A 54,324-nucleotide genomic window follows, 5' to 3' on the forward strand; every position below is an offset into this window, starting at 1 on the left:
TCGCCGACGAGATCAACCGCGCGCCGCCCAAGACCCAGGCCGCGCTGCTGGAAGCCATGGAGGAGGGGCAGGTCACCGTCGACGGCGAGACACATCAGCTCCCCTCGCCGTTTTTCGTGATCGCGACCCAGAACCCCGTCGATCAGGAGGGCACGTTCCCGCTGCCGGAGGCCCAGATCGACCGGTTCCTCGTCAAGAGCTCGATCGGCTATCCCGAGGTCGAGGGCGAGGAGGAACTGCTCCAGCGGCGGCTCGGCCGCGTCGACCGGAGCCCGAGCGTCACGAGCGTGCTCGAAGACGGTGCGGTCGAGGCGCTGCGCGAAGTCCCCGAGTCGGTCGACGTCGACGACGATCTGGTGTCGTACGTCGCCGAACTCGCTCGCCGAACGCGAACCAAGCGCCGGGTCGACGTCGGCGTCTCGCCGCGCGGGACCCAGCGCCTGCTCGAAGCCGCCCGCGCGCGAGCCGCGATGGTCGGCCGGGACTACGTGACGCCCGACGACGTCAAGCGCGTCGCCCAACCCGTGATGGCCCACCGGCTGGTGCTGACGCCCGACGCGAAGGTCGACGGGGTCTCGAAGGCCGTCCTCGTCGACGAGGTGCTCGACGCCGTGCCGGTGCCGACCGTCGAGTAGCGACCCCGCGGGAAGGGCGCTACGCGGACGCCTATCCGAGCGGTGCCTCGTAGACGTTGGCGTCGTGCGTTTCGCCGTCGATCTCGACCTGCCGCTCGTCGACCCGGTCGAAGTGGGCCGCGTAGAACGCGTTGCCGACCTCGTTTTCCGCGAGCACGTAGTCGCTCACGCGCTCGACGCCGCTGTCCGCGAGGCGCTCGCGGGTCGCTTCGAGTAGCTGTGCACCGACGCCCTGTCCCCACCGATCGGGATCGACGTAGACGTTCAGGTCCGCGGCGGGCTCCTCGTCGGCCTCGACCGCGCCGGCGTAGCCGATCACGTCCTCGTCGACGGCGACGAGCAACGCGGCGTTGTCGGCGTCGACCAGTTCCTCGAGCACCTCGTCGGCGTACCCCCGCTCCAGCAACTCGTCGATCGTCGCCGGATCGAACGTGTCGGCGTAGGCCGCCTCCCAGGCGCGGCGCGCCACTCCGCGAAGTGCGGCGAGGTCGTCGGCCGTCGCCGGACGGACCGCGATATCGTCCCCCATACGACGAGATACGCGGCGAGACGCCATAAGCGCCCGCCGCCGACCGGGTCGCCGGTGAGTATTTACTCCAGTATGCCAATAGTTACCAATGGATGACCGGAATAACCTACGAGGACTTCCTGGACCTGTCCTACGAGCCCGACGTCGAAGATCTGGTCTGCGAGTTCTACGTCGAGCCCGCCGCGGACATGGATCTGGCGGCCGCCGGGAGCCGGGTCGCCTCGGAGAGCTCGAACGGCACGTGGGCCGAACTCCAGGTCGAAGGGTCGATCACTGACCTGAGCGCGACGACGTTCGAGCTCGGCGACGACGGACGGATCCGAGTCGCCTACCCCGCCGAGCTGTTCGAGTTCGGCAACATGCCCCAGATCCTCTCCTGCATCGCGGGCAACATCATGGGGATGAAAGCCGTCGAGCGGATCCGGCTGCTCGACTGCGAGTGGCCCGAAGCGCTGGCGACGAGCTTTCCGGGGCCGCAGTTCGGCACGTCGGTTCGCGAGGAGATCTTCGACGCCGGCGACCGGCCGATCACCGCGACCGTGCCGAAGCCGAAGGTCGGGCTCTCGACCGACCAGCACGTTCAGGTGGGCTACGACGCCTGGACCGGCGGCGTCGACCTGCTGAAAGACGACGAGAACCTGACCGACCAGTCGTTCAACCGGTTCGAGGACCGGCTGGTCGGGAGTCTGGAGGCGCGCGATCGAGCGGAGGAAGAAACGGGCGAGAAAAAGAGCTACCTGATCAACGTCACCGCCGAAACCGAGGATATGCTCCGCAGGACCGACCGCGTCGCCGAGCAGGGCGGCGAGTACGTGATGGTCGACGTCGTCACGGTCGGCTGGGCCGGCGTCCAGACGCTCCGCGAGCGCGCCGAAGAACACGGGCTGGCGATCCACGCCCACCGTGCGATGCACGCCGCGTTCGACCGGATCGACACCCACGGCGTCTCGATGCGCGTGCTCGCCCAGATCGCCCGCCTCTGCGGCGTCGACCAGATCCACACCGGGACGGCCGACCTCGGCAAGCTGGAGAACGAGGACACCGTCGGGATCAACGAGTGGCTCTACGGCGACTGCCACGGGCTGACCGACGTGCTGCCGACCGCGTCGGGCGGGCTACATCCGGGGCTGCTCCCGGAACTAGTCGATCGGCTCGGCACGAACATCTGCGTCCAGATCGGCGGCGGCGTCCACGGCCACCCCGACGGCACCCACGCCGGCGCGAAGGCACTCCGGCAGGCGATCGACGCCGCGGTCGAGGGCGTCGATCCGGAGACGTACGCCGACGATCACCCCGAACTCCGCGCCGCGCTCGATCAGTGGGGCACCGAGACGCCGCGGTGAGTGTCGGCATCGTCAGCTGTCCTGAATGCTTTCGGAACCGGATGCTTCGTCCGACTCGGACGCCGCGGCGTCTCCGGCATCCGGCGTCTCGCCGCCGTCCGCAAGCGCGGTCTCGCGCTGGCGTCGGAACCAGCGGTACTCGCGGGCGACGGTCGGCTCGTCCTCGAGGTTCCACGGGTCGTCGTCGACGCGGGGGCCTTCGAGCCACGAGGTCACGAGGTTCCAGAGGAACACGAGCTGGCCCGCCGTCAGGATCAGGACGCCGACGGTCGCCACGGCGTGCAGGTCGGCGAAGTAGTCCGCGGGCCCGACCGGCAGGTCGTACGTCGCGTACCGGCGGGGCATCCCGCCGTAGCCCAGGATGATCATCGGGAAGAACGTGACGTTGGTGCCGACCATCGTGAGCCAGAAGTGCCACTTGGCGAGCCGCTGCTGGTACATCCGCCCCGTGACGAGCGGGAACCAGTAGTAGATCGCCGCGAAGACCGCGAACGCGATCGCGCCCATGATGACGTAGTGGAAGTGCCCGATCACGTGGTACGTTTCGTGGAGCACCTGATTGACGGGAATCGCGGCCTCGAACACGCCGGTGACGCCGCCGATGATGAAGTTGAACACGAACCCGACGCAGAACAAAAGCGGTACGGTCGTCCGTATCCTACCGTTAACCAGCGTCGTCGTCCAGTTGAACACCTTCACCGCGCTGGGCAGCGCGATCGCCAGCGAGACGGCCATGAACGCCGATTCGAGGCGCGGGTCCATCCCCGAGGCGAACATGTGGTGGGCCCAGACGCCAAACGAAAGGACGCCGATCGCCAGCGTCGAGTAGACGACGTACTTGAACCCGAAGAGCCTTCTACCCGTGAACTTCGGCAGCACGTAGCTGACGATCCCCATCGGCGGCAGGACGAGCACGTACACCTCGGGGTGGCCGAAGAACCAGAACAGGTGTTGCCAGAGGATCGGCCCGCCGCCCTCGACCTGGAAGAACACCGTCCCGAGGTTCCGGTCGGCGAGCAACATGAGGATCGCGCTGCCCAGCAGCGGGAACGCGAAGAGGATGATCCCAGACTGGACGAGCACGGTCCACGAGAACATATCGAGGTTGTGCCACCCCACGTCCTCGCCGCGCTCGGTGAAGATGGTCGCGACGAAGTTGATCGCGCCCATCGTCGCCGAGATCCCCGAGAGGTGCAGTCCCAGCATCATCAGGTCGGCGCCGGGGTTCGGCGTCCCGCCGGGCGTCCCCTGGATCGAGCTCTCGATCGACATCGGCGGGTACATCGTCCAGGACGTCTGGGCGCCGGCGATCCCCTCGACGAACGGGCCGAGCAGCACGCCGCCCCAGATCAACAGCGCCGCGGGCGGGAGCAGCCAGAACGCGATGGCGTTGATCCGCGGGAACGCCATGTCGTCGGCGTCGATCAGCAGGGGGACGAGGTAGTTCGCGAACGCCGCCAGGATCGGCGTCCCGAACAAGAATAGCATCGTGATGCCGTGGGTCGTCATCAGGACGTTGTACGTCGAGGCGCCGATCAGCGTCGAGGTCTGGGTGACCAGCTCCAGGCGCATGATCACGACGGCGATGCCGCCCCACGCGAACGCCAGCACGGCGAACGTGCCGTACAGCAGCCCGATGTCCTTGTGATCGACCGTCGTGAGCCAGCGCGCCAGCCCGCCCGGTTTCGCCGTCTCGCCGGCCGTCTCGCCGCCCGCGTCGCCGTAGCTACCGGCCCCGGAGCCGGTCGTCGTCGGTCCGTACGTCCGCCAGCCCCCGATCCGCTGAAGCCAGAGCGCCACGACGATCAGGAACGCCGCCATCGTCGCGCTCAGCGCCAGCTGCGTCGTCGAAGCCATTGCGGGGGCGTTGGACTGTCCGCCGAAAGGATGTTCGCGGGAATATGTTCGGCCAGCGGTCATAAAAGCCGGCGAGGCGGCGCCGATCGCCGCCGCGGAGACCGCGCCAGGAGGCCGGGACGCTGCGCCAGGACGTTGCGGACGCCGTGCCGGGACGTCGCGGACGCCGCGTCGAGATCTCCGGCCGCGGCGTCAGGAGAGCTTCCGGTAGTCGCGGGCTTCTTCGGCGCGCTCGACGACCGAGTCGAGCGTCGCCTTCGCGCTCGTCGCCTCGACGGCGGCGTTGACCGCGCCCTCCAGGATCGGCGCGTCGGCGATCTCGGCGTCGGCGTCCGACATCTCGACGGCGAGGTCGGCGTTCATCACGGCGCTGCCGAGATCGACCAGCACGACGACGCCGTCCCCGTCGTCCGCCGCCTCGATGGCGTCCTCGATCGCGGGCGCGCTCGTGCCGATCTCGCCGTCGTCGCCGCCGGCTGGTTCGATCGGCGCGTCGCCGCCCATCTCCGCGGCGACCTCGCAGATCCCTTCGGCCGCGGTCGCGCTGTGGGAGACGATCACGAGACCGATCATCACTCGCCTCCCTCGTCGTCGTCCGCGGCTCCGTCCTCCGCGACGTCGGAGGGATCCTCGTCGGGTTGCTCGACCGCCGTCGCGTCGCGTTCGACGTCGCCCTCCAGGTACTCCTCGGCGGTCGCGAGTAGTTCCTCCATGATGTACAGCGTCGACGTCGCGCCGGGATCCTGGTGGCCGACCGACCGCCAGCCCAGGTAGGAGGCCCGGCCCTTCTCGGCGCGGATCGGCACCGTGAACTCGACGCCGCGCTCGGCCGCGTCGACGGCCTTCCCCAGGGCTTCCAGGGGCGGCAGGTCGTCCTGCTCGATCGACTTCTTGTAGGTGTGGACCGCGGGCGTGAGCGCGTCGACCATCGTCTTGGCGCCGATCCGGGCGTCGCCCCGATCTTTCACCTTGTCGAGGTACGCCTCGGCGAAGTCGACGCTCGTCTCGGCGGTGATCCCATCCTCGGCGAACGTCTGGCTGGCGCTCATGATCGAGCCGCCGTACAGCGGGCCCGACGCGCCGCCGACCTCCGAGATCAGCGTCGTCCCGACCTGCTTGACCAGATCGGACGGCTCGGCGTCGTCGGCGTCGGCCACGGCGTCGGCCGCGGCGCGGAACCCGCGGCTCATGTTGGCCCCGTGGTCGGCATCGCCGATCGCCGAGTCGAGGTCGGTCAGGTACTCTTTCTCGTCCTCTAACCGGTCGGCGACGTTCTCGGCGGCCGCCCGGACCGCCTCGCGTTGCGTGTCAGCGTCTGCCATGATCGGATACCCGTCCGCGTGCCGGTAAAGCGTTTGTGCTCCGGTAAGTCGCCGGCCGCGATCCCGGCGTCACTCCTGGACCGTCATCGCCGGCGTGTCGGCCGGCGCGGCGAGCAGTTCCTTGAGCTCCTCGTCGACCGCACAGACCGTGATCGAGCAGCCCTCCATGTCCAGCGAGGTCATGTAGTCGCCGACCCAGGCGTCCCAGACGTCCAGCCCCTCGTCGTCCATCAGCTCTTGCAGCCGACGGTTGACGACGAACAGCTCCATCAGCGGCGTCCCGCCCATCCCGTTGACCATCGTGACGACCTCCTGGCCGTCGTCGAGTTCGAGGTCGTCGAGCACCCGCTCGGTCAGGTGTTCGGTCACTTCGTCGGCACTCATCGTCTCGGTTCGCTCGGTGCCGGGCTCGCCGTGGATGCCGATGCCGAGCTCGATCTCGTCGTCGCCCAGATCGAACGTCGGCTCGCCCTTTTCGGGGGTTACGCAGGAGGTCAGCGCCATCCCCATCGTGCCGACGTTGTCGATCACCTTTTCGGCGGTTTCGGCGACCGTCTGGAGGTCGGCGCCCTGCGCGGCCTTCGCGCCGGCGGCCTTGTGGACGAGGATCGTCCCCGCGACGCCGCGGCGTCCCGACGTGTACAGCGAGTCCTCGACGGCGACGTCGTCGTTCACCACCACCTGCTCTACGTCGACGCCCTCGATGTCGGCCATCTCGGCGGCCGTGTCGAAGTTCATCACGTCGCCCTCGTAGTTCTTGACGACGCACAGCACCCCCTCGCCGCCGTCGCAGGCTTCGATCATCTCGTTGAGCTGGTCGCCCGTCGGCGAGGTGAACACCTCGCCCGCCGCCGCGCCGTCGAGCATCCCCTCGCCGAGGTAGCCGGCGTGTGTCGGCTCGTGACCGCTCCCCCCGCCCGAGACGACGCCGACCTTCCCGTCGACCGGCGCGTCCGCCCGCACGAGTACCTCCTGCCCGTCGAGGCGTCGGAGTCGGTCGGGGTGCGCCGCCACCATTCCGTCGAGCATCTCGTCGACCACGTCCTCCGGCTCGTTGATGAGTTTCTTCATGCCGCGTCATTCTTCGTGGTCGTTCAACATATACCTCACACTAGCGGTTCTGCTCTCCGGCTGTCGGCGTCCGGGAACAGCTCCGGCAGCGGCAAACGGATCGGCCGACACAGTCACTATACTTCCGGCGCCCGTCGATCCGGTATGGCGATCTACGACGCCGTCGCCGACCTCGAGGTGGTCGTCGACGACTACGACCTGTCGCTCCGCGAGCGAGACACCTCCAGCGGGTTCGTCCGGACGACGACCGTCTTCGAGCTGCGCGGCGACGGCGCCGTCGGGCGCGGCGAGGACGTCACCTACGAAGCCGAGCACCACCACGCGCTCGTCGAGGGCGACGCCGATCTCGACCTGGCCGGAACGTACGAGTTCGACGAGTTCTCGCAACTCGTGGGCGAGATGGATCTGTTCCCGGCCGGCGCGCCCGACCGCTCGGAGTTCCGGAACTACCGCCGCTGGGGCGTCGAGTCGGCCGCGCTCGATCTCGCGCTGAAGCAGAGTGACTTGACGCTTGCCGACGCGCTCGACCGAACGTACGATCCCGTCAGCTTCGTCGCGAGCACGCGGCTGGGCGACCCGCCGACGCTGGATCGGATCGACGCGCTGCGCGAAGCGGACCCGAACCTGCAGTTCAAGCTCGATCCCACCTCGGACTGGACCGAGTCGATCGTCGCGGAGCTCGCCGACTCGGGCGCCGTCCGCATCCTCGACCTGAAGGGCCACTACGAGGGGACCGAGGTCGACCAGGCGCCCGATCCGGGGCTGTACGAACTGCTGATCGAGTCGTTCCCGGAGGCCGTGATCGAGGACCCGGCGCTGACCGACGAGACGCGCCCGATCGTCGACGACGCCGCCGACCGGGTGAGCTGGGACGCGCCGATCCACGGCCTCGACGACGTCGAGACTCTCCCGTGGGAGCCCGAGTGGCTCAACGTCAAGCCCTCCCGGTTCGGCTCGGTCGAGTCGCTGTTCGAGACGATCGAGCACGCACAGGAACGCGGGATGACGCTGTACGGTGGCGGCCAGTTCGAGCTCGGCGTCGGGCGCCAGCACATCCAGGCGCTGGCCTCGCTGTTCTATCCCGATGGCCCGAACGACGTCGCGCCCCGGGCGTACAACGACCCGGACGTGGGATCAGATCTGCCGACGAGTCCGCTCGCGCCGCCCGAAGACGCGCGCGGAATCGATTGGTCGTTCCGATAGGCGACCGGTGCAGCGCGGTCACTCCCAATCGGTCGCCGGATAGCGAACGACGTCGGCGATCTCGAACCGGGCGCCGCCCGCACCGCTCTCCGTGATCCGAACGCACCAGCCGTGTCCGTCCGCCACCGCCCGCACCACTGCAAGTCCGATTCCCGTCCCCGCGCTCGATCCGGAGTACCCCTCCTCGAACACGGACTCGCGTTCGTCTTCGGGGATACCGGGACCGTCGTCTTCGACGTAGAACCCGTCGTCCGTGCCGCCGACCGTGACGGTGACGTCCGGTCCGCCGTGCTCGACCGCGTTGCGAAACAGGTTCTCGAGAAGTTGCTTGAGCCGGACCTCGTCGGCGAGTATCTGCTTCGATGCGGCGATCTCGAGACTGGCGTTCTGGGCCGAGACGACGTCCCAGGAGCCGTCACACACCGCAGCCAGGTCCACCGGCTCGGGATCGGTGTCCACGTCGTCGCCCTCGATGATGAGCAGCGTATCTTCGAGCAACTGCTTCATTTGATCGGTCGCTTCCTGACAGACATCGAACGCTTCGTCGGTGTTCCGATCTCGCGCGCGGTCGAGGTACCCGTCGAGCACGTTCAGCGGATTGCGAAGTTCGTGGCGTAACGTGCTCGCGAACTGTTCGAGACGTTCGTTCCTATCGCGGAGCTCGTCGGTGAGGGCCTCGCTCTGGTCTCGCCGCGACAGGAGATTCGTAAATGTACGAAACAGCGTCTGCTTCTTGATGGGAGCCTCGACGACCGCGTTAACCAGGAGAGGCGGATCGTTCTCGACCGGGTCGGGAATGCTGACGTTGATCGGCGCTCGGTCGCGACGAACCAGCACGACCGGACAGAACACCGGTTGCTGCTCGTGTTTCTGCTCCTTCAGCGCGTCGCGGTACTTCGGAAACGCGGCCTCGTCGACGAGGTAGAGGTCACAGTTCCGGAACTCCTCGTCGACAACGGGCGTGTAATGCTCGTCGACCACCGATGAGAGCGCGCGGCGGTTGCCCTCGCCCTCGAACAGCAACTGGATCTCGACCATCGTCGTCGATCAGTCGTGTTTGGCGGCGTTTTCGCTTCGCTCGGGAAGCCCCGTAATGACGCCGTGATACCCCGTCATCGGATCGCCGACCGAGAGGCCGTCCGAGTCGATCGTAAACCGCCGCGGAATCGTTTCGAAGTTCCCGACCCGCTTTTTTATCACACCTAGTACGCGCTGTAACTCGCCTTCGATCTCGACGAACTGCTGGTAGATGATGTTGTCCGCGAGGTAGCTGACGTTTGCGCTCGTCGGCTGGGGCACCCCCGTCACCTCGTGTTGCTGGTCGACGAGGAGCACCGAGACGTTCATATTCGTGAGATACGTCGCCAGCGCGTGCAGCCGTCTCCGGAGGTTTACATCGTCGACGCCGCCCTTGATCGTGGTTTTGTAGCCCTGGATCCCGTCGATGACGACCAGATCGAGGTCTCGGGATTCGACCTGTGAGCGGATCTTCTGTGCGAACTCCTCGGGCGACCGAACCGAGGGTGCGACTGCCTCGATGGTCAACGCGCCGTCGTCGCGACGCTCTGTGATCGGGATGCCGAGGTTCTCGGAGCGGTACGTGAACGTTTCGAGCGACTCCTCGAAGAGGTACGCCAGCGCGCCGTCGCCGTCGGCCGCCGCGGACTCGAGGAACTCGGTGACGGCTGTCGTCTTGCCGACGCCGGAGGGACCGCTGACGATGGTGACGGTCCCCTGTTCGATGCCCCCGCCGAGCAAGTCGTCGAGCCCGTCGATTCCCGAGGTGAGTTTGGTCGGGGCGAACGACCGTGAGTGCTGTTGGGGACGTATCGCCGGATAAACGAAGCACCCGGTGTCCCGGATCTCCATCCCGTGGGTGCCGTCGTGCTGCCCGACGCCGCGGTGCTTCGGAACTTCGATGCGACGGCCCTCGTCCCCGTGCTCGAGCGCGACGACGCCGTCGCTGAGCGACTTCAGTTGTTCGTCGAACTGCGCGTCGGGCGTCTTGGTCATCAGGACTGTCGTCCCGCGATCCTTGAGGAACCGGGCGAACGAGATGATACGCTTTCTGAACTGGTAGTCGGTCGGTTCGAGGTACTGAAACTGAGTGATCGGGTCGATGAGGACGCGATCAGGGTCGAGATCGTCGATAGTACCGTGAATGTCGTCGATCAGCGAATCGTCCTCGAGGTCCGCAGGATCGACGACATCGTACGACCGCGAGTTAGTGAAGAACTCCGACCTGGGACCGATATCGAAGAACTCCGCCTCCGTCAGATCGATGTCGAGCTGTGCTGCGTTCGCGAGGTGACCTTGCTTCGACTCTTCACCGTGGATCAGCAGAACCGTCTCCCCCTGGTCGAGGCCGGCTCGCAGAAACTCCATCCCGAGCGTCGTCTTTCCGGTGCCGGGCGCGCCGAGGACGAGATATAGCCGCTCGTCGACGAATCCGCCGTTGAGGAGAGAGTCGAGACCAGAGACGCCGCTGGAGAGTTGGCAAAGTGAATCTCCGTTTACTGCCATGGTTGTGATATGTTTCTCGGATATGTGTTTAAACGCATCGGCTAGTATTTTGGATGCCGAGACTATCACGGTTATTCTATTTATTCTTCCGAGGGATCGCGTATTATTTCCAAATTCAACTAATTTTTCTCCACGATTTGTTGCAGATCGTCCGGTACGACGCTGAAACGACGCCAGCCCGAAGGAACTAATGGAAATTTTATTATAGCGTTCCGAAGACATTTCGACATGGCCTCGGGACTTGCTAACGTGGAACTCGACGGGACGACGCTGCTGACCGGTTACGCGCTGGGGACGTTCGGCGTCGTCGCGTACGTCCTCGCGCTGTTCGTGCAGTCGTCGACCGAGGCCGGATCGGGCGATCTCGCCGCCACCGCCGGGTACGCGACGGCGGTGATCGGGACGCCGCTGCTCGCCGGGCTCACCGCCGGCAACCTCGCGAGCGCCGGCGAGTACACCGCGGGCGACGTGCTGACGGGTTACGCGGTCGGCGGGCTCATCTTCGGCGTCGCCGTCGGGTGGATGAACTCGTCGATCTCGGAGACGGCAGCAGGAAGCGGGACGGTCCAGCACGTCCTGGTCGCGGTCGGGCTGACGCTGTCAGTTCCGCTCGCGGCCGTCGCGGGCGCCGCGGCCGGGCGTCGGCTCGGCGGTGGCGCGGACGCGTCGGCGTCGGCCGCGTAGCGCGGCGATCGACGGACGCCGAGACCGCCGGCCCGCTCACCACTCCTCGCCGATCCGTTCTCGCGCGCCCTCGTACCCCCTGCTCGTCCGCCAGCGCTCGCCCGTGTCGACGTGCTCGACGACGTAGCGCGAGCCGCAGGCGCCGCAGCGATGCTCCTCCGGCTTCGTCACCGTCTTCGAGGCCTTGAACCGGTCGACCGTCCAGTCGCAGCCCGTTTCCGTGCAGAGCAACTGCAATCGCGGCACGGAAAAGGACGGGCAGTGCCGCGACGCGCCGACCGCGTCTGCCTTCGCCCGGAAGCGCTCGCCGTGACCCGACTCGCCGTGCTCCAGGAACTCCCAGGCGTGGACGAGTTCGTGGCGGATCACGTCGGTGAACTCGTCCCAGCCGAACGAGCGGTAGGCCGCCCACGTCAGCCGGATCGTCACCGACTCCTCGGCGCGGTGGTAGACGGCCGCACCCGCCCGGCGCTTGGCGCGCCGGGAGACTCCCCACGAGACCGAGTCGAGATCGACGTCGAGGTCGACCGCGGCGGCGTACTCGCGTGCGCGATCGAGCAGTTCGTCCTCGGTTCGAGGATCGTCTTCGGTTGCCGCCCGGACGCCCGACTGCGAGTCGTCGCCTGCCATTCGATCGGTCGATCCTGCGCACCGTCGCCACATTAAAGCGCGGGTCGCGGCGACGCCCGTGTGCGCCGTCGCTCAGGGCGGGGCGTGATCGCACGGACGCCACCCTCGGGACGCCGTCTCACGCACACGCTTACGTCGCGCGTCGTGGATGCCGAACCCAATGGCCCCGGAGCTGATCGTCGTCGCCGCGGCGGTAGCGCTCCCCTTCGTCGCGGCGGCGCTGACGCCGCTGGTCTACCGAGCGCTCGGGGAACGGACCGGCTACGTCGGCGCCGCGATCGCGCTCGCCTGCTTCGCGCTGGTTGTCACCCAGCGGGGCGCCGAGGGCGCGGTCGGCGTCCCGTGGGTCCCGTCGCTCGACGTCGCGCTGCGCTTTTACGTCGACGGCTGGGCGCTCCTGTTCGCCGGGCTGGCCAGCGGCGTCGGCGTGCTCGTGTTCGTCTACTCGGCGGGCTACATGCACGGCGAGGGGAATCTGGCGCGGTACTACGCGACGCTGCTGGCCTTTATGGGCTCGATCCTCGGCGTCGCGTTCGCGGGCGACCTGATCGCGCTGTTCCTGTTCTGGGAGCTGACGAGCCTCGCGTCGTTCGTCCTGATCGGCCACCACGACGCCGAGGAGGAAGCGCGCTACTCCGCGCGGATGGCGATGATCGTCACCGTCGGGGGCGGCCTCTTTTTGCTCGTGGCCGTCCTGTTGCTGTCGATCGCCGCGGCGGGCGTCGCCGGCGTCGGCGCGTTCGACCTGGTCGGGATGCTCCGGAACTCCGAGGCGATGCAGGCCGCGCTGCGCGAGCAGGGCCTCTTCGTGCCCGTGCTCGGGCTGGTCGCAGTCGCGGCCGGCTCGAAATCGGCGCAGGTGCCGCTGCACTTCTGGCTGCCCAACGCGATGGTGGCGCCGACGCCGGTGTCGGCGTTTCTCCACTCGGCGACGATGGTGAAGGTCGGCGTCTACCTGCTGGGCCGCCTGCGACCGGTGCTGCTCGGAGCGGAGTGGACGCTGCTGTTCGCGACGCTCGGACTGGCGACGATGCTCGTCGGCGCCGCCCTCGCGGTCGTCTCGACCGACCTCAAGCAGCTGCTGGCGTACTCGACGGCGAGCCACCTCGGGCTGATGGTCGCGGGCTTCGGCTTCGCCAACCACTACGGCGCCGAAGCTGGCGTGTTCCACCTGCTGAACCACGCGCTGTTCAAGGCCGCCCTATTCTTGGTCGCCGGGATCGTCGCCCACGAAGCCGGATCGCGCCGGATCGACAGGCTCGGCGGGCTCTGGCGGGAGCTGCCGGTCACCGCCGCGATCGCGGGGATCACCGGGCTGAGCATGGCGGGGATTCCGCCCTTTAACGGCTTCTACTCGAAGGAGCTGCTGTTCGAGGCTGCCTACGAAACCGCGGTCCACGCCGACGGCGCGCTCGCGTGGCTCTACCCCGCTGTCGCCGTGCTGGCGAGCGTCTTCACCGTCCTGTACTCGCTGAAGTTCCTCTCGATCTTCGTCGGCGAGCGCCCCGCCGCGGTCGGCGGGCTGGGCCGGGCGCCCGCGGCGCTGGTGGCGCCGCCGGCCGTCCTCGCGCTGCTGGCGGGAGCGGTCAGCATCGATCCGCAGCTCGCGGTCAACGCCGCGGTCCAGCGGGGCGTCGACGCCGCCGCGGCCACGCCGACAGACGTCGCGGTCGGGCTGCCGACCTACCTCTCGGTGCCGGTCGCGATGTCGGCGCTCTCGATCGGCGGCGGCGTCGCGGCCTATCCCTTCGAGCGCGGGATCTGCCGCCGGATCGAGCTGCTCAACGAGCTGCGCGTGACGCCGCGACCCGCCTGGCTCTACGACTACTGGCTCACGCTGACCGAAACCGCGAGCGTCCGGCTCGACGCCGTCGTCAACAACGGCCTGCTCCGGACGTACGCCGCCTGGGCCGTCGCCGCCGCGAGCGCGCTGGCGCTGATCGGGTACGCGGCGACCGGCGCCGCCGTCCCCGCGATCGACGGTGCCGGCGCGACGCCCGCGATGGTGCTCGTCCTGCTGGTCGCGATCGTCGCAGCCGTCGCCGTGACGATCGCGCCGTCCCACGTCGCGGGCGTGCTCACGCTGTCGATCCTCGGGTTCATGGTCGCGATCTTCTACATCCTCGCGAGCGCGCCCGACCTCGCGCTGACCCAGCTCGTCGTCGAGACGCTCGTCCTGCTGATCTTCCTGCTCGTGCTCGAAGAGCTGCCGGCGTTCTACGCCGAGGCCCACCCCGGCGTGCTCGCGCGGGACGCCGCGCTCTCGCTGGGCGTCGGCGCCGTGGCGGCGCTGACCGTGCTCGTGACCGCTCGGGGCGGGGACGCGCCGCCGACCGACCTCGCTCGCGAGTACGTCTCCCGGGCGGTTCCCGGGGGCGGCGGGGCGAACGTCGTCAACGTGATCCTCACCGACTTCCGGGCGTTCGACACGCTCGGCGAGATCGTCGTGATCTCGATCGCCGCGCTGTCGGTGCTGGTCTTGCTCACGATGCGACGCCGAGGTGAGTCGCCGTGACGACGGTCGTGATGAAAACGACCGTCCGGGTGGTGGTGCCGATCGTGCTCGTCGTGGCGATCTCGCTGCTCCTGCAGGGGCACAACCTGCCGGGCGGCGGGTTCGTCGGCGGCGTCCTGACGACCGCGGCGTTCGCGCTGATCTACGTCGCCTACGGGCTGGACTACCTGGAGATCGGCGTGCTCGGCCGCGACGTCGAGTCGGGGGCCGGGATGTTCGAGCACCGGTCGGTCGAAGCGTACCTGCGGACGTTCGTGCTCGGCCTCGCGCTGGCCGTCGGCAGCGGCCTCGGCGGGCTGGCGTTCGGCGAGCCGTTCCTGACGCAGGACCACTGGACGATATACGGCGTGCCGATCTACGGCGATATCCACCTCGCGTCGGCGCTGGCGTTCGACGTCGGCGTCTACCTCGTGGTGGTCGGCGGGCTGTTGACGATCCTCTCGGTGGTGGGCGCCGAATGAGCCTGGCGCTCGCGCTCGTGGTCGGCGCGCTGTTCGCGCTGGGCACGTTCCTGCTGCTCCGGCGGGATCTCCTCCGGGTGGTCTGGGGGATCGCCGTGATTTCGCAGGCGGCGAACGTCTACCTCGTCTCGGTGGGCGGCGTCGTCGCGGGCGACGGCGACACGGTTCCCATACTGGCTGGACACGGCGCCGAGACGCCGGCGACGGCCGACCCGGTCGTGCAGGCGCTGGTGCTGACGGCGATCGTGATCAGCTTCGGGACGACGGCGTTCGCGCTCGCGCTGACATTTCGCGTGCACGCCGAGAACGGAACGATGGACGTGGGTGAGCTGCCGTGACGGCGCAACTCGTCGTCGCGCCGATCCTGGTCCCGCTGGTCGGGATCGTCGGGCTGCTCGCGCTGCGACGCCGCCCGCGCGTCCAGCGCGTCGCGAGCGTCGGCGTCGCGCTGGCGTACGCGGCGAGCGTTGCCTGGCTGACCTACGGCGTCGTGCTCGGACCGGGGGCGCCCGGCGCCGCGGCCTACCAGCTCGGCGGCTGGGAAGCCCCGATCGGGATCACGCTCGTCGCCGACGCGCTGTCGGCGTTCATGCTCTCGATCGCCGCGGCCGTGGGGCTCGCCGCGGTCGCGTTCTCGGTCGTCTACGTCGACCGGGCGAACCAGCGGGCGTTCTACCATCCCCTCTTCCACTGCCTGTTGCTCGGCGTCTCGGGCGCCTTTCTCACGGGCGACCTGTTCAACCTGTTCGTCTGGTTCGAAGTGATGTTGCTCGCGAGCTACGTGTTCGTCGTGTTCTACGGCGGCGCCACCCACACCGCGGCGGCGTTTCGCTACCTGACGCTGAACGTGATCGGCAGCGTCGTCATGCTGCTGGCGATCGGCGGCCTCTACGCCACGACGGGAACGCTGAACATGGCCGACATGGCCCGTCGGCTCGCGGCTCCCGCGGTGTACGGCGTCGATCCCGCCCCGGTCGTCGGACTCGGCGGGCTGCTGCTCGCGACGTTCGGGCTGAAGGCGGGGCTGGTGCCGTTCCAGTTCTGGGTGCCCGACGCCTACCGCGCGGCGCCGCTGCCGGTCACCGCGATGCTCGCGGGCGTCACCAAGAAGGTCGGACTGTACGCGATCGTCCGGCTGTATTTCACCGTGTTCGCGGCGGCCGACCTCGCGGTCGAGCTCCCAGGAATCACCGGCGACTCGGCGCTGGCGGTGTTCGCGCCGGTCCTCATGGCGATGGGGATCGCGAGCGTGCTCGTCGGCGGGCTCGGCGCCGTCGCGCGGGACACCTTAGACGAGCTGCTGGCGTACTCCAGCATCGGACAGGTCGGCTTCATCGCGATCCCGATCGCCGTCGCCGCTGCGGCCGACCCGGCGCCCTCGGGCGTCGATCCCGCGACCTCGCTCCGCGGACTCGCGATCGCGGCCGCGCTGGTGTACGCGCTCCACCACGCGCTCGCGAAGGGGCTGCTGTTCATGGCGACCGGCGCCGTCCGCTCGGCGACCGGCACGAACCGGCTGGCCGACCTGGGCGGGCTCGCCGGTCGATCGCCGACGCTAGCTGGCGCCTTCTTCGTCGGCGGCCTCTCGCTGATCGGCATCCCGCCGCTCGCGGGCTTCTTCGGGAAGTTCCTGACCTTCGGCGTCGCCAGCGACTGGCTCGGGCTCGTCGTCAGGAACGGCGGCGCGGTCTGGCCGCCCGCCGTCGCGCTCGCCGTGTTGCTCGCCGGCGCCGTGCTGACGATCGTCTACGCGACTCGCGCCTGGAACGCCTGCTTCTGGGGCGCCCGGACGCCGATGGTCGCCGGCGCCGCCGTCGACCGGCGCGAGGTCGCCGTCGTCGCCGCGATGGCGGTCGCGATCCTGGCCGTCGGCGTCGCCTTCGACCCGGTCTACCGGTTCGCGAGCGACGCTGCCGTCGCCGCGCTGGATCGGGGCGCGTACGTCGACGTTGTCGCGCCGACGGGAGGTGAGCCGCCGTGATGTCCGGCGACTACGGTCACGGCGGAGGTGAGCCGCCGTGATCCGGAGATGGCCGGTCGCCGGGCTCGCCTTCGGCGTCCTCTGGGTGGTCGTCCGCGGCGTCGAGTTGGCGCTCGACCCGCTGGTCGGCCAGTTCCTGCTGGGGACCGCCGTCGGATTCCCGGTGGCGTACCTGTTCCGCCGACTCTACGCCGAGGGGATCGACCTCACCGGGACGTTGGGCTCGGTCCCCTACGCGGCGCTGTTCGTGCTGGTGTTCCTCCGCGAAGTCGTCGTCGCGAATGTCGACGTCGCCCGGCGGGTGCTGGCGCCGACCATGCCGATCGAGCCCGAGGTGATCCTGATCCCGCTGCGCGTGCGGACCGACCTCGGCGTCACGACGATCGCCAACAGCATCACGATCACGCCGGGGACGATCACGCTCGACCACGACCCCGAGGAGAACGCGCTGTACGTCCACGTGATCGACGGCCGGGATCCCGAGGCGATCGTCGAGCCGATCCGCACCTGGGAGGACTACGCGCTGGAGATCTTCGACGAGGAACTGTCGCCCGAGGACCCCTCGCCCGGGTTCTCGGTGTACCCGCCGGAGATGGAGGTGCCGCCGGAGCCGGTGACCGACAGCGAGGGGCTGGAGGACCTCGGTCGCCAGCGCGACGAGAACTGGGACCGCGACCGGACCCCGGGCGACCGCGGAGGTGACGGCGATGGCCGCTGACCCGCTGGTGTCGACGGCCGCGAACGCCGGGCTCGTGATCGTCAGCGCGCTCTGCGTGCTCTGTGGCTACCGCGTGATCGTCGGGCCGACGGTGCCCGACCGGGTCGTCGCGCTCGACGCCATCGCGACCAACGTCGTCGCCATCGCCGTGCTGTTCGCGCTCAAGACCGGCCGCGGCCTGTTCGTCACGGTGAGCCTGGTGCTCGCGATCATCGGCTTCCTGTCGACGGTCACGGTCGCGAAGTATGTCACCGAGGGAGACATCATCGAACGGAGGGAGTAGATGCGAGGACAGACCACAGCCCGCGGAGGGAACGACCGATGGTAGGACCGATACAGCGGTGGACGATCGTCGCGCTCGTCGCCGTCGGCGTGTTCTTCCTGACCGTCGGGACGATCGGCCTGCTGCGCCTGCCAAACGTGTACAACCGGATGCACGCCACGAGCAAGCCGACCACGCTCGGGACCGCGGCGATCTTCCTCGCGGGGTTCGTTTACTTCGGTCCCGGCGGCGCGGGGATGCCGTCGCTGATCGGCATCGTCTTCCTGTTCCTCACCGTACCGACGGGCGCACACATGATCTCGCGGTCCGCACAGAAGATCGGCGTCCCGTTCCTCGGCAGCGTCACCTGGCCCGTCGAAACGGGCGACGAGACCGAGAGCGGCGGCGATCCCGACGGCGAGGGCGCCGAATGAAGTCTCGCCCGCCGCTGCCCCCGATCGACGAGATGCGCGACGAGCTGCTCGGCGGCGGCCACCTCTGGCTCCAGGAGTACGTCGACGGCGGCGCGCTTCGATTCCAACTTCGGGAGGACGGCGCGATCCGCTTCGGCGACCGCGAGCGCGCGTTCGAACCGGGCGACCCGCCGCTGCCCTACCGGCACGCGCTGGCGCACGTCCGCGAGAATCTCGACCGGCAGGCGCTCCGTGACGCCGTCGCCGACGTCGGGGCGGTGACCTTTTTCGGCGTCGCGACCCACCGCAAGTCGATCGACTACGACTGGGCGCGCACGCCGCCGGTGCTGGGGACCGACGTCTGGTCGGCGACCGAAAAGTCATTCCTCCCTCCCGATCGGGTCGAGCAGATCTTTCGCCGGCTGGGACTGGCGCCGGTCAACGCCGTCCGGAAGGAACTGCGCGCGCAGGACTTCGACCCAGACGCCTACGAGTTCCCGGCCTCGGAGTGGTACGACGGCCCGATGGCCGGCGTCGTCGTGCGATCGAAGACCGGCGGCGCCGCGCGGCTGCTCGCGCCCGAGTTTCGGGAGGCGGACGAGTCTGCGGCCGGCGATCCCGCTCCCGCCGAGTCGGCCGACGCGCTGGTCGAGCGCCACGCCACCGATCGACGGCTCGAACGACTCGCCGGACGGCTGGAAGAACAGGGGCGCGGCGTGACAGCCGAGACCGTGACCGAGCGCGCGCTCGACGCCGTCGCGCGGGAAGCCCCCGCGAAGCACTTCGGCGACGGCGGCGTCGACGAGGGGGCGCTCCGGTCGGCGCTCGCGCCGCGCGTCCGGGGGTTCTTGGACGACCGCTCGTGGGAGTGATCGGCTCGTCTGATCCATCCCCAGGGGCGGACGAAGCATTTACGTCGATCACTCCCCGAGTTCGCCACATGCCCAACATCGAGGTCTCCCTGCCCGACCGCGTCGACACCGAGATCGACCGCCTGGTCGACCAGGGCGAGTTTCTCAACCGGGAACAGGCGATCGAAGAGCTGCTGTCGATGGGGATGTCGGCCTACGAAACCACGGGAACGTCCACGGAGGACGACGAGTGGGTGATGCAGAACGTCGAGGATCAGCAGGACCCCGCAATGCAGGACGACGTCGACGAAGACGGCCGGATGTTCTAGCGGGTCGACGCCGACGTGACGACCGCTCGTTTTTCGGAGTGACGCAGCGCGCGCAGCCGCCGTTATCGCTCGACGACGCGATCGGCGTCGACGAACGCCGCCAGCTCGTCGACCGTCGCGATCTCCGCCAGCGCGTCGAGCGCCCGCTCGGCCTCGTCGAGCCGGCGCGTCGCGAACTCCTGGAGCCGCGGGTTGTCGGGCGCCGACGGCTCGACGCAGGCGTCGGTATCTTCGCCGCTCAGCCACGGGACGCGCCGGACTGCGGCGACGCCGCGCCCGACCGTCGCGAAGCGGTCGATCTCGGGCTCGTCGGCGCCAGCCAGCGTCGCGCCGACGACGGCTGCACTGCGCCCGAGCGCGCCGGTCGTGGCGTCCGCGAACGCGCAGAACGACTCCGGCGGCAGCGTCGACCGGGGCGGGTCCTCGCCGAACGCCGCGACGATCGACTCGGCGCCGCTGGCGAACCGTTCGACGCACTCCGCCGTGCGCTCGCCCCTGAGCGATCCGAGCGTCGAGTACGCCGATGCGAACAGAAAGTCCGACGCCAGCAGCCCGGTCGTCAACTGGCCCTCGGAGCGATCGAGAGCGCCTTCGTCGAGTTGAACCACCAACCGCTCGCGCAGCGCCCAGTACTCGCGAAGCAACTCGATCGCCGTCGCCGCGACGAGGGCGGCGTCGTCCGGTTGTTCGGAGGCGTTCGGCGCCGACGCGACCGCGTCGTACGAGACGACGAGCAACTGCCCGTACCAGCGATCGCCCCGCTCGGGAACCGCCGAGAGTTCTGCCGCCAGCGACTCGCCCGCGGCGGCGTCGATCCGATCTGCGATTCGCCCCTCGATCTCGGACCGGCGCTCGGGGAGTGCCTGTTCCGGTGACATGGCTGTTCAGTCGTCCGTCGCCGACACCTCGACCGCATCGTCGATTTCGACGTCCGGCTCCGTGAGATCGGCGTCCCGCCAGGTGCCCCGCTGGTACCAGGCGTAGGCGATCGTCGCGCCGACGACGTTCGAGGCCGCGAACGCGATCCAGATCCCCGACTCGCCGATCGCGTCGGCGCCGAACCACGCCACCGGGAAGCGGATCACGCCGAGCGTCACGACGGAGATCGCCGCCGCGGTCAGCGTCTTGCCGGCGCCGCGGAAGCTCCCGGTGTAGGCCCGCATGATGCCGATGAACCCGAAGGTCAGCGCGACGTAGCGCAGGAACTGCGTCCCGACCTCGACGACGCGATCGGCGTTGGCCTGGTCCGCGCCGACGAACACCGAGACGATCGGTTCGGGCGCCAGAAAGACGAGCACGCCCGCGACCGAGAGGACGCCGAACAGCGTCTTCGCGGCTAATCCTGCGGCCTCGGCTGCCCTGTCGGGCTTGCCCGCGCCGATGTTCTGGCCGGTCATCGTCTCGACGCCGCGCGCGACCGCGATCGCCGGCAGGAAGATCACCGAGAACACGCGCGTCCCGATGCCGTAGGCCGCCACGACGGGGTCGGGGAACAGCGCGACGATGAACAGCAGCAGGTTCATCGACAGCGCCCGGCCCATCCCCTCGACCGACGCCGGCAGCCCGATCCTGACGAGGCGACGCAGGTAGGTCAGGTCGGGCGCCATGTCCCGGAGGTTGATCTGGACGCCGCGGACGCCCCGGAACATGATCGCGAGGCCGACGACCAGCGCGAGCCCGCGGGAGAACACCGTCGCGACCGCCGCGCCCTGAATGCCCATCTCGGGAAACACCCACCACCCGAAGATCAGGAACGGATCGATGACGATGTTGAGCACGACCGAGCCGAACATCACCAGCATCGGCGTGATCGTGTCGCCGTAGCCCCGCATCAGCGCGATGAACACGAAGAAGCCGAACATGAAGAGCAGGCCCAACGAGATCACTTCCATGTAGTCGGTCGCCAGCGGCAACACGTCCGACGAGGCGCCCATGATATCGAGGAATCCGCCGACCGAGACGTAGCCGATCGCGCCCAGCACCACCGACACGAGCAGCGCGAACGTCACGGTCTGGGAGGCGGCGTACTCTGCTTCGGCTTCCTCCTCGGCGCCGGTGAACTGCGCGACGAGCACGCTCCCGGCGACGGAGATCCCCATCCCGAAGGAGATCAGCAGGAACACCATCGGAAAGGCGAAGCTGATCGCCGCCAGCGCGTCGGTGCTGTACTGGCCGAGCCAGAACGTGTCCGCCAGGTTGTAGGCGGTCTGGAACAGGTTCGTCACGACGATCGGCATCGCCAGGAAGAACAGCGGCTTCCCGATGTCGCCCGAGGTCAGGTCGAACTCCTCGGGGCCTTTGAACAACGCGCCGACGCGCTCGCGGAGACTCATCGGCGGGTGCCCTCCGCCACAGCGGGCTGCTGTAACTGCGTCTCGACGAGCCCGTCGATCGCGTCGCGACAGCGCCCGGTCGACCGATCGGCCGCAAATCGGCGCAGCTGGGCGCCCTTGATCGCCGTGGCGAGCCGCTCGGCGGCGGCGCCCGGATCGACGCCGTCGTCGAACTCGCCGGCGTCGACGCCAACGGCGACGACCTCTCGGAGCGTCTCGAACAGCCGCCGGTCGAACGCGGCGACCCGCTCTTGCATCGCGTCGTCGTGGGGCGCCCGCGCGGCCACCGAAAGGATCGCGGTGTGGAACTCCCCATCGAGCGGCGGTTCGTCCGCGAGCAACACCTCGAGGAGCGCGTCGAGACGCTGTCGGGCGGTGTCGCCGTCCGCGGCGTCGAGTCGGTCGGCGTAGCGTTCGTAGAGCTCGTCGAGCAACGCGGCGAGCAGCTCCGCCTTGCTGTCGTAGTGGTAGTGAACGGTCGCTTTGCTCCGGTCCGACTCGTCGGCGATGGTCTGTATCGTGAGATCGGCGTACCCGTGCTCGCAGAGGGCGAGATACGCGGCGTCGAGAATCTCGGCCGCCGGCTCGTCGTCCATGTCGATACCGTACTTACTGACTAGTTAGTCAAAAGAGTTTGGAACGCGATCTCGTTCTTCCGGTTGGTGTCGGTCGCCCACGGAGAGCGACGAACGCGCCGTTCGACGGCGGCGGTCGAACGCTGACGAACGGGTCACAACTGTTATCCGAGACAGGGGCGACGCTGTAGGTGATGGGAGATCCGCCGGACCGCTCTTTCTCCGACGCCGAAGAGGAGATCCTGCGCGCCACCTACAGCGCGCTCCGCGAACACGGGTACGCCGATCTGACGATCAAGCGAATCGCCGAGGAGTACGGCAAGTCCACGGCCGCGGTGCACTACCACTACGACACCAAAGAGGAGCTGCTGGCGGCGTTTCTGGACTACATCCTCCAGCGGTTCGTGGACACGATCCACGAGGTCGAGACGACCGATCCCAACGAGCGGCTGACGCTGCTGCTCGACCAGCTGCTCGTCGAGCTCGAGGACCACCTCGATCTGCTGGTGGCGATCCTCGAGATGCGCAGCCAGGCGCCGTACGAGGCGGCGTTCGCGGAGCGCTTCGAACAGAACGACGAGTACGTCCGGTACATGCTCAGGACGGTGATCGCCGACGGCATTCGACAGGGGGTCTTCGACGACGACATCGACCCGGAGCACGCCGCCGGCGCGCTGATGACGATCGTCGACGGCGCCCGGACGCGGACGGTCGTGCTGGACGACGCCGACGCGCTGGCGACCGCGCGGCGAACCGCCGAGGAGTACGTGGACACGGTACTGCGCGTCGACGACTGAGAACGATCGGGGTCTGCGATCGGCGGTCCGCGTCGCGGTCGCTTACTCGTCTGGCGTGCCCTCGACCTCGCCGATCCGCGTCGTACACCAGTGACAGAACTCAAGGTCGCCGTCGAGTTCGTTCCCGCAGTGGGGACAGTGCGTGAGCGTCCCGTCGGGCTCCGGCGTCCGTCGCGCGATCGCGTTCTGGGCCTGCGCGAGAACGTACGCGTCGATCACGCTGAGCGCCCCGACGACGAACAGCGGGGCGACCGCCAGCGGGTCGACGCCGGAGAACGTCGCGAGCGCCTCGATCGTCGACTGGTCGACGAACAGGACGCTCACCCCCAGAGCGGCGACGAGCCAGCCGAGCGCGCGACGCCAGCGGCGGATGTAGAAGTGCCCGAAGCCGATGACGAGCGCGCCCAGCAGCGCCGCGAGCCACGGACGTTTCTGCGAACTCGTTCGTTCCACGACTTGACTTACTGGTCAGTAAGTGATAAATCTTCTCTCGTGTCGCCGACGTCGGAGTTTAAGTGTTCGGGGAGCCACCTCCTCCCGTGCGAGTGTTACTCATCGGCGGCACCGGGCTGATCTCGACCGGGATCACGAGACAGCTCGTCGCCGCCGGCCACGAGGTGATCTGTTTCACGCGAGGGGAGACGGACGCCGATCTCCCCGATGCAGTCGAGTTCGTCCGCGGCGACCGGAACGACGCCGACCGCCTGGCCGCGGTCGCGCGCGACGTCGACGCCGACTGCGCGATCGACATGGTGTGTTTCGACGCCGAGCAGGCCCGCGCCGCCGTCGAGGCGTTCGCCGGCCGGGTCGACCAGTACGTGTTCTGCTCGACGGTCGACGTCTACCACCGGCCGCCGGAGCGCAATCCCGTGACCGAATCGGCGAGTCGCGAACCCGGCGTGAGCGAGTACGGCCGGAACAAGGCCGCCGCCGAGGACGTGTTCTTCGACGCCGACGGCGAAGCGTTCGCGACGACCGTGATCCGGCCCTGGAGCACGTACGGCGAGGGCGGCACCGTGCTGCACACGCTCGGCGACGGGAGCTACTACGTCGACCGGATTCGGAAGGGCAAGCCGATCGTCGTCCACGGCGACGGCACGTCGCTGTGGGGCCCCTGTCACCGCGACGACGTCGCCGCGGCGTTCGTCGGCGCGGTCGGCAACGAGACCGCTTTCGGCGAGGCCTACCACGTCACCAGTGAGGAGACGATCACCTGGAACCAGTACCACCGCCGGGTCGCGAGCGCGCTCGACGCGCCCGAGCCCGAACTCGTCCACATTCCGACCGACCAGCTCCGGGCGGCCGTGCCCGACCGAACCCACCTGCTGGAGAATCACTTCCGGTACAGCACGGTGTTCGACAACGCGAAGGCCCGGCGCGACCTGGGCTTCGAGTACACGATCGACTTCGAGGACGGCGTCCGCCGAACCGTGGCGGCGCTCGACGAGCGCGACGCCGTCGATCCCTGGGACGGTGAGAACGACGACGCGATCGTCGACGCGTGGCGCGAGTCGACCGACTCGTTCGTCGCGCGGTTCGGCTAAGTCGGCGGTTATGGTCGGCGTCGCGACGAACTACCCGGGCACATCGAACCGGTAAGCGGCGGTTACGCAGATTCGTTTCCGTCGCCGCCGTCTTCAGTCGTCCCCCCGTCGTCGCCGTCTTCGGCGGCGGCGTCGCCGTCGGTCGTGTCCTCCTCACCGCTTCCGTCGGCGCTCGTGTCCTCCTCGCCGGCATCCGAATCTTCCTCAGCGGCGGCACCGGAACTATCCTCGTCGGAAGTCGTTTCGTCGTCTCCGCTGGAGGCCGCGTCGCCGTCCTCGTCGGCCGGACTGTCACTTTCCGATCCGGTGTCATCTTCGCCGGTACCGCCCTCCTGATCGGCGTCGCCGGCGGCGTCTTCGCCGTCGCCGTCAGTCCCGTCGTCCGTCTCGACGCCGTCACCACCGTCAGCGTCGCCGTCGCCGCTCTCCGCGTCAGTGTCGGCGTCCGACGGATCGGCGTCCGTGTCTCCGTCGCTTTCGTCGGTTCCGTCGTCGGTCGTCGCGTTGTCGGCCGCTTGCTGGGCGCCGTCGTCCCCGTCGTCCGTCGAGTCGCCCGCCGACGCGCTCTCGTTCGCGCTCGCGTCCTCGCCGTCGGCCGTCGCGTCGGCGTCGGCCGCGGCGTTCGCGGAGGACTGCGCGCTCGCCGACGCCGACGTGTCGACGTTCACGTTGACGTTCGTATCGCCACCGCCGGCGGTCGCGTCGGCGTCTCCGCCGTCGCCAGCGTCGGCGTCATCGTCGCCATCGGCGCCATCGTCACCTCCGGCGTCGTCGTCACCGTCGGCATCGCCATCGTCGTCCTGCTGCTGTTGCTGTTGTTGTTGCTGCTGCTGTTGCTGTTGTTGTTGCTGCTGCTGTTGCTGTTGTTGCTGGCCCTGCTGGGGCTGGTGGTGGATGTCGTACTGCTCGCCGGACGGCGAGAGCGCGCCCGTCGCGAGGCCGAGCATCCCGTCGCCGGTCAGCCGGCCGCTGACAGTCCCGACGAGCCTGTCGTCGCGGGGCTGGACGCCGACGATCGCGCCCGAGACGCGGTAGGTCGCCGTCTCCTCCGGTCCGACCGTCCCGTTGAGCCGGCAGACCTGGTTCGAGCAGTTCACCGTTCCCTCGGCGGGTTCGCTGACCGGCTGCACCGCTCCGAGGACCAGCAGCTGGTAGTCGGTCGCGTTGGTCGTCCCGCTCTGGAGCGCCAGCCCGTAGTCGACCTTGTCGTAGTCGATCACCGGATCGGCGAAATCGTCCGTCGCCGGCGGGAACTCGTCTGCACCGGCGCCCTGCTGGGCGGCTTGCGTCTCGTCCGCTGGACTCGATCCGCCGATCCCCAGCGCCGGCCCGACGCCCGCGCCCGCGGTCGCTGCGATCACGAGGACGGCGACGAGTGTGGTCAGTGCGCCCGCTGCGGCGTAGCGTAGCCGTGGCTCCCCTGGCATACTCGTGGCGACGACCGCCGCGCCTAAACGCGAAGTTTCGCGACGGTTGCCGTTGGCCGTGACGTGGATGCGCGTGGCGACCAGTCGCTGTCGCGTACCTAGGGACGGCGCGGTGGTACTACCGGACGAGTGGGGAGTCGGCGGGACGGCGCGGTCACCGCTCGTCGCCGTCTCGGAACGCGAGAGCGGCTAGCAGGGCTATCACGGCGCCGATCAGAGCAGCCGCGAGTTCCACCGGGTGCGTGAACGCCCAGAGCTGGAGGCTGCGCTCGCGCGCCCGGTCGTCGAACCGGCCGTGGGCGCCGTGGTCCGTCTCGTCGTCGACCGGCTCCCGGAGGTTGTGCGCCCGGTCGGGGTCGCTCGGCTCGTCGGTCATCTGGGAGCTCCACCCCGAGGACGCCAGCTTCCGGTCGAGCCGGCGGGGGATCACGCGGTTCCCCAGGATCGCCTTGACCGTCGAGCGGCCGACCCACAGCTCGCTGCGGTCGTTTCGGACCGCCCAGACGATCGCCTCCGCGGCGACCTCCGGCTGGTAGATCGGCGGCACGGGCTGGGGCTTTTTCGGCAGGCGACTTTTCACCCAGTCGAACTGGGGCGTGTTGAGCGCCGGCATCTGGACCATCGTGAGCTGGACGTCGCTGTCCCGGTGGATGAGTTCGCTGCGAACCGACTCGGTGAACCCCTGGATCGCGTGCTTGGCGCCGCAGTACGCCGACTGGAGCGGGATGCCGCGGTAGGCGAGCGCCGAGCCGACCTGCACGATCACCCCCTCGTCCATCCGGTCGAGCGCGACCTCGGTACCGTACACGAACCCGAGATACGTCACTTCGGTCACGCGCCGGTACTCCTCGTGGTCCATCTCGGTCGCGGGCGAGAACACCGACGTCATGGCGGCATTCACCCAGACGTCGATCCGTCCGAACTCCTCTTCGACGGCGTCGGCGGCGTCCTCGATCTGCTCGGCGTCGGCGACGTCGGTCGGCACCGCCAGCGCCTCGCCGCCGGCGTCCTCGACGTCCTCGCGCGCGCCGTCGAGTCCGGCTTCCCCCCGCGCGAGGAGGCCGACCTGCGCGCCCTGCTCGGCGAACGCGCGCGCCGTCGCCCGGCCGACGCCGGCCGACGCCCCCGTCACCACGACGACTTCCGAATCGTCCGTTTTGGTTGTCTCAGACATTGTTTCTCACACGATGTACTCCTGCCAGAACCCGTACTGATCCCGGATCTGCCCTCTCGGGACGCTCAGGAGGATCAACAGCACGCCCGCGACGACGCCGCTCCACGTCGCGAGCGTCGGCGCGCCGAACAGCCACGGCGCCACCGCCGCCCACGCGCCGAGCGGGACGTTGACGAACCGCAGCGCCCGCGCCGGTTCGGCCGTCGCGATCACGGCGGTCGAGACGACGAGCGAACCGGCGAGGTGGCTGCTGTCGGCGAGCAGTCCGCCGGTGCCGAACACCGTCGGCGAGAGCATCAGCCAGAAGCCGACCGCCAGCGACGCCAGCAGGTACCACGGGATCGAAATCCCCCAGAACATCCCCGCGGGGCGGTTCCGCTCCTCGCGAGTATCCCCGTCCAGCCCGGCGTCCGCCTCGGAGAGGTGCCCGCCCATCCAGAAGGCGTGCCACAGCGACGCGCCCGCGTCGGTGCGCCGGTCGAGCAGCTGGACCATCGCGACGACCTCGTCGAAGGTGAGCGAGATCATCCACAGCATCCCGAACGCCGACAGCAGGCAGAGCGTGCACCACGTCCCGACGAGCACCGGCTGGAAGATCACCAAAAGCACCTGAACGAACCCCAGCGGGATCACGACGATGCCGAAGAACGTCACCATCCACGGCATCGTCCGCCAGCGGCTCCGGCCGCCCATGAAGCCCATCAGCGCCTCGATCGCGTACGCGACGGCGCCCAGGCCGGCGTCGGAGACGGGGAACGCCGCCGACACCTGCGAGTCGAGGATCTGCTCGGTACCGTCACCGAAAACGGGGTCCCACACGGCGTCGATGTACCCCAGTTGGTAGGCCGCCATGTACTGCGAGGCGAAGAAGCCGAACATGCCCAGCGCGATCAGCGGGAACCGCTGGGCCGCCGTCGAGGGGTTGTACGACCAGCCCTCGGGCACCGCGGCACCGTCCATCCGCATGCGCATCATGATGATGATCGAGAACATGATCACCAGGATCCCCACGAGCGTGTCGTTGAGGTAGGCGGCCGCCGTCGGCGCGTGAAACACCAGCGGCGCCAGCAGCAGCCAGACGCCGACGCCGCCGCTGGCGTACGACGCCCACGGGTTTTTCTGCCAAACGGTCACGACGCCCAGCGCCACGAGCACCAGCCCCGTCACGACGTCGCTCCACGTCATCAGCGCGCTCTCGTACCCGTGAGCCGACGGGGCGAACACGAGCCAGATGCCCAGCGAGATGATGCCGTACTGGATCCACAGCTCCTTCAGCGGATGCTTCAGCATCATCTCGCCGGGTTCTTGCATATCCCCGCCGTCGTCCTGTCCATCGCCGTTCTCCTGTCCGCCGCTCTCTTGATCCTGAGTGCTGTCAGCCATCGTTATCCCCCGATCGTGAAGCGCCGTGCGCTGCCGAATCCCCCAGCGCGAGCGCGCCGTTGATCAGCCCGATCTGGCTGAACGCCTGCGGGTAGTTCCCCAGCAGCTCGCCCGTCTCGCGGTCGATCTCCTCCGAAAGCAGGCCGAGCGGGCTGACGAACTCGCAGACCGACTCGAACAGCTCGCGGGCCTCGTCGTCGCGGCCCGCCAGCGCGAGCGCGTTGACCAGCCAGAACGAGCAGACGACGAACGCGCCCTCCTCGCCGGGGAGCCCGTCGTCGCCCTCGAAGCGGTCGACCAGCCCGTCGTCGGTCGCCAGTCGGTCGCGGACGGCGTCGATCGTCCCCTGCACCCGTTCGTCGTCGGGCGGGAGAAAGTCGACCATCGGGATGCGCAGCGCCGCCGCGTCGAGCTGATCGTCGGCCTCGAACGAGCGGACGAAGCTCCCTAGTTCGTCGCTGTACCCCCGATCGAGAACCGTCTCCTCGATCTCCGACCGAGCGTCGCGCCAGCGATCGACCGGCGCCTCGTAGTCGGTCTCGTCGACGATCCGGAGCGCGCGGTCGATCGCCGCCCAGCACATCACCTTCGAGTAGACGAAGTTCTGCGGGTCGCCGCGAACTTCCCAGATCCCGACGTCGGGCCGGTGCCACTCGTCGCAGACGTAGTCGACGATGTCCCGGATCGCTTCCCAGGCGCGGTCGGTGATCTCGGCGCCGTAGCGCGTCGTCTCGTGGACGCCGACGATCAGTTCGCCGTAGATGTCGAACTGCCGCTGCTCGTGGGCGGCGTTGCCGACCCGGACCGGCGACGAGTTCCGGTAGCCCGCGAGGTGATCGAGCGTCCGCTCGGGCAGGTCGTCGTTGCCGTGCAGTCCGTAGACGGGCTGGATGTCGGCCGGCGGCCCCCGCGAGCAGTGCGAGAGACAGAGCTCGAAGTACGCTTTGGCCTCCTTGAGGTGCCCGAGCTCGGCCAGCGCCTGGACGGTAAAGGCCGAGTCGCGGATCCAGTTGTACCGGTAGTCCCAGTTCCGGACGCCGCCGACATCCTCGGGCAGCGAGGTCGTCGGCGCGGCGCAGATCGCCCCCGTGTCGTCGTGGATCAGCAGCTTGAGCGCCAGCGCCGATCGGACCGCCAGGTCGTGGTTCGGACCGCCGATCGAACACGCCCCGTCGTCGGGACACTCGTGGGCCCAGTCCCGCCAGTACTCGACGACGTCGTCGAACACTCGCCGGTGCTCGGCCGGCCGGTCGGCGATCTCGCGGTCGTAGCCGAGGACGAGCCAGCGCGTCTCGCCCTCGTCGAGCGTCAGCGCGGCGCCGACGCCGTCCTCTCCCGGCGCGGGCGAGGCGTCATCGCCGCTCTCGTCGACGTCGAACTCGATCGAACTCGTGAGAAACGCCGACTCGTCGTCTCCGTGGGCCACGACGCCGTGGTTCGATCGCTCGACGGCCGGCGTCGTCCGCGCGTAGTCGAACCGCGGCGCGAACCGGACGTCCAGTTCGACCCGACCGTCGTCGCAGTCGACTTTCCGGTACAGCGCCCGGTGCGCGCCCTCGACGCCGTCCGCGGCCGCCGGAACGGGCATGAAGTCGGTCACGGTCGCCCGCCCGGACGCCGTCTCGAAGCGCGTCCGGAGGACGTTCGTCCGATCGAGGTACCGCTGGCTCGCCTCGAACGAGCCGGACGGGGTGACGGCGAAGTGACCGCCGCGCTCGGCGTCGAGCAGGCGGGCGAACAGGCTCGGCGACTCGACGTGCGGGAAGCAACACCAGTCGACCGCGCCGTCGCGACCGATCAGGGCGACGGTTTCGAGGTTGCCGACGACGCCGTACTCCCCGATCGGTCTGTACGCCGCGTCAGCCGATCGGGCGTCGAAATCCTGCGAAGTCGGTGGGTGCATGGTAGTGGTCCTTCGCCGGCGGGACGGCGTCACGTGTGGTCTATCACGAATCCGGTGTTCAACCTAGGGGGTCGTCGGAGACGGACTCCGGTACTCGGGCGACCGGACGCGTCGCCGTCCGGGAGCGAATCGTCTCCGAGAACGATCGCGCGGTACGAACGAGGTTGTCACGGATCCGGGTTGCCCGGCCGGGATCAAAGGACCGAAGAGATTCCGCGCGGTATTTCGGCAGGTTCGAAGAAAATCGGCCGTAAAAACGGTAGTATCGAAGGAGCAACTCCATTGAACGTGGAGCGCGTACCGTCGACTGAGGCAACGGTCTCGAGGAAAACAATGCCCGAAAACACCACCGACAGTTCGCTCGTCGCGATCGTCCTCGCCCTCGCCGCGCTGGTCGTCCTCCCCGTGATCGTCATGGGCGGCGGCATGATGGGGTTCGGACCGATGATGGGCGCGTGGGAGCACGGAATGTGGGGCGGCGGAACGATGCCGATCTGGATGCTGCTGGTCGGCGTGGTGATGCAGCTCCTGTTCCTCGCGGCGATCGTCGGCGCCGTCTACCTGCTGTATCGAGCGGTCGCCGGCTCGGACGACGACGCCGACCGAGCGCTCGAAGAACTTCGGATCGCGTACGCCCGCGGCGAGCTGACCGACGAGGAGTACGAACAGCGCCGGGACGCGCTGGAACGCGATCGCTGACCGACGGGAGTTCGACTGCGACCACCGAACGATGCTCGACACGTCTGTGCCAGAACGCGACGGCGACTCTCTCCCGCGGTGGCTCGAGCGGTACCGCGTGTACGCTCTCTACGGGCTCGTCGCCGGGACGATACTCTGCCTGCTCGCGCTGTTCACGAACCCGGTCCCGGATCCGTCGTTTCCGAGGCTGACGCTTCCGGCGTCGCTTCGGCTGCCGGTCCGCCAGCCCCGAATCGAACACTGGCCCGTCACGTACACGGTCGGCATCTGGCTGTGGATCGGCGGCTTCCCGGCGCTGATTCTGACCGGCTTTCTGAAGTACGGCGCCGCAGATCGGCCCGGCCCCGCACTGTGGCTCGGCGGCGCGCCGGCGGCGGCGATGCTCGGCTGGACGACGTACTGTCGGTTCTTCTGGCCGAAGCTCCACCCGCCCACGTGGAACGCACCCTCGTACACGATCGCGTGCTGGGGGTACTGCTCGACGTACGAGGCGCTCTGGAGCAATCTCGCCTACGCGATCGCGCTGCTCGGGGTCGCCGCGACCGTCGCCGCGGTTCGGCGCCGGCGCGGCGCGCCACACGCACTGGTCGCATTCGGGATGCTCGCGTTGCCGCTCGGACTTCCCGCGCTGTACGAGGGGTATCGCCGAGCGATGCGGTGAGGAGCAGCGAAGCGTACGATCCGAGGTCACGAACCGGCGCGCTCGACGGCGACCTCGCGGAGACCGTTCCGGAGGACGTCGACGCAGTCAAGCGCGAGCCGGGGTTCCGGCCGATCTTCGAAGCTGTCACGCCCTCGTCGTCGACGGGTACGCCGTCGAGGGACACGTCCCCGCGGCGACGATCGCGACCCTCCTCGAGGAACGACCGGCGATCGACGGGATCGCGCTTCCCGAGATGCCGGCAGGCTCGCCGGGGATGGGCGGCGAAAAAAATCGATCCGTTCGTCGTGTACGCGATCGGCGGCGATTGCAGCGGCGAGGTTTTCGAAACTATCTATCTTAGGGGCGTCAGCCCAGGATGTACCGCATCCAGGGGTACTTCTCGACGAGGGGCTGCCCGCCGACGTCGTACTGCTCGATGTAGGCGTCCAGCCCGAGGATGCGCCCGGCGCCGAACGCGGCGACCGCGAGGAACGTGAGCATGTACGCGAAGTCGCCGTTGATGTATCCGTGCGAGACCTCCCAGTTGCCCAGGTAGAACATGAGCATCATGAACGCGCCCCAGAACGCCGCCAGGCGCGTCAGGGCACCGAAGATGAGCCCGAGCCCGATCAGAACCTCTCCCCACGGCACCGCGACGTTGACGAAACTGACGAACAGGTCGGAACTGCCCATCGCCTCGAAGAGGCCGGCAGCGGGACTGCCGTTCGCCGCCGGCGCGTTGTTCAGGTAGCCCGCGGCGCCGAAGTCGCCCGACAGCACCTTGTCGAACCCGCTCTGGAAGAACGCGATGCCCATCATTAAGCGGAGGGCGAGGATGAACCAGACGCTCAAAGTGTGTAGTTTGCCGCTCGCCGTGAACCCGCCGATCGTGCTGGTGAGTTCGACCTCCTGTGAGGACATGATAAATCAGATTTCACAGAGGAACTTGTTAAAGATTGGCCAACACATAGCGCGTCGAGCGGTACGTCAGGAGTGGCAATCGCGAGTCCCGCCCGAATGAGTTCGGCAGGAGCTACTCCCGGCTGAAGCGCCTGGCTATCGCCATGGCATCGGCATCCGGGAGTCACGGGGAGTTCTGCACGGCGACGCATCCGAACCACTGTGTCGAGCGCGGCCCGGGGCGATACCTGACTGCGATCTACTGGATCGCGGGCGAGTCGGACTGTCGGGCGCGACCGGGATCGATCGGCGACCGGCTCGGCGTCGAGCCGGCGAGCGTGACCGAGATGTTCGTCCGGCTCGACGACGCCGGACTGGTCGACTACGAGAAGCAACGGGGCGTCGTGCCGACCGATCGGGGAGAGACCGTCGCCCGCGAACTCGCGTGGCGCCAGTGCGCCGTCCGGACGTTCTTCGCGGCGCGACTGGACGCCGAGCTCGACGCCGGGACGGCGTACCGCATCGGCTACACGCTGCCCGAGCAGGGCGTCGAGCGGCTCGCCGAACTGGTCGGTCACCGCGCCGAGAGCCCGTGCTGCGGGGCCGGGTCGGACGGCGATTGCTTCTTCGGCGCTCGTTCCTGACGGGACCGGCGTTGCCCTGTCGGCGCTCGGCGATCACCGGCGCTCGTCCGATTCGGTCGAGAGGAGGGCGACGTGACCGTCGGGGAACTGCGCGAGCCGCCGGGCGGCGTCGGCGTGCGGGTCGAACGCCTCGTACGCGAACGCTTGCCAGAGAACGCGCTCGGGGTACGGGCGGCCGGACAAGTCGACGCCGAGCGACGCCGCCAGCGTGGCGTGGTCGAGTTCGCCGTTCGCCGTCGGGGACGGGACGGGCGAGGGAACGGCGGCGAGCTCGAGACCGAACGACGGAAACAGCCGGTACCCGCCACCGGAAGCCGGGTGGTGTAGCTCCCGCTCGCCGGGGAAGCGAACGGCGAGTTCCGGCGTCACCGACACGTGCCCGCCGTCGGCGTCCGGCCGACCGTCGGCGTCCGGCCGATCGACCGTCCGCTCGGCGAGGGCGACGCGACGCCGCGCCCCCGCCGGGATCGAGAGTTCGTCGCCCTCTACGGCCAGTTCGAGCCACTCGGAAGACAGAGCACGGATCCGGACGTCCGGCGCCGAGTAGGAACCGACGAGCGCCCTCGTCGAGTCGCCCGCAACCGTCCCGTCGACGACGACCTCCGTCGCCCCGTCTCGGGGGTGAGTCAGGTCGAGCGCGCGCTCGCCGGACGCCGGGACGACCGCGAGATCGTCGGTCGTCGCGCAGATCCCGGCCCAGTTCTCCCGACAAGTCGCCGATTCCAGTGCGGGGCGCCAGTAGAAGACCCGGTGGATGGTATCGTACTCGTAGGGTACAGCATCGGGAAAGAACGACTCGCCGTACCGCGTCGGCTCCAGATCGGGATGCTTCAGGGCGAGTTCGACGTACGGGACGCGTTCGACGAGCGGCGGCGCCAGTTCGGCGCTTGGCGCTCGGCGCCACTCGACGGGGACGGTCTCGCCGTCAGTCGGGGTCGGGTCGCTCATCGGGGGTCGTTCGACGATCGGCGCTGGAGCGACCAGTCGCTGTCTCCGGAGATGTTCGGCCGCCGCCCGCGGAACGACGCCCCGCCGGGCGCCGTCCGACCGCGGACGCGAACATATCCGCGACCGGGCTTAGTTTCGGCGAGCCTAAGTTGGAGGTAGGTGACCACGAATGCCCGATCCCTCATCCCACGCTTCTCCCGCCGTCGCCGACGACCTCTTCGACAAGTACGCGCTGCCGAAGGTCGCGCTCACCGTCATCCTGGCCGCCTCGCTCGTCGGGACGTGGACGACAGGACGCATCGCCGCCCAGTCGCCGGTCGTCACGCTCGCCAAGTGGGCGTATCTGGTCGCGCTCGGCGTGCTCGCCGGTGGACTCGTCTGGAAGCACCTCTTCGTTTGCCCGGACGATCTCGCGTCGGGCGCCGAGGAGTACTGCGCAGCGATGTACGCGCGGTTCGACCGAATCGCCGGCGGGGTCGTCGCAGTCCTCGCACTGAGCGGTCTCGTCGTCCTCGCCGACTACGTCTCGACGATCGGCGTCGGCCCGCTCGTCGTCGGCCTCGGCGGACTGCTCGCCGCGTTGCTCGGAGTGACGGGCGTCGCGGCGATCCGCTCGACGCCCGTCGACGAACAGTTCCGGAGCCCCGCGGGGCTGTTCGCGCTCGGCCTGGCGGCGGCGGTCGTTTGCGCGACGGCGCTCGCGGAGGTCGGGCTTCGCGGGCTCGGCCCGCTCGTCGCGGGCGTCCGGATGCTCCATCTGCTCGCGTTCGCGGGCTGGATCGGCGGGGCCGTCTGGAACATCTTCGTCGCGGTGCCGAGCGGGCAGAGCCGGCCGACTGTCCCGGTGGCGCGCGCGGCGGGCGAACAGCTCGAGCGCTTCCGGCGGGTGGTTCGACTCATCATCCCGACGCTATTTTTGACGGGGGCGTACCAGGCCGTCGACGCGCTCGGCACCGATCTCGGAAGCTACCTGGGCTCGCTCGTCGGGCTGGCCGTCGTCGCCAAGATCGGCTTCGTTGCGGTGCTGATCGGCATCTTCCTGCTCTGCCCGATGTGGCGGGCCTGCTCGCCGATCGACGGCGTCTGCGACCTCGAGGAGCTCGGCGGCGGTGAGCGATCGACGGCGTCCGCGGAGGGCCCGAGCGATGGCTGAGATCGAGTTTGCGGACGCGGCGCCGGACGTCGACCCGGCGCTGACGGTCGACAACCGCGGGAGGGGCTGCGCGAGCGGGATCGCGCGCGTCCAGCGTGCGATCGAAGATATAGAGGACGGCGGGGTCCTCCGGATCCGCAGCACGGATCGCCGGGCGAAGCGCGAGTACCCCCAGCTGGCGGCCCAGACCGATCACGAGCTGCTCGCTATCGAGACGAGTCGGAGCGGGCTACTCCGAAAGGAGTACGATACGTATCTCGAGATCCGCCGGGAGTGATCGGCGGCCGGGACGGCTCCCGAGATCGACGCCGCGCGATCGGTCGCCGGTTCGATCGGAAAGCGGAGCCGCAGACGACGAGCGCTACCTCTTGGGCAGCGTCGCGATGAACTCGTTCGGGCCGACTCGATCGACCGTGTACCCCTCGGCGTCGAACGATTCGATCTCGGCGCTCATCTGGTGATACAGCGGCTTCGGATCGTGGTCGTTGACCAGCGTCAGCGCCTCGCCGGACTCGAGGGCCTCGAACGCCTCGAAGATCTTGGGATGGCGCTTCGGCGGCGGGATCTCGCGCAGATCGAGCTGTTGTTCGGACATCGCGTCGAACTGAACGCCGCGAGTCGGGTGGCGCTTGGCGCGAATATGTTCGCCGCAGCGCCGTCGACGCGTGATCCGATCGCGATCCCCTGCGTGCGAGCATATTCGCGAACGCGTTTATTCGAGCGGGAACCCAACATCCGACGATGTCAGTACCCGAACCCGGCGAGACCGCTCCGACGTTCACCGCGACGGTCGGCACGAGCGATCACGAGTCGTTCGACCTCGAAGAGCACCTCGGCGACGGGCCGGTCGTCCTCGCGTTCTTCCCGGGGGCGTTCACGCCGCCCTGCGCGAACGAGATGGTGTCGCTGCAGGAGGAACTCGACCGGTTCGAGGACGCGGGCGCGACCGTGTTCGGCGTCAGCGCCGACTCGCCGTTCTCGCAGGGCGCATTCAGAGAGAAACACGGCCTGGAGTTCGACCTCGTCAGCGACACGAGCGGGGAGGCGATCAGAGCCTACGACCAGGAGATCGACCTGCCCGACCTCGGACTCTACGGCGTCGCCAACCGCGCCGTGTTCGTGCTCGACGCCGACGGCGCGGTGACCTACAGCTGGATCGCAGACGATCCGACGAGCGAACCGCCCTACGACGAGCTGCTGGACGCCGTCGCGGCGATCTGATCGCTGGCATTCGCATCCGCCGCTGATCCCGCAACGCGAACGTAGGCGATCGAGCCGCGAGCTCTCAAGCGTGAAGACAGCCCGTCCGTTCGCACTGCGTCGGGCTCGACCCGACCCCCGACGAGTATAACCCACGTTCTCGTATCGTCGACACGGAGATGAACGTCCTCGTCCCGATGGACTACTCGGAACTGTCGAAAGAGGCGCTACGGACCACGCTCTCGCTGCATCCGGACGCTGATATCACGGTCCTGCACGTCCTCGACTGGCACGCGAGCGATATCGGTCCCGGGGGGTGGGGCGACTCGCCGGGGACGTTCGACGAGTGGCTGGACGCCGCCCGAGAGCACGCAGACGAACTCTTCGAGGACGCCCGAAAGATCGCCGACGAGTACGACACGGAGATCGACACGGATACCGCGGTCGGCGAGGACGCCCGAAACATCGTCGAGTACGTCGAAGACAACGACGTCGATATGGTCGTCATGGGCAGTCACGGCCGCTCGGCTGCCAGCCGCATCCTGCTCGGCAGCACCTCCGAGACGGTCGCGCGCCGGGCGCCGGTTCCGGTGTTGCTCGTCCGCTGAGGGATGGGCCCCAGACGACGCCGGTTCGTCACGAGCGCCCGCTCCGAACGTCGCTATTCCTCCTCGTACCCGCCGTACTTGAGGAAGAAGTACCCGAGTCCCACGGCGACGGCCAGGGCGCCCATCGTCAGGATGCCGGCGGTCAGCGCCCATCCGGGAACTGCTGGCCCCGTCGGACCGCCACCGTCTCCGGTCGCCCCGACTTCGATCGTCCCCTCCATCCCGAGGTTCAGGTGCGGATCGCAGTGGAACTCGTAGGTTCCTTCGGCGTCGAACGTGTTCTCGTACTCGAACGGAGCATCCTCGACCGGTTCGTGACCCTCCCACTCGGAACCGTCGGGCGTGCCGTCGACCGCGATGTTGTGGTTGTCGGTGACCCAGACGAACTGGACCGTCGTCCCGGATTCGATCGACAGCGGACTGTCGGTTCCGGGTTCGTACGCGTAGTCGACGAGCTCGACCGTGACGCGCTCCCCACCCGCGGCGCCGGTTTCGTTACCGTCGGTCTCGTTGCCGTCTGTTTCGTTACCGTCGGTCTCGTTGCCGTCTGTCTGTGCCCCTGCGACATCCGCTCCCACGACTCCGACGCTGCCCGCCAACAACGCCCGTCGTGTCGTCGATAGTCCGTCGTTCGAGGCCCCCGCGGCATCGTCCGATGAATCGACGCGAGCACCGGAATCCTCGTCCCGTTCGCGAGTCGAGTTCGATCGAAACATCGGGAATCAGTGTGTCGTGCTGACGACCGACCGGACGATAAGGGGCAGGGACCCCGACCGCCCTCCCTCTTTACCCAGCCCGTCGTAGTTCAGCACGGGATGACGACCGACGAACTCGAGGCGTACGGGATGGAACGCATGGACGACGAGGAGATAGAGCAGTTCCTCTCGATGCAGAGCATGGGGGTGCTCGGCCTACCGACCGAGGACGAGCCGTACCTCATCCCGCTGTCGTACGGTTTCGACGGGGGATCGCAGCTCTACTTCGTTTACCTCGTCGGAGAAGAGAGCCGGAAGGCCGAGCTGTCGGAGCGATCGCAGTCGGCCAGCTTCCTCGTCTACAGCGCCGAGACGGCGTTTCACTGGCGGAGCGTCGTCCTGTCGGGGACGCTGCGGGAGCTCTCGGAGGACGAACGCGAAAGCGTGACCGACGCCCAGACGCCGACCTGGCGCCCGAAGCTGATCGAGGCCGCCGGCGAGACCGAGCGGACGCGGTTCTGGGAGTTCAGCATCGAGGACGCGACCGGAATCAGACACGACGCGCAGCCGCCCGGGTACCCGTTCTACCGGCGGCCCGATGGTGACCGATCGGAGTAACGAGAACGCCGAACAGAGAGTAATCCCGTCGACAAGTAGGGAGGGACGCGGCTACTCGGCCGTCGCGACCAGAAGGAACGTCTCGGGCCGGACGGCTTCGTGCTGGACGCCGAAGCCGCGGTCGCGGAGCGCGGTCGCCGCCTCGTCGGCCGCGTATCGTTCCTCGGTCGACGGTCCGGAGTCGCCGGAACCGGCAGCCGCCCGGGCGTTCTCCCCGGTCGAGACAGGCGTATCCGCAGTCGACTGGCCGTAGCACGAACGGGGACTAGTCGGGAAGCGCCCGTTCGAGCATCGTTCCGAGTTTGGGTGTCCCAACCCGTCGCCGGAATTCACGCTCGATCTGGCCGAAACCGAGGGGAACCAAGCTCATTCCGACCACCACCAGCCACCCGTCGAGGCCGATCGGAGCGGTGCTCAGCGCCAGGGAGATGCCGGGTAGGTAGACTGCGCCGACCAGAATCAGCGCGGATAGCCCGAGCGCGCCCCAGACGTACGGGTTCTCCGTGACCTCGTTCATCAAGACCCCGGAGGCGACGTCCCGAACGTTGAAAACGTGCCAGAGCTTGGCGAACGCTAACGTGAGAAACGAGATCGTGACGGCCTCGTCGGTCCCCATGCCGCCGGCGTACAGCCCGCCGCCGATCACGAACGCGCCGATCGTTGCGGCCGAAATCACGAGGCCGTACACTCCCAGTTCGGCCCAGTGGGTTCTCGTCAGGATCGGTTCCTCGGGATTCCGCGGCGGCCGATCCATGATATCATCGCTGCCGCCGCAGGCGCCGAGCGCCAGGGCCGGGAAGACGTCGGTCACGACGTTGAGAAACAGGATCTGCAGGGGGAGCAACGGGAGCGGGAAGGCCAACAGCGCGGCGATCAAGATCGTTAGCAACGCGCTGAGATTGCTGGATATCAGGTATATCACGAACTTCCGGATGTTGTTGAAGATGATCCGCCCCTCTCTGACGGCGTGATAGATGCTCTCGAAGTTGTCGTCGCGGAGGATCATATCCGACGCTTCCTGGGCAACTTGCGTCCCGCGCTGTCCCATGGCGACGCCGATGTCGGCTTTCTTCAACGCCGGCGCGTCGTTGACACCGTCGCCCGTCATGGCCACGATCGAGCCGACCGTCTGGTGGATATCGATCAAATCGAGCTTGTCCTCGGGATCGACCCGCGCGAACACGGACGCGTTCACGAACCGATCCGTTTCCTCCTGTGAGAGAGTCTCCGGATCGTCAAATTCGCTGCCTTCGATTACGTCGACGTCGTCAGTATCCACCAGTCCCACGCCGCGGGCGATGTTTCTCGCGGTCCCCGCGTGATCGCCGGTCGCCATGACGACCCGTATGCCGGCGTCCTGGCACCGCTGGATGGTCGGTTTGACCTCCTCCCGGGGTGGATCGATGAACCCGACCAAGCCGAGCAACGACAGGTCCTCGTACGGCGGATCCTCCGCGCTGTCGACCTCCTTTCGCGCCAGGGCTAGAACCCGCAACCCCTCGTCAGCCATTCGGTCGCTCTTCCGGAGCCACTCCTCCCGATCGCTTTCTGACAGCGTCTCGGCGTCGCCGTCCGTCGCGACCCGCTCGGCTGAATCGATGACGGCCCTGGGTGCGCCTTTCACGGCGACTGTGTATCCCTCGTCCGTTTCGTGATACGTTGCCATCATCTTGACCGACGGATCGAAGGATACCTCGCGGGCCTCCGGCATCGATTCGAGAAGTTCGCTCTGGTCGATGCCGCCTTTTATCCCCGCGATCAGGAGCGCTACCTCCATCGGGTCACCCGTCGTTTCCACTTCGCCCGTTTGGTCGGACACGGACGCATTATTACACAGCACACCCACTTCGAGCGCTTCTCGTACGACGGGATCCTCCGGTTCGTCCAGTTCCCGATCGCCGTGTCTGAACGACCCTTCCGTCTCGAGGCCGGTCCCGGTGATCTCGACCGCGCCGTTCGCCAGCTCGTACTCGGCGACGGTCATCCGGTTTTCCGTCAGCGTCCCCGTCTTGTCGGTACAGATGATAGTGGTTGAGCCGAGCGTCTCGACGGACGCCAGATTGGTGATCAGCGCGTTGCGATCTGCCATCCGCCACATCCCTCGCCCCAGGACCAGCGTGGCGACGATGGGAAGCCCCTCCGGGACGGCGGCGATAGCCAGTGCGACCGCCGTCTCCACCATCAGGAACAGGTCCTGCCCTCTGAGCCACCCGGACACCAGGACGATCGCTGCCACCAGCAGCAGAAACGGGACGAGTTTTCGCCCGAGGTTATCGATTTTCTCCTGCAGCGGCGTCTCTCCCTCGGCCGTTTCTTGAAGCGAGGCCGAAATGTGTCCTAACTCCGTGTCCGAGCCCGTCGCTACGACGACCGCCTCGGCGGACCCTCTCGTCACGTACGTTCCCTTGTAGAGCATATTCTCCCGCTCGGCGAGCGGAACGTCCTCGTCGAGGGGATCGCTCGTCTTCCCCACGGGAACCGATTCGCCGGTAAGAGCGGACTCGTCGACCCGGAGATTCGACGATTCGATAATGCGTAAATCAGCCGGGACGAGGTCGCCTGCCTCGAGAATCACGATGTCGCCCGGAACGAATTCTCCTGCAGGGATGGTCGCTTCGTCACCGGCCCGCCGAACCCGCGCTTCGATCTCCGTGATGTCCTGGAGACTCTCGATCGAGCTGATAGCGCGCATCTCGGTAACGAAGCCGATCGCACCGTTGACGACGAGAACGGCGAAGATCGCGACGCTCTCGACGACGTCACCCATCGCGAACGCCGCGACTCCCGCGACGGCGAGCAACATGATGACGAAGCTTTCGAACTGATCCGCCAGGATCTCCGTCCAGCGTTTCTGTTCGGCTTCGCGTAGTTCGTTCAGACCGAACCGCTCCAGTCTGCGTTCTACTTCGTCTTCCGATAACCCCTCATCAGGTGAAACGTCCGTCCGCTCGAGGACGTCATTGACCGACTGTGACCACGGGGGAGGATCATCGGACGATTCCGGTGTCATCACTTACTGTGGGGTTCTACGTCACGCCGCCGGACTACTCTCGGGTCGATGCTGTGATCGACTATTGCCGTTTTGACACGGCCAACGAGCGCAGACAGTCTCAAGTCAGGAGGATCCCCTGTCATCTCAAAGCCACTTCTGTCTAGCATCCACGCAGGGCTATTTTCCTGTTGGGGGCTCTCGAACGACCATCACCGGGATCGGAGATGTGCGAATAGAGAAATCGAGGCGATCTACGAACTCGCCGCCGCCGTCGAGCGCGACAGCGACCTCCAGCCCAGCACGATGCTCTCGACGGGCAAGGTGACCGATCCCGGCCAGGAGACTATCCGGCGCATCGAGCGTGACTATCAAGGCGCAGGTGGCAGTCGACGGACGGGGCGGACAGGTACATGAAACGAGACGCCGAATGTCACCTATGCTCGTACGGATAGCCGTCGAAGACGTGATGCGCCGCGACGTTGCGGTCGTTACCCCCGAAACGGCCGCCCGGGAAGTCGCGCGGACGTTACGAGACGCCGCTGTCGGTGCGGTGATCGTCGACGCCGATCCGCAGGGGATCGTCACCCAGACCGACATCGTCGACCTGATAGCGGCCGACCGGGATACGACGACCGTGCGCGCGGCCGATCTCATGTCGTCGCCGCTGGTGACGATCGCCCCCGAAGAGACGATCGAGGTCGCCGCCGGGAAGATGGACCGCCACGATATCAAGCGGCTCGCCGTCACCGAAGGCCGCGACATCGTCGGTATCATCACGACCGACGGTGTTTCCGACTACGTCCCGAAGCTCGCGAACCGCGAGTCGAAGCGCACCCACGATCTGGATTCCCGACTCGGCGTCTCCTACGCCGAGGAGGACTGGGAGTTCGAGCGCGTAGACGATACGAGGGAGGGTCGGATCGATGTCGGCGACACGGTCCGGTTTACGAAGCGGATCGATGACGCCGACGTCCAGGCGTTCGCACGGGCCAGCGGCGACACGAACCGCCTTCATCTCGACGAAACGTTCGCCGACGAAACCCAGTTTGGCGAGCGGATCGTCCACGGCGTCCTCGCGGTCGGGGTGATCAGCGCCGCCCTGGCTCGTCTGCCCGGCCTCACGATCTACCTCTCACAGGAGATCAGCTTCCGGGAACCGATCGCGGTCGGCGAAACGGTGACCGCGATGTGCGAATTCGTCGACAGGCTCGGGGACAACCGCTACCGACTGGCGACGCGGGTGTTCGGCGAGGACGGTACCGTAGCTATCGACGGCACCGCTACGGTGCTCGTACAGGAACTCCCGGACTGATCGATAACTGCCGTCCCCGACGTTGGGAAGTGCTCGCGAAGGCGGCCGGCCCGGATCGTCGTATTCGGGCCGGCGCTGGACCGGTCCGACGAAGTCGCTGGCGGTCGAGGTCGCCTCTAGTACGGCGGGCGCTGCGCCCGGATCACGTCAGCCAGTCCTTCCTGCTCGTCGGCGAGCAGTTCGTTCAGGTCGTCGACGGTGATGATACCGACCAACGCGTCGTCATCGTCGCAGACGGGTAATCGGCGAACCCCGTGCTCGGCCATCAACTCGGTGGCCTGGTAGAATCCGGCGCCGCGCTCGATCGTACACAGGTCGGACGACATCACGTCTTCGGCGCTGAGATCGCTCGGGTCGGCCTGTCGAGCTAACACGCGGATCGTCAGATCTCTGTCGGTAACGATCCCCCGCAGCTCGCCGTCGTCGGTGATCAGGATACTCCCGACCTCTTCGTCGCGCATCTCGGTCGCGAGGTCTTCGATCGATGCTTCCGGGCTCGAAGTGACGACATCACTCCGTGCGAGATTTTCGATTGGCATAGTTTCTCCCCCACAAAGAGAGTCGACGCCGGCTACAATAGGGCAACGTGCTGATTACGGTTGTGTGGGAACCGTAATCGGGAATTATACGATACGGTGGAAAACAATTAGTAAGAGACCGTAGCGGATCGTCGCCTGCCGGGGGTGCTGGCCTACGTAGTAGTATCTTGATAAAATTCCGGGTGCGCCTCGATCTCGTCCAGTCGCGGCGGTGTGGTATGGCGAACGACGTACACGTCGTAGGTGAGATCACTCGCGACGTTGGCGCCGATACTCGTGAGCGGTGTGACGACGCGACCGACGTTCTCGCTCCCGAGGAACATGACGGTCGGATCGTACTGTTCGGCGACGCTGGCGATCTCGTTTGCGATCTCTCTGGCTGGCGGATATTCGCGGATGCGTTCGTGCTCGAACGTGGCGTCCGGAGCGAGCTCCGTCACCTGGTCACGAAGCCGGCTGACGACGTTGTCGACGTCAAATGCCTGCTCCTCGCCGATCCAGCCTTTTTCTCGAGCGTACCGTTTGCGCTCGGACACGACGCTCACAGCGACGACCTCCTCGTCGAGGGCGTCAGCGTACTCGACCGCCCTGGCGAGAGCGGCGGTAGCCATCTCCGATCCGTCGAATGGAACGACGAACGTCATGTGTGCTGTGTCTCGCTACGCAACTATCAACGTAGGCGTGAGACCCGACGATCCGGTCGATCGGCCGTCCACCACCCCCGTGTGAGGTAGTCGTTTTACGTGTTCACTTACCGTATCGAACCACGAGAGCATCCATGACTGTCGATAACGCGGTCTCGATCGTGACTGGGGGAGCTCGTGGTATCGGGAAGGGCATCGCTGAGGTGCTCGCTGCCGAAGGTGCGACCGTCGTCGTGGCCGACATCGACGAAGATGTTGCCAAGGAGGCGGCTGACGAGCTGCCAGGGGACGCGATGGCCGTGGGCGTCGACGTTTCCGATCCCGCGGAGACGGAGGCGCTCGCGGAGACCGTCGTCGACGAGTACGGACGGATCGACGTGCTATGTGCAAACGCCGGCATCTTCCCCTCGGCGCCCATCGAGGAGATGACGGTCGAGGACTGGGACGAGGTCACCGACGTTAACGCGAAGGGCGCGTTCCTGTGTGTCAAAGCGTGCCTTCCCCACATGAGAACCCAGGATTACGGGCGGATCGTGTTCACGTCGTCGATCACGGGGCCGATGGTCGGGTACCCCGGGTGGGCCCACTACGGTGCGAGCAAGGCCGCGATGCTGGGATTCGTCCGGACGGCCGCGATAGAAGTCGCCGACCGGGACATCACGATCAACGCGGTGCTCCCCGGGAACGTCCGAACTGGCGGGCTCGACGACCTCGGCGAGGACTACCTCGACCGGATGCGCGAGTCCATCCCGAAAGGCGAACTCGGCACGCCGGAAGACATCGGTCACGCCGTAGCGTTTCTCGCCTCCGAGGAGGCCGGGTACATCACCGGGACGACGCTCGTGGTCGACGGCGGGCAGACGCTCCCCGAATCACAGCTCGCACTGGAGGAGATGGACTGACGAGAGCCGGTGAGAGAGGACGCCCTACCGGCAACGTCAATCCCCGTGGGACACTTCCTTGCGACCGGTCAGCGAGTCGGGGAGGAGCCGGAAGTACCGGAAGGTAGTTTCTTCGGGCGGTTGCTCGAACACGTCCACGGTGGGAATCCGGATCGCCCACATCCCCTGCACGGCCATCGATTCGTGAGGCAAGTCCGATATCTCTTCGAGCGATCCCGTCGCGACGACGCTCCGCCACCCCTCGTCTGCCTGGGCGTGCGAAACGAAGGAAACCGGTCGGTCGACGAGGTCCTCTTTCCGGCTATCCGGGGGAAACGAGAGTCGGAAGTAGAACGCCGGCTGGTCGGCGTCGTAGCCGTACGACACCGGGAACGAGACGGGAGAGTCGTCGCTCGTCGTCGCAAACGAGAGCACGCCCGTCCCGCCCTGTCCCAGGAACTCGGTTCGCTCGTCGTCAGTCAGTTGTAGCCACCGAAGCGATTCCATGGTGACAAGTACCACGAACTGGGACATAATGATTTGTCACGCGGTACGCCGTCGGGGTCGTATCGGCGCGTCGATCCCTTCGAGCGACGTCAGTCGGAGCGATTCTCGTCCGCATCGGTGGCGAGTTCCGGTGGCAGGCCGGTGTGCTTGACGCCCGACTGCTCCTCGATCCGGAACTCGTACACTTTGACACCCCCCGACAGTTCGGCGCTCCGGAGAGCGCTCGGACGCCACATCTCGTCTGCAATCTCTCGGATCGCATCCCACTCAGACTCGGGTACCGCTTCGAGTTGGCCGGTCAGGCACGCGCTCTCCCAGTTGAACGTCGAATCGACCGAGTAAACGAGGAACGTAGCCGCGTCGGCGCGGTCGCTCAACTCCACTTTGCGACTCTCGGAACCGACCAGGTAGGTGAAGTACAGGCTCGAATCGCCGTCGTAGCCGAACGATATCGGGATGACGTAGGGTGCTGTCGACGCCGGCAGGGCGAGAATGCCTACGCTCTGGTTCGACAGGAACCCCCTTATCTCGTCGTCGTTCATTTGAACCAGACCGTACGCTTGGAGTTCGTCGAGTGACATGCATGCGCTGTATCGACGACGGCGCTGAAATACCCACCACCGAACGACTAATGCGTGGAGAAACGTGTGTTCGCACCTGAAATGGCGATCCTCGTCGCCGTCGACGGCCCCGGATCGCCGGAGCAGGCTCTGGAGTACGCACTGGTCAACTAGTGTCAGTGATATAATTGCTATCCGTTGGGAAGTCGTATCCGACAATGCATGGACGTCTCGACCCCGAACGTCGTGTTGATCCACGCGCACGACCTCGGTCGATACCTCGGCTGTTACGGGACGGATATCGACACGCCGGCTATCGACGAGTTCGCGGAGAACGGCGCGCTCTTCGAGAACCACTTCGTCACCGCGCCCCAGTGTTCGCCGAGTCGAGGCAGCCTGATGACCGGCCGCCACCCCCACGTCAACGGGCTGATGGGTCTGGCCCACGGGGACTGGGAACTACACGACGACGAGCGGATCCTGCCCCACTACCTGAGCGACGCGGGCTACGAGACGCACCTGTTCGGGCTCCAGCACATAAGTCAAGATACAGACCGACTCCGATACGACCACATCCACTCGGAGGGAAACCTGTACCCGGGAGTGTCGCCGACGGTCCATCAGGCGAACAAGGCGCGCAACGTCGCGTCGGTCGTCGCGTCGTTCCTGGAACGAGGCGGTTTCGACACGCCGTTTTTCGCGTCGGTCGGATTCTTCGAGTGTCACCGAACCGAAGAGGAGACCGGGCGGTTCGGGTTTCACGGCGCGCAGTACGACTTCGACGATCCCGAGGAGATCCAGCCGCTCCCGTACCTCCCCGACCGGCGGGGGCTCAGACACGATCTCGCCGAGATGCGGGGGATGGTCTACGCAATCGACGACGCCGTCGGGACGATCCTCGATGCCATCGAGGAGGCCGAACTCGCCGACGAGACGGTCGTCGTCTTCACGACGGAACACGGAATCGCGTTTCCCCGGGCGAAGGGGAGCTGCTACGACGCCGGGCTCGAGGCCGCGCTGGTGCTTCGCGTCCCGGACGTCGCAGAGGACGGACGGCGCTACGACGAGTTGCTCAGTAACGTCGACGTGTTGCCGACGCTGCTCGAACTCGTCGACCTCGACGTCCCCGACGAGATCGAGGGACGGAGCTTCCTGGGGCTGCTGACCGATCGGGAGTACGACCCCCGCGAGCGGGTGTTCGCCGAGATGTCCTGGCACGATCTCTACAACCCGGTCAGAGCGATTCGCACTGAGCGGTACAAGTATATCAGAAGTTTCTGGCGCCTCCCGAAGGCGTATCTCCCGAAAGACATCTTCGCCAGCGAGTCCGGTCGAGAGGTCCGCGAGAGATACTGCATCCCGACCAGACCGTACGAGGAGCTGTACGATCTCCGCGATGCACCGCAGGAAGACGACAACGTGGCGTTCGAGCCGCGGTATCAGGACGTCCGCGAGTCGCTATCCCGACAGCTGTACGAATGGATGGACGAGACGGACGATCCGCTACTCGACGGCCCGATCGTCCCCGGAAACTACGAGCAGATGCTCCGGTGGCCTCACGAGTCGGCGTAAGCCGTCCGCCGGCGAGACGCTTCGTTGCCCCCAACGAATACCCCCGCGGTCGTGCTATCGACCGTACGGAGTATGCACGCCCCAGCGCTATCGGATCGATCGATCGAAGCGTACGCCGACACGGTCGAAGCGGAGCAGCTCGACCGGCTCCGGTCGTTCGCCGAGGAACTCGAAGACGACCGTATCCTCCACGTCAACTCGACTGCGACCGGCGGCGGCGTCGCCGAGCTGCTCCGATCGATCGTCCCGCTGTGTAACGATCTCGGCGTCGACACCGACTGGCTCGTACTGGACGCGGACGACGAGTTTTTCGCCGTCACGAAGTCGATACACAACGGCCTGCAGGGCGACGACGCTCCGCTCACCGACCCGATGAAGGCGACCTATCGCTCGGTCACAGAGCGAAACGCGGCCGAGGTAGACGACGAGTACGACCTCGTCGTGCTACACGATCCACAGCCGCTGGGGATGATCGACCGACTCAGAGAGCGACTGCCCGACGCGCCGATCGTCTGGCGCTGTCACATTGACCTCACCGACCCCTCGCCCGACCACCTCGCGTTCGTCACCGAGTACGCGAGTCGGGTGGATCACGCGATCGCCAGCCGATCCGACTACGCGGGCGTGATCGACGTGCCGACGCGCGTCGTCCACCCCTCGATCGATCCGCTGAGCGAGAAGAACCGGTCGCTCGACGAGGCGACCGTTTCGTCCGAGCGAGACCGACTGTATCCGCTCTCGTTCGACGCGCCGCTCGTCGCGCAGGTCTCCCGCTTCGATCCGTGGAAGGACCAGTTCGGCACGCTGGCGGCGTTCCGCCGGGCCCGCGACGAGATTCCGGGCCTCCAGCTGGCGCTGGCCGGCGCGATGGCCGGCGACGACCCGGAAGCGTTGGAGGTCTACGAGCGTGTGGCCAAAGACGCCGCCGGTGAACCGCACGTACACGTGCTGACAGACCTGCCCGACACGACGATCAACGCCCTGCAGCGCGGCGCGGACGTCGTCGTCCAGAAATCCCTGCGAGAGGGGTTCGGACTGGTCGTCTCCGAGGCGCTCTGGAAGCGCACGCCGGTCGTGGGATCGACCGTCGGCGGCATCCCGCTGCAGATCGAGGACGGGCGAACCGGCCACCTCGTCGACCCGGACGACGCGCAGGCCGCCGGAGCGCGCGTCGTCGACCTCCTCGACGACGACGACCGCCGCCGGACGTTCGGCGCGAACGGTCGCGAGCACGTTCGCGATCGGTTTCTCCTCCCCCGCCAGATCGCCGACCTGTTCGACGTCCTCCTCGACGTTCTGGACCGCGACCGCTGATCGTCCCCGTCCGAGGGCCGCCGCGCGACCGCGTTGACGCCCGCCGTCGGACGACCGGTCGTCGCCCATACGGCTATGATCTGTGACGGTGATACTCCAGTATCCCTATGAGCCGGATCATCGACTCGATACTGCTCCCGACGGATGGCAGCGAGGGAGCGATCACGGGAGCGAAGCACGGCATAGCGCTCGCCTCACGGACGGGCGCGGACGTGCACGTGCTCTCGGTCGTCGAGACGGATGCCGAAACGGACGAGCTCGAGGACGCCGGCGCCCTCTCGACGCTCGAACAGAACGCCCAAGAGGCGACCGAGACGGTCGCACGACTGGCGCGGGAGTTCGACGACGAGCTCGATGTCACGACGACCGTCGAGCGGGGGACGCCGTTCCAGTCGATTCGCGAGTACGCCCACCGGCGCGGTATCGATGTCATCGCTATCGGCACCAGGGGTCGCTCGGGGCTCGAGCGGATCCTCCTCGGCAGCGTCACCGAGAACGTGCTCCGGACGGCGCGAACGCCCGTGGTCGCGGTCCCGCCGGACGCCGACGTCGAAACGATCGACGACGTGGCGTTCGGTGACATGCTACTGCCGACCGACGGCAGCGAGGGGGCGGCGATCGCGACCGAGTGGGGGATCGCACTCGCGACGCTGCTGGATTCGATGGTACACAGCGTGTACTCGGTGGACACGAACGCGTTCGCCGGCGCGCAAGACCCTCGTGAACTCCTCGACGCGCTCGAACGCCGCGGAGAAGCGGCGCTCGAAACGGTCCGGGAGCGCGCCCGATCGGCGGACGTCACCGTCTCCGGTTCGATCGCGAGCGGAGCGCCGGCGGCCGTTATCACCGAGTACGCGACCGACCAGGACGTCGACCTGATCGTCATGGGCACCCACGGACGGACGGGGATCGGACAGTGGTTTCTCGGCAGCGTCACCGAGAACGTCGTTCGGCAGACCGAGGTCCCGGTGTTCTGTGTCCCGGTGAGCGCCCCGTCACCGTGACCGACGCGTCCGCCGTCACGACGATCCGTCCGGAATCTGCGTGTACGCGCCGACCAGGACGATCGCTTTCATCGGTCTCGCGAGCCTTCCGGATCCCGACTCCACGAGCCGGACTGTAAACCTTACAGCCGCACCGGGCGGGTGGCGGCGTCACCGCGACACACACAGCATTACGTGATCGCACCGGGAAGTACGTCACACCGTGGCATACGATCGCTCCCGACTGGAGTCCGACCTCCGCGCGCTGGAGGGGGTTCCGGTGTTCGTCGCCTACAACGCGAACGTCGACGCCGTCGTCCGCGTCGACGCCGAGCTGGAATCGGCGCTCGATCGACCGGCGGCGCCCGGAGAGCGTGCCCCGCCGAGCCCGCTGACCTCGAAGCGAGACCTCGCCGCGGCGATCACCCACGCGATGGCGACCGGGCGAGGGGACGAGATCGCGCTGACCGACGAGTTCGCCGCCGCGCTCGAATCCGACCTCGAGCCCGACGCCCAGCAGATGGGCGGACAGACCGGGATCATAACTAACCTCGTCTCCGCGCTGGGGGCGGCACCGATCGCGTACACGTACCTGCTGTCGGACAGGCAGCTATCGATGTTCGACCATCCCGAAGCGGTGCGGTACCCGGTCGTCGAGAACGGACAGGTGACGTTCGTCCCCCTTCGCGAGGCCCCCGCCGCCGATCGGACGAAGATCAACTGGGTGTTCGAGTTCGGCAGCGGCGACGAACTCTTCGGCGTGCCCGCGGCCGAGGATACCCGGTTCATCGCCGCGTCGAGACCGGCGGAGTTCGACCTGACGACCGGCGCCCTCGACGTGCACGTCGATCAGATCGGCGAGGTGGTCGAGGGGGCGCTGCTGGCCGGCTACCACAACCTCACCCCGGATCACGTCGACGACGGCTACGCGGAGCGGCTTCGTCACGCGCGCGACGTCATCCGCCGATTCCGCTCCGGTGGCGATCCGAAAGTGCACATCGAGTGCGCGGTGACCCACGACGAGGACCTCAGAGAAGCCATCTACGAGTTGATCCTCCCGGAAGCGAACGTCCTCGGTGCGGACCCCCACGAACTCGCCTTTCTGCACGACGACGCCGAAATCGAAGCTGTGGACGACGAACCCACGGACGACACTCCGTTCGAGGTAGACGAGATCCTCACCCACTACCGGATGCTCTCGGCGCTCCGGGAGGACCTCGGCATCGAGTGCATACGGTTACACGCGATGGAGTATCACCTCGCGGTGATAGACTCGTATCTCCCCCCGGAAGCAGTCCTGCGAGGGATGAAATTCGCCGCTGTCAACGCCGCAACCAAGGCCGCCCGGGGCGACATCACAGCACCCGACGATCTCGAGACGGGGGTGGCGTACGACCCGTCGACGGGCGGGCAAGAGGCGATCGAACACCTCGCTGATTACGTCGACGAGACGGCGGAGGACGGCACGCTCTGCACGCCGACAGTCGTCGCCTGTCCCAACCGCGTCGTCGAGCAGCCGGCGGGAACTGTCGGCATCGGCGACGTCGTTTCGTCGTCGAGTTTCGCTCTCGAACTGGTTGCCGCCGAGGATCACCGCGGGGAGAAGTCGTAAGGCGGGGGTCCGTTGTTCTTCGCGTTCGACCAGGGAGGGGTCGGTAGTTGTTCGATCCAGTTCGACGAGCGGAGCTCCGGACATCGCCGCGTCTCTATGCTCAACCGACGGGCGACGTTCCGATTCCCGACCGCCCCCGTATCGTTTTCTTACGTTCCGACGTACCTCCGGGTATGGGAGAGCTCGAAACTGAAGAACGGAAAACGCGAGCAGAGATCGCCACGTACCTTCGAGAGTTCGCCGATCAACTTGATAACGACGGGGACGTGACGCTCGCTCTCGGGGGGAAGAGAGTGAAGCTGACTCCAGTAGAGCCCGTGACCTTCAAACTCGAAGGTGAATCAGACTGGTCCGAGGGTGAGACGGAGGCGAAACAGAGTATCGAGTTCGAGCTGGTGTGGTGGCGAGACGCTGCTACCGCCGAGGAAGGCGCGCTCGACGTCGAAAGGTAAACTCGTCGAACGTCATCGGTATCGGACGGTCGGAAGCACGCTCCGTGCAATCATAACCTCCCCCGTCGGCGATCGAAACGGCAGTGGTAGCCCTCCGCATTCAGGACCGGAGTGCAGCGTCGAAGATACCCGCGGTCTGGCCGGTACCGACGAGTGCGAGGCCCGCGAGCATCCCTGGATCAGACGCGACCGCGAAACCCACCCGTACAGCGCGACGCCGACGAGGCATCCGATGGTTCCGGCCGCGTAGACCTAGCTCCCGTCGGCGACTCTGCGGCCGGTCTCGACGAACCCGACGGCCGGAAGCAGCATCCAGCCGACCAGCGCGATCGCCAGAAGTATCTCGCTGCGCGGATCGAGCAGGAAGCCGACGACGCCGCACAGCGTCACGAGCGTCCCGACGGCGATGATGCGCCACCAGACGAGCAGCGTCCCGGATCGCATGTCGGCGCGGCCGGTCGCGGCGAAGCCCGCGAGCAGGACGCTCATCACGACGAGCGCGACGAAGATCGTCCGATCCGCGACGGCGTCGACCTGGGCAGCCGCGACGAACGTCCACGCCATCGGCACCAGCAGCGGCGGTCCGAGTTCGCGAGCGCGACGGAACATGGCCGATCGTTCGGCCGCCGGACAAAATTCGGTGCCGGTTCGAACCAGTGTTTCGGGGTACGCGTCCGCGAACTGCAACGGTGCGTTTTTCCGACCATTCTCCTACTCTACGGTAGATGGAGTACACCACACTCGGGTCGACGGGGATGGAGGTCTCGAAGATCTGTCTCGGCTGCATGAGCTTCGGCAGCCAGGACGACTGGATGCTGGACGCCGAGGAAGGGCGCGAACTCGTCGAGCGGGCGATCGAACTGGGGGTCAACTTCTTCGATACGGCCAACGCCTACTCGGCGGGCGAGAGCGAGGAGATCCTCGGCGACGTGCTCGCGGAGTACGACCGCGACGAGCAGGTCGTCGCGACCAAGGTCCGGTTCGCCGGCGCGACCGAGCACCGCAACGCGACGGGGCTCTCGCGCAAGACCATCGAGCAGGAACTCGAACACTCGCTCGATCGCCTCGGGATGGACACGGTGGACCTCTACCAGATCCACCGGTGGGACTACGACACGCCGATCGAGACGACGCTCCGGGCGCTCGACGACGCCGTCCGTCGAGGAGACGTCCGGCACATCGGCGCCTCGTCGATGTGGGCCCACCAGTTCCAGCGGGCGCTCGATATCTCGAAACGCGAGGGGCTGGCGCGGTTCGAGACGATGCAGAATCTGTACCACCTGACCTACCGCGAGGAAGAACGCGAGATGTACCCCATCTGCGACCGGGAGAACGTCGGCGTCATGCCGTGGTCGCCGCTGGGCGCGGGCTACCTGACGCGCCCGCACGACGAGTTCACCGAGACCGCCCGCGGCGAGCACGAACTCGACTACGGGACGCCGTACCACGAGGGGCCCGCCAGCGAGGAGATCAACGGCCGCGTCGAGGAGCTCGCCGACGAAAAGGGCGTCTCGATGGCCCAGATCGCGCTGGCGTGGCACTTCCAGAACGACAACGTCGACGCGCCGATCGTCGGGACCTCGAGCGTCGAACATCTCGAAGCCGCCGTCGAGGCGCTCGGTATCGACCTCTCGGACTCGGACGTGGAGTATCTCGAAGAGCCGTATCATCCCGTACCAGTTTTCGGTCACGAGTAGCGATCCCGGCACGATGGGGAGTTCTCAAACCGGTCCAAATCCAAACTATTCTAACGATCCGCGGAGGTAGACTGTCGCATGTCCCTCCTGAGGATCCTGGCGACGGCGATTCTGCCGGTCGTCGCGATCGCGACGGCCGGGTTCGCGCTGGGCCGGTCGAAGGGCACCGATCCGGACGCGCTCAACACGATCACCGTCTACGTGCTCGCGCCCGCGCTGGTGGTCCACAGCCTCGCGACGTCGTCGCTGGCCGGGTCGACGATCGTGGACGTCGTGCTGGTGGTCGTCCTGTTCACCGCGGCGATGATCGCGCTCGCGGAGAGCGTCGCCCGCTCGACCGGCCACTCGGAGCCGCTGCTGGGCGCGTTCGTCCTCGCCACGGCCTTTCCGAACACCGGCAACTACGGGATTCCGCTAGCTGACTTCGCGTTCGGGGCGACGGGCCGGAGTACCGCCGTCCTCGTGACGGCGTTGCAGGGCGTGATGCTGTACACCGTCGGCATCTACATCGCCGCTCGCGGGGGCAAGGAGAGTCCGCTGGCGGACATGCGCCGAGTGTTCGGCGTCCCGCTGGTGTACGCGGTCGTCGTTGCGCTCGCCGCGCGATGGCTCGGCGTCGTCCCGCCGGCGGACTCGACGCTGATGCAGACGCTGGAACTGCTCGGCAACGCTTCGATCCCCGTGATGT

Annotated in this window: 59 protein-coding genes and 2 pseudogenes (2 of these 61 only partly in view); 33 read left to right on the forward strand and 28 right to left on the reverse strand. The window is 67.5% G+C overall.

Going from position 1 to position 54,324, the window contains the following annotated elements:
* A protein-coding gene (locus ABDZ81_RS02035; RefSeq protein ID WP_343772163.1) for an AAA family ATPase crosses the window boundary here: on the forward strand, positions 1 to 635 show its 3' portion. It extends 316 nt beyond the left edge of the window; 635 of the gene's 951 nt are visible here — the last part of the coding sequence; the start codon falls outside the window, past its left edge; the stop codon is at positions 633 to 635.
* A 31-nt stretch (positions 636 to 666) separates the two neighbouring features.
* On the opposite strand, the gene ABDZ81_RS02040 is transcribed toward ABDZ81_RS02035, so the two are convergent.
* Complete coding sequence (locus ABDZ81_RS02040) at positions 667 to 1,164, reverse strand: GNAT family N-acetyltransferase (RefSeq protein ID WP_343772164.1); 498 nt, start codon at positions 1,162 to 1,164, stop codon at positions 667 to 669.
* 92 nt (positions 1,165 to 1,256) lie between these two features.
* Between ABDZ81_RS02040 and rbcL the strand changes: the two genes are divergently transcribed.
* Positions 1,257 to 2,507, forward strand: a complete 1,251-nt coding sequence (gene rbcL / locus ABDZ81_RS02045) for a type III ribulose-bisphosphate carboxylase (protein WP_343772166.1) — start codon at positions 1,257 to 1,259, stop codon at positions 2,505 to 2,507.
* Between the two features lie 12 nt (positions 2,508 to 2,519).
* Here rbcL and ABDZ81_RS02050 read toward each other — a convergent pair whose 3' ends face one another.
* From ABDZ81_RS02050 to dhaK, 4 genes are all read right to left on the reverse strand, one after another.
* Positions 2,520 to 4,364, reverse strand: coding sequence for a cbb3-type cytochrome c oxidase subunit I (locus tag ABDZ81_RS02050; protein ID WP_377074071.1), 1,845 nt, complete (start codon positions 4,362 to 4,364; stop codon positions 2,520 to 2,522).
* Between the two features lie 192 nt (positions 4,365 to 4,556).
* The gene (gene dhaM / locus ABDZ81_RS02055; protein ID WP_343772167.1) at positions 4,557 to 4,937 is read right to left on the reverse strand and encodes a dihydroxyacetone kinase phosphoryl donor subunit DhaM; all 381 of its coding nucleotides are present in this window, start codon (positions 4,935 to 4,937) and stop codon (positions 4,557 to 4,559) included.
* Positions 4,937 to 5,686 (reverse strand): dihydroxyacetone kinase subunit DhaL, encoded by a 750-nt coding sequence (gene dhaL / locus ABDZ81_RS02060; protein WP_343772169.1) that lies wholly within the window; start codon positions 5,684 to 5,686, stop codon positions 4,937 to 4,939. Before dhaL ends, dhaM begins: the two co-directional genes overlap by 1 nt.
* A gap of 69 nt (positions 5,687 to 5,755) precedes the next feature.
* Positions 5,756 to 6,757 carry a dihydroxyacetone kinase subunit DhaK gene (dhaK, locus tag ABDZ81_RS02065; RefSeq protein ID WP_343772170.1) on the reverse strand — a complete coding sequence of 334 codons (1,002 nt, stop codon included), beginning with the start codon at positions 6,755 to 6,757 and terminating at the stop codon, positions 5,756 to 5,758.
* 144 nt (positions 6,758 to 6,901) lie between these two features.
* On the opposite strand from dhaK, the gene ABDZ81_RS02070 reads away from it, so the two are divergent.
* Positions 6,902 to 7,960: an enolase-like domain-containing protein gene (locus ABDZ81_RS02070; protein ID WP_343772171.1), complete on the forward strand. Its 1,059-nt coding sequence runs from the start codon at positions 6,902 to 6,904 to the stop codon at positions 7,958 to 7,960.
* Positions 7,961 to 7,978: 18 nt separating this feature from the next.
* Here the strand turns inward: ABDZ81_RS02070 and ABDZ81_RS02075 are convergent, their stop codons facing one another.
* Positions 7,979 to 8,998 (reverse strand): sensor histidine kinase, encoded by a 1,020-nt coding sequence (locus ABDZ81_RS02075; protein WP_343772173.1) that lies wholly within the window; start codon positions 8,996 to 8,998, stop codon positions 7,979 to 7,981.
* Between the two features lie 9 nt (positions 8,999 to 9,007).
* Positions 9,008 to 10,483, reverse strand: coding sequence for an ATPase domain-containing protein (locus ABDZ81_RS02080; protein WP_343772174.1), 1,476 nt, complete (start codon positions 10,481 to 10,483; stop codon positions 9,008 to 9,010).
* 228 nt (positions 10,484 to 10,711) lie between these two features.
* On the opposite strand from ABDZ81_RS02080, the gene ABDZ81_RS02085 reads away from it, so the two are divergent.
* Positions 10,712 to 11,167, forward strand: coding sequence for a hypothetical protein (locus ABDZ81_RS02085; protein ID WP_343772175.1), 456 nt, complete (start codon positions 10,712 to 10,714; stop codon positions 11,165 to 11,167).
* 36 nt (positions 11,168 to 11,203) lie between these two features.
* Here the strand turns inward: ABDZ81_RS02085 and ABDZ81_RS02090 are convergent, their stop codons facing one another.
* Positions 11,204 to 11,797: a SprT-like domain-containing protein gene (locus ABDZ81_RS02090; RefSeq protein WP_343772176.1), complete on the reverse strand. Its 594-nt coding sequence runs from the start codon at positions 11,795 to 11,797 to the stop codon at positions 11,204 to 11,206.
* 160 nt (positions 11,798 to 11,957) lie between these two features.
* Here ABDZ81_RS02090 and mbhE point away from each other — a divergent pair, with 160 nt between their 5' ends.
* From mbhE to ABDZ81_RS02135, 9 genes are all read left to right on the forward strand, one after another.
* Positions 11,958 to 14,312 (forward strand): hydrogen gas-evolving membrane-bound hydrogenase subunit E, encoded by a 2,355-nt coding sequence (gene mbhE, locus ABDZ81_RS02095; protein WP_343772177.1) that lies wholly within the window; start codon positions 11,958 to 11,960, stop codon positions 14,310 to 14,312.
* Positions 14,309 to 14,773 (forward strand): MnhB domain-containing protein, encoded by a 465-nt coding sequence (locus tag ABDZ81_RS02100; RefSeq protein ID WP_343772178.1) that lies wholly within the window; start codon positions 14,309 to 14,311, stop codon positions 14,771 to 14,773. The genes mbhE and ABDZ81_RS02100 overlap by 4 nt, the downstream gene beginning before the upstream one ends.
* Entirely contained in the window at positions 14,770 to 15,111 is a 342-nt protein-coding gene (locus tag ABDZ81_RS02105; protein ID WP_343772179.1) for a sodium:proton antiporter, read from the forward strand. Before ABDZ81_RS02100 ends, ABDZ81_RS02105 begins: the two co-directional genes overlap by 4 nt.
* A complete protein-coding gene (locus tag ABDZ81_RS02110) occupies positions 15,108 to 16,754 on the forward strand; it encodes a complex I subunit 5 family protein (protein WP_343772180.1) in 1,647 nt (548 codons plus the stop codon). Before ABDZ81_RS02105 ends, ABDZ81_RS02110 begins: the two co-directional genes overlap by 4 nt.
* 40 nt (positions 16,755 to 16,794) lie before the next feature.
* Positions 16,795 to 17,472 carry a Na+/H+ antiporter subunit E gene (locus tag ABDZ81_RS02115; RefSeq protein WP_377075040.1) on the forward strand — a complete coding sequence of 226 codons (678 nt, stop codon included), beginning with the start codon at positions 16,795 to 16,797 and terminating at the stop codon, positions 17,470 to 17,472.
* Entirely contained in the window at positions 17,462 to 17,755 is a 294-nt protein-coding gene (locus ABDZ81_RS02120) for an MrpF/PhaF family protein (RefSeq protein ID WP_343772182.1), read from the forward strand. Before ABDZ81_RS02115 ends, ABDZ81_RS02120 begins: the two co-directional genes overlap by 11 nt.
* Before the next feature lie 38 nt (positions 17,756 to 17,793).
* Entirely contained in the window at positions 17,794 to 18,168 is a 375-nt protein-coding gene (gene mnhG, locus ABDZ81_RS02125) for a monovalent cation/H(+) antiporter subunit G (protein WP_343772183.1), read from the forward strand.
* Positions 18,165 to 19,019: a hypothetical protein gene (locus tag ABDZ81_RS02130; RefSeq protein WP_343772184.1), complete on the forward strand. Its 855-nt coding sequence runs from the start codon at positions 18,165 to 18,167 to the stop codon at positions 19,017 to 19,019. The genes mnhG and ABDZ81_RS02130 overlap by 4 nt, the downstream gene beginning before the upstream one ends.
* 68 nt (positions 19,020 to 19,087) lie before the next feature.
* On the forward strand, positions 19,088 to 19,327 hold the full coding sequence (locus ABDZ81_RS02135; protein ID WP_343772185.1) for a ribbon-helix-helix domain-containing protein: 240 nt from the start codon (positions 19,088 to 19,090) through the stop codon (positions 19,325 to 19,327).
* Positions 19,328 to 19,389: 62 nt separating this feature from the next.
* Here ABDZ81_RS02135 and ABDZ81_RS02140 read toward each other — a convergent pair whose 3' ends face one another.
* The 3 genes from ABDZ81_RS02140 to ABDZ81_RS02150 are packed head-to-tail and all read right to left on the reverse strand — an operon-like array spanning position 19,390 to position 22,256.
* Positions 19,390 to 20,205, reverse strand: a complete 816-nt coding sequence (locus tag ABDZ81_RS02140) for a polyprenyl synthetase family protein (RefSeq protein WP_343772186.1) — start codon at positions 20,203 to 20,205, stop codon at positions 19,390 to 19,392.
* A gap of 6 nt (positions 20,206 to 20,211) precedes the next feature.
* On the reverse strand, positions 20,212 to 21,660 hold the full coding sequence (locus ABDZ81_RS02145; protein WP_343772187.1) for an MATE family efflux transporter: 1,449 nt from the start codon (positions 21,658 to 21,660) through the stop codon (positions 20,212 to 20,214).
* The gene (locus ABDZ81_RS02150) at positions 21,657 to 22,256 is read right to left on the reverse strand and encodes a TetR/AcrR family transcriptional regulator (RefSeq protein WP_343772188.1); all 600 of its coding nucleotides are present in this window, start codon (positions 22,254 to 22,256) and stop codon (positions 21,657 to 21,659) included. The genes ABDZ81_RS02145 and ABDZ81_RS02150 overlap by 4 nt, the downstream gene beginning before the upstream one ends.
* A 173-nt stretch (positions 22,257 to 22,429) precedes the next feature.
* Between ABDZ81_RS02150 and ABDZ81_RS02155 the strand changes: the two genes are divergently transcribed.
* The gene (locus ABDZ81_RS02155) at positions 22,430 to 23,032 is read left to right on the forward strand and encodes a TetR/AcrR family transcriptional regulator (protein WP_343772189.1); all 603 of its coding nucleotides are present in this window, start codon (positions 22,430 to 22,432) and stop codon (positions 23,030 to 23,032) included.
* A gap of 42 nt (positions 23,033 to 23,074) precedes the next feature.
* Here the strand turns inward: ABDZ81_RS02155 and ABDZ81_RS02160 are convergent, their stop codons facing one another.
* A complete protein-coding gene (locus ABDZ81_RS02160) occupies positions 23,075 to 23,485 on the reverse strand; it encodes a DUF7575 domain-containing protein (protein ID WP_343772190.1) in 411 nt (136 codons plus the stop codon).
* Between the two features lie 86 nt (positions 23,486 to 23,571).
* Here ABDZ81_RS02160 and ABDZ81_RS02165 point away from each other — a divergent pair, with 86 nt between their 5' ends.
* Positions 23,572 to 24,576: an NAD-dependent epimerase/dehydratase family protein gene (locus ABDZ81_RS02165; RefSeq protein WP_343772191.1), complete on the forward strand. Its 1,005-nt coding sequence runs from the start codon at positions 23,572 to 23,574 to the stop codon at positions 24,574 to 24,576.
* Positions 24,577 to 24,638: 62 nt separating this feature from the next.
* Here ABDZ81_RS02165 and ABDZ81_RS02170 read toward each other — a convergent pair whose 3' ends face one another.
* The 4 genes from ABDZ81_RS02170 to ABDZ81_RS02185 all read right to left on the reverse strand — a co-directional run bounded on the left by ABDZ81_RS02170 (position 24,639) and on the right by ABDZ81_RS02185 (position 30,463).
* Positions 24,639 to 26,003: a hypothetical protein gene (locus tag ABDZ81_RS02170; RefSeq protein WP_343772192.1), complete on the reverse strand. Its 1,365-nt coding sequence runs from the start codon at positions 26,001 to 26,003 to the stop codon at positions 24,639 to 24,641.
* Positions 26,004 to 26,157: 154 nt separating this feature from the next.
* Positions 26,158 to 27,177 (reverse strand): SDR family oxidoreductase, encoded by a 1,020-nt coding sequence (locus ABDZ81_RS02175; RefSeq protein ID WP_343772193.1) that lies wholly within the window; start codon positions 27,175 to 27,177, stop codon positions 26,158 to 26,160.
* A gap of 6 nt (positions 27,178 to 27,183) precedes the next feature.
* Positions 27,184 to 28,560, reverse strand: coding sequence for a vitamin K epoxide reductase family protein (locus ABDZ81_RS02180; RefSeq protein WP_343772194.1), 1,377 nt, complete (start codon positions 28,558 to 28,560; stop codon positions 27,184 to 27,186).
* A complete protein-coding gene (locus tag ABDZ81_RS02185) occupies positions 28,553 to 30,463 on the reverse strand; it encodes a glycoside hydrolase family 15 protein (protein WP_343772195.1) in 1,911 nt (636 codons plus the stop codon). The genes ABDZ81_RS02180 and ABDZ81_RS02185 overlap by 8 nt, the downstream gene beginning before the upstream one ends.
* Positions 30,464 to 30,796: 333 nt before the next feature.
* Between ABDZ81_RS02185 and ABDZ81_RS02190 the strand changes: the two genes are divergently transcribed.
* From ABDZ81_RS02190 to ABDZ81_RS02200, 3 genes are read left to right on the forward strand one after another with little or no spacing between them, the layout of a single operon-like run.
* Positions 30,797 to 31,162: an SHOCT domain-containing protein gene (locus tag ABDZ81_RS02190; protein WP_343772196.1), complete on the forward strand. Its 366-nt coding sequence runs from the start codon at positions 30,797 to 30,799 to the stop codon at positions 31,160 to 31,162.
* Between the two features lie 46 nt (positions 31,163 to 31,208).
* Positions 31,209 to 31,823, forward strand: coding sequence for a hypothetical protein (locus tag ABDZ81_RS02195; RefSeq protein WP_343772197.1), 615 nt, complete (start codon positions 31,209 to 31,211; stop codon positions 31,821 to 31,823).
* Positions 31,804 to 32,166, forward strand: a complete 363-nt coding sequence (locus tag ABDZ81_RS02200) for a DUF411 domain-containing protein (RefSeq protein WP_343773352.1) — start codon at positions 31,804 to 31,806, stop codon at positions 32,164 to 32,166. The genes ABDZ81_RS02195 and ABDZ81_RS02200 overlap by 20 nt, the downstream gene beginning before the upstream one ends.
* 5 nt (positions 32,167 to 32,171) lie before the next feature.
* On the opposite strand, the gene ABDZ81_RS02205 is transcribed toward ABDZ81_RS02200, so the two are convergent.
* Entirely contained in the window at positions 32,172 to 32,726 is a 555-nt protein-coding gene (locus ABDZ81_RS02205) for a DoxX family protein (protein WP_343772198.1), read from the reverse strand.
* Positions 32,727 to 32,869: 143 nt separating this feature from the next.
* Between ABDZ81_RS02205 and ABDZ81_RS02210 the strand changes: the two genes are divergently transcribed.
* The gene (locus ABDZ81_RS02210; protein WP_343772199.1) at positions 32,870 to 33,349 is read left to right on the forward strand and encodes a metal-dependent transcriptional regulator; all 480 of its coding nucleotides are present in this window, start codon (positions 32,870 to 32,872) and stop codon (positions 33,347 to 33,349) included.
* A gap of 33 nt (positions 33,350 to 33,382) precedes the next feature.
* Here the strand turns inward: ABDZ81_RS02210 and ABDZ81_RS02215 are convergent, their stop codons facing one another.
* Positions 33,383 to 34,297, reverse strand: a complete 915-nt coding sequence (locus ABDZ81_RS02215) for a hypothetical protein (protein WP_343772200.1) — start codon at positions 34,295 to 34,297, stop codon at positions 33,383 to 33,385.
* A gap of 169 nt (positions 34,298 to 34,466) precedes the next feature.
* Here ABDZ81_RS02215 and ABDZ81_RS02220 point away from each other — a divergent pair, with 169 nt between their 5' ends.
* Complete coding sequence (locus ABDZ81_RS02220; protein ID WP_343772201.1) at positions 34,467 to 35,450, forward strand: hypothetical protein; 984 nt, start codon at positions 34,467 to 34,469, stop codon at positions 35,448 to 35,450.
* Positions 35,443 to 35,727: a sulfurtransferase TusA family protein gene (locus ABDZ81_RS02225; protein WP_343772202.1), complete on the forward strand. Its 285-nt coding sequence runs from the start codon at positions 35,443 to 35,445 to the stop codon at positions 35,725 to 35,727. The genes ABDZ81_RS02220 and ABDZ81_RS02225 overlap by 8 nt, the downstream gene beginning before the upstream one ends.
* Before the next feature lie 84 nt (positions 35,728 to 35,811).
* Here the strand turns inward: ABDZ81_RS02225 and ABDZ81_RS02230 are convergent, their stop codons facing one another.
* Complete coding sequence (locus ABDZ81_RS02230; protein WP_343772203.1) at positions 35,812 to 36,045, reverse strand: DUF2249 domain-containing protein; 234 nt, start codon at positions 36,043 to 36,045, stop codon at positions 35,812 to 35,814.
* A gap of 146 nt (positions 36,046 to 36,191) precedes the next feature.
* On the opposite strand from ABDZ81_RS02230, the gene ABDZ81_RS02235 reads away from it, so the two are divergent.
* On the forward strand, positions 36,192 to 36,671 hold the full coding sequence (locus ABDZ81_RS02235) for a redoxin domain-containing protein (RefSeq protein WP_343772204.1): 480 nt from the start codon (positions 36,192 to 36,194) through the stop codon (positions 36,669 to 36,671).
* Positions 36,672 to 36,829: 158 nt separating this feature from the next.
* Entirely contained in the window at positions 36,830 to 37,258 is a 429-nt protein-coding gene (locus ABDZ81_RS02240; protein WP_343772205.1) for a universal stress protein, read from the forward strand.
* Between the two features lie 53 nt (positions 37,259 to 37,311).
* Here ABDZ81_RS02240 and ABDZ81_RS02245 read toward each other — a convergent pair whose 3' ends face one another.
* Entirely contained in the window at positions 37,312 to 37,836 is a 525-nt protein-coding gene (locus ABDZ81_RS02245) for a plastocyanin/azurin family copper-binding protein (protein WP_343772206.1), read from the reverse strand.
* Between the two features lie 237 nt (positions 37,837 to 38,073).
* Here ABDZ81_RS02245 and ABDZ81_RS02250 point away from each other — a divergent pair, with 237 nt between their 5' ends.
* On the forward strand, positions 38,074 to 38,571 hold the full coding sequence (locus tag ABDZ81_RS02250) for a pyridoxamine 5'-phosphate oxidase family protein (RefSeq protein ID WP_343772207.1): 498 nt from the start codon (positions 38,074 to 38,076) through the stop codon (positions 38,569 to 38,571).
* A gap of 51 nt (positions 38,572 to 38,622) precedes the next feature.
* Here ABDZ81_RS02250 and ABDZ81_RS02255 read toward each other — a convergent pair.
* The 3 genes and pseudogenes from ABDZ81_RS02255 to ABDZ81_RS18125 form a co-directional block, all read right to left on the reverse strand.
* Positions 38,623 to 38,772, reverse strand: a pseudogene (locus ABDZ81_RS02255) (SAM-dependent methyltransferase); the annotation flags it as partial.
* 64 nt (positions 38,773 to 38,836) lie between these two features.
* The gene (locus tag ABDZ81_RS02260; protein ID WP_343772208.1) at positions 38,837 to 41,338 is read right to left on the reverse strand and encodes a cation-translocating P-type ATPase; all 2,502 of its coding nucleotides are present in this window, start codon (positions 41,336 to 41,338) and stop codon (positions 38,837 to 38,839) included.
* Positions 41,339 to 41,362: 24 nt separating this feature from the next.
* Positions 41,363 to 41,581 (reverse strand): annotated as a pseudogene (locus ABDZ81_RS18125) (cation-transporting P-type ATPase); the annotation flags it as partial.
* 418 nt (positions 41,582 to 41,999) lie between these two features.
* Here ABDZ81_RS18125 and ABDZ81_RS02265 point away from each other — a divergent pair.
* Positions 42,000 to 42,875 (forward strand): CBS domain-containing protein, encoded by an 876-nt coding sequence (locus tag ABDZ81_RS02265; RefSeq protein ID WP_343772209.1) that lies wholly within the window; start codon positions 42,000 to 42,002, stop codon positions 42,873 to 42,875.
* A 116-nt stretch (positions 42,876 to 42,991) separates the two neighbouring features.
* Here the strand turns inward: ABDZ81_RS02265 and ABDZ81_RS02270 are convergent, their stop codons facing one another.
* Together ABDZ81_RS02270 and ABDZ81_RS02275 are read right to left on the reverse strand one after the other, a co-directional pair.
* Positions 42,992 to 43,414: a CBS domain-containing protein gene (locus ABDZ81_RS02270; protein ID WP_343772210.1), complete on the reverse strand. Its 423-nt coding sequence runs from the start codon at positions 43,412 to 43,414 to the stop codon at positions 42,992 to 42,994.
* A gap of 152 nt (positions 43,415 to 43,566) precedes the next feature.
* Positions 43,567 to 44,058 carry a universal stress protein gene (locus ABDZ81_RS02275; RefSeq protein ID WP_343772211.1) on the reverse strand — a complete coding sequence of 164 codons (492 nt, stop codon included), beginning with the start codon at positions 44,056 to 44,058 and terminating at the stop codon, positions 43,567 to 43,569.
* A gap of 134 nt (positions 44,059 to 44,192) precedes the next feature.
* On the opposite strand from ABDZ81_RS02275, the gene fabG reads away from it, so the two are divergent.
* The gene (gene fabG / locus ABDZ81_RS02280; RefSeq protein ID WP_343772212.1) at positions 44,193 to 44,960 is read left to right on the forward strand and encodes a 3-oxoacyl-ACP reductase FabG; all 768 of its coding nucleotides are present in this window, start codon (positions 44,193 to 44,195) and stop codon (positions 44,958 to 44,960) included.
* A 36-nt stretch (positions 44,961 to 44,996) separates the two neighbouring features.
* Here fabG and ABDZ81_RS02285 read toward each other — a convergent pair whose 3' ends face one another.
* Complete coding sequence (locus ABDZ81_RS02285; protein ID WP_343772213.1) at positions 44,997 to 45,446, reverse strand: pyridoxamine 5'-phosphate oxidase family protein; 450 nt, start codon at positions 45,444 to 45,446, stop codon at positions 44,997 to 44,999.
* Positions 45,447 to 45,535: 89 nt separating this feature from the next.
* On the reverse strand, positions 45,536 to 46,027 hold the full coding sequence (locus ABDZ81_RS02290) for a pyridoxamine 5'-phosphate oxidase family protein (protein WP_343772214.1): 492 nt from the start codon (positions 46,025 to 46,027) through the stop codon (positions 45,536 to 45,538).
* Positions 46,028 to 46,228: 201 nt separating this feature from the next.
* On the opposite strand from ABDZ81_RS02290, the gene ABDZ81_RS02295 reads away from it, so the two are divergent.
* From ABDZ81_RS02295 to ABDZ81_RS02315, 5 genes are all read left to right on the forward strand, one after another.
* Positions 46,229 to 47,578, forward strand: coding sequence for a sulfatase family protein (locus ABDZ81_RS02295; protein WP_343772215.1), 1,350 nt, complete (start codon positions 46,229 to 46,231; stop codon positions 47,576 to 47,578).
* A 72-nt stretch (positions 47,579 to 47,650) separates the two neighbouring features.
* Positions 47,651 to 48,892, forward strand: a complete 1,242-nt coding sequence (locus ABDZ81_RS02300; protein ID WP_343772216.1) for a glycosyltransferase — start codon at positions 47,651 to 47,653, stop codon at positions 48,890 to 48,892.
* A 107-nt stretch (positions 48,893 to 48,999) separates the two neighbouring features.
* The gene (locus ABDZ81_RS02305; RefSeq protein ID WP_343772217.1) at positions 49,000 to 49,896 is read left to right on the forward strand and encodes a universal stress protein; all 897 of its coding nucleotides are present in this window, start codon (positions 49,000 to 49,002) and stop codon (positions 49,894 to 49,896) included.
* 202 nt (positions 49,897 to 50,098) lie between these two features.
* On the forward strand, positions 50,099 to 51,487 hold the full coding sequence (locus tag ABDZ81_RS02310) for an ADP-dependent glucokinase/phosphofructokinase (RefSeq protein ID WP_343772218.1): 1,389 nt from the start codon (positions 50,099 to 50,101) through the stop codon (positions 51,485 to 51,487).
* A 173-nt stretch (positions 51,488 to 51,660) separates the two neighbouring features.
* On the forward strand, positions 51,661 to 51,939 hold the full coding sequence (locus tag ABDZ81_RS02315) for an amphi-Trp domain-containing protein (RefSeq protein WP_343772219.1): 279 nt from the start codon (positions 51,661 to 51,663) through the stop codon (positions 51,937 to 51,939).
* A gap of 252 nt (positions 51,940 to 52,191) precedes the next feature.
* Here ABDZ81_RS02315 and ABDZ81_RS02320 read toward each other — a convergent pair whose 3' ends face one another.
* Positions 52,192 to 52,548 (reverse strand): hypothetical protein, encoded by a 357-nt coding sequence (locus tag ABDZ81_RS02320; protein WP_343772221.1) that lies wholly within the window; start codon positions 52,546 to 52,548, stop codon positions 52,192 to 52,194.
* A gap of 116 nt (positions 52,549 to 52,664) precedes the next feature.
* Here ABDZ81_RS02320 and ABDZ81_RS02325 point away from each other — a divergent pair, with 116 nt between their 5' ends.
* A complete protein-coding gene (locus tag ABDZ81_RS02325; RefSeq protein WP_343772222.1) occupies positions 52,665 to 53,636 on the forward strand; it encodes an aldo/keto reductase in 972 nt (323 codons plus the stop codon).
* Between the two features lie 78 nt (positions 53,637 to 53,714).
* Positions 53,715 to 54,324, forward strand: partial view of an AEC family transporter gene (locus tag ABDZ81_RS02330; RefSeq protein WP_343772223.1) — the 5' portion only. 341 nt of this gene lie beyond the right edge of the window; 610 of the gene's 951 nt are visible here — the first part of the coding sequence; the start codon lies at positions 53,715 to 53,717; its stop codon lies beyond the right edge, outside the window.

The organism is Natronoarchaeum mannanilyticum (assembly GCF_039522665.1).
GTDB lineage: Archaea > Halobacteriota > Halobacteria > Halobacteriales > Natronoarchaeaceae > Natronoarchaeum > Natronoarchaeum mannanilyticum.

Coding starts and splice junctions, on each gene's coding strand:
- ABDZ81_RS02040 (WP_343772164.1), bottom strand. CDS start 1,164: ATGGGGGACGATATCGCGGTCCGTCCGGCGACGGCCGACGACCTCGCC.
- rbcL (WP_343772166.1), top strand. CDS start 1,257: ATGACCGGAATAACCTACGAGGACTTCCTGGACCTGTCCTACGAGCCC.
- ABDZ81_RS02050 (WP_377074071.1), bottom strand. CDS start 4,364: ATGGCTTCGACGACGCAGCTGGCGCTGAGCGCGACGATGGCGGCGTTC.
- dhaM (WP_343772167.1), bottom strand. CDS start 4,937: ATGATCGGTCTCGTGATCGTCTCCCACAGCGCGACCGCGGCCGAAGGG.
- dhaL (WP_343772169.1), bottom strand. CDS start 5,686: ATGGCAGACGCTGACACGCAACGCGAGGCGGTCCGGGCGGCCGCCGAG.
- dhaK (WP_343772170.1), bottom strand. CDS start 6,757: ATGAAGAAACTCATCAACGAGCCGGAGGACGTGGTCGACGAGATGCTC.
- ABDZ81_RS02070 (WP_343772171.1), top strand. CDS start 6,902: ATGGCGATCTACGACGCCGTCGCCGACCTCGAGGTGGTCGTCGACGAC.
- ABDZ81_RS02075 (WP_343772173.1), bottom strand. CDS start 8,998: ATGGTCGAGATCCAGTTGCTGTTCGAGGGCGAGGGCAACCGCCGCGCG.
- ABDZ81_RS02080 (WP_343772174.1), bottom strand. CDS start 10,483: ATGGCAGTAAACGGAGATTCACTTTGCCAACTCTCCAGCGGCGTCTCT.
- ABDZ81_RS02085 (WP_343772175.1), top strand. CDS start 10,712: ATGGCCTCGGGACTTGCTAACGTGGAACTCGACGGGACGACGCTGCTG.
- ABDZ81_RS02090 (WP_343772176.1), bottom strand. CDS start 11,797: ATGGCAGGCGACGACTCGCAGTCGGGCGTCCGGGCGGCAACCGAAGAC.
- mbhE (WP_343772177.1), top strand. CDS start 11,958: ATGGCCCCGGAGCTGATCGTCGTCGCCGCGGCGGTAGCGCTCCCCTTC.
- ABDZ81_RS02105 (WP_343772179.1), top strand. CDS start 14,770: ATGAGCCTGGCGCTCGCGCTCGTGGTCGGCGCGCTGTTCGCGCTGGGC.
- ABDZ81_RS02120 (WP_343772182.1), top strand. CDS start 17,462: ATGGCCGCTGACCCGCTGGTGTCGACGGCCGCGAACGCCGGGCTCGTG.
- mnhG (WP_343772183.1), top strand. CDS start 17,794: ATGGTAGGACCGATACAGCGGTGGACGATCGTCGCGCTCGTCGCCGTC.
- ABDZ81_RS02130 (WP_343772184.1), top strand. CDS start 18,165: ATGAAGTCTCGCCCGCCGCTGCCCCCGATCGACGAGATGCGCGACGAG.
- ABDZ81_RS02135 (WP_343772185.1), top strand. CDS start 19,088: ATGCCCAACATCGAGGTCTCCCTGCCCGACCGCGTCGACACCGAGATC.
- ABDZ81_RS02140 (WP_343772186.1), bottom strand. CDS start 20,205: ATGTCACCGGAACAGGCACTCCCCGAGCGCCGGTCCGAGATCGAGGGG.
- ABDZ81_RS02145 (WP_343772187.1), bottom strand. CDS start 21,660: ATGAGTCTCCGCGAGCGCGTCGGCGCGTTGTTCAAAGGCCCCGAGGAG.
- ABDZ81_RS02150 (WP_343772188.1), bottom strand. CDS start 22,256: ATGGACGACGAGCCGGCGGCCGAGATTCTCGACGCCGCGTATCTCGCC.
- ABDZ81_RS02155 (WP_343772189.1), top strand. CDS start 22,430: ATGGGAGATCCGCCGGACCGCTCTTTCTCCGACGCCGAAGAGGAGATC.
- ABDZ81_RS02170 (WP_343772192.1), bottom strand. CDS start 26,003: ATGCCAGGGGAGCCACGGCTACGCTACGCCGCAGCGGGCGCACTGACC.
- ABDZ81_RS02175 (WP_343772193.1), bottom strand. CDS start 27,177: ATGTCTGAGACAACCAAAACGGACGATTCGGAAGTCGTCGTGGTGACG.
- ABDZ81_RS02180 (WP_343772194.1), bottom strand. CDS start 28,560: ATGGCTGACAGCACTCAGGATCAAGAGAGCGGCGGACAGGAGAACGGC.
- ABDZ81_RS02185 (WP_343772195.1), bottom strand. CDS start 30,463: ATGCACCCACCGACTTCGCAGGATTTCGACGCCCGATCGGCTGACGCG.
- ABDZ81_RS02190 (WP_343772196.1), top strand. CDS start 30,797: ATGCCCGAAAACACCACCGACAGTTCGCTCGTCGCGATCGTCCTCGCC.
- ABDZ81_RS02205 (WP_343772198.1), bottom strand. CDS start 32,726: ATGTCCTCACAGGAGGTCGAACTCACCAGCACGATCGGCGGGTTCACG.
- ABDZ81_RS02210 (WP_343772199.1), top strand. CDS start 32,870: ATGGCATCGGCATCCGGGAGTCACGGGGAGTTCTGCACGGCGACGCAT.
- ABDZ81_RS02215 (WP_343772200.1), bottom strand. CDS start 34,297: ATGAGCGACCCGACCCCGACTGACGGCGAGACCGTCCCCGTCGAGTGG.
- ABDZ81_RS02220 (WP_343772201.1), top strand. CDS start 34,467: ATGCCCGATCCCTCATCCCACGCTTCTCCCGCCGTCGCCGACGACCTC.
- ABDZ81_RS02225 (WP_343772202.1), top strand. CDS start 35,443: ATGGCTGAGATCGAGTTTGCGGACGCGGCGCCGGACGTCGACCCGGCG.
- ABDZ81_RS02230 (WP_343772203.1), bottom strand. CDS start 36,045: ATGTCCGAACAACAGCTCGATCTGCGCGAGATCCCGCCGCCGAAGCGC.
- ABDZ81_RS02235 (WP_343772204.1), top strand. CDS start 36,192: ATGTCAGTACCCGAACCCGGCGAGACCGCTCCGACGTTCACCGCGACG.
- ABDZ81_RS02240 (WP_343772205.1), top strand. CDS start 36,830: ATGAACGTCCTCGTCCCGATGGACTACTCGGAACTGTCGAAAGAGGCG.
- ABDZ81_RS02250 (WP_343772207.1), top strand. CDS start 38,074: ATGACGACCGACGAACTCGAGGCGTACGGGATGGAACGCATGGACGAC.
- ABDZ81_RS02260 (WP_343772208.1), bottom strand. CDS start 41,338: ATGGGTGACGTCGTCGAGAGCGTCGCGATCTTCGCCGTTCTCGTCGTC.
- ABDZ81_RS02265 (WP_343772209.1), top strand. CDS start 42,000: ATGCTCGTACGGATAGCCGTCGAAGACGTGATGCGCCGCGACGTTGCG.
- ABDZ81_RS02270 (WP_343772210.1), bottom strand. CDS start 43,414: ATGCCAATCGAAAATCTCGCACGGAGTGATGTCGTCACTTCGAGCCCG.
- ABDZ81_RS02275 (WP_343772211.1), bottom strand. CDS start 44,058: ATGACGTTCGTCGTTCCATTCGACGGATCGGAGATGGCTACCGCCGCT.
- fabG (WP_343772212.1), top strand. CDS start 44,193: ATGACTGTCGATAACGCGGTCTCGATCGTGACTGGGGGAGCTCGTGGT.
- ABDZ81_RS02285 (WP_343772213.1), bottom strand. CDS start 45,446: ATGGAATCGCTTCGGTGGCTACAACTGACTGACGACGAGCGAACCGAG.
- ABDZ81_RS02290 (WP_343772214.1), bottom strand. CDS start 46,027: ATGTCACTCGACGAACTCCAAGCGTACGGTCTGGTTCAAATGAACGAC.
- ABDZ81_RS02295 (WP_343772215.1), top strand. CDS start 46,229: ATGGACGTCTCGACCCCGAACGTCGTGTTGATCCACGCGCACGACCTC.
- ABDZ81_RS02300 (WP_343772216.1), top strand. CDS start 47,651: ATGCACGCCCCAGCGCTATCGGATCGATCGATCGAAGCGTACGCCGAC.
- ABDZ81_RS02305 (WP_343772217.1), top strand. CDS start 49,000: ATGAGCCGGATCATCGACTCGATACTGCTCCCGACGGATGGCAGCGAG.
- ABDZ81_RS02315 (WP_343772219.1), top strand. CDS start 51,661: ATGGGAGAGCTCGAAACTGAAGAACGGAAAACGCGAGCAGAGATCGCC.
- ABDZ81_RS02320 (WP_343772221.1), bottom strand. CDS start 52,548: ATGTTCCGTCGCGCTCGCGAACTCGGACCGCCGCTGCTGGTGCCGATG.
- ABDZ81_RS02325 (WP_343772222.1), top strand. CDS start 52,665: ATGGAGTACACCACACTCGGGTCGACGGGGATGGAGGTCTCGAAGATC.